General features: G+C 29.5%; 69 protein-coding genes, 1 tRNA gene and 1 other RNA gene (1 of these 71 only partly in view). 38 read left to right on the forward strand and 33 right to left on the reverse strand.

Annotated features, from left to right (window positions below; all coding sequences use genetic code 11):
- The 3 genes from UXY25_RS08135 to UXY25_RS08145 form a co-directional block, all read left to right on the forward strand.
- A partial coding sequence (locus tag UXY25_RS08135; protein WP_320815512.1) for a T9SS type B sorting domain-containing protein occupies positions 1-801 on the forward strand: 801 nt, incomplete at its 5' end.
- A gap of 473 nt (positions 802-1,274) precedes the next feature.
- Positions 1,275-2,903 carry an ATP-binding protein gene (locus tag UXY25_RS08140; RefSeq protein WP_320815513.1) on the forward strand — a complete coding sequence of 543 codons (1,629 nt, stop codon included), beginning with the start codon at positions 1,275-1,277 and terminating at the stop codon, positions 2,901-2,903.
- Between the two features lie 5 nt (positions 2,904-2,908).
- Positions 2,909-3,574 carry a response regulator gene (locus UXY25_RS08145; protein WP_320815514.1) on the forward strand — a complete coding sequence of 222 codons (666 nt, stop codon included), beginning with the start codon at positions 2,909-2,911 and terminating at the stop codon, positions 3,572-3,574.
- A gap of 176 nt (positions 3,575-3,750) precedes the next feature.
- On the opposite strand, the gene ssrA is transcribed toward UXY25_RS08145, so the two are convergent.
- Positions 3,751-4,146, reverse strand: a transfer-messenger RNA (tmRNA) gene (ssrA, locus tag UXY25_RS08150).
- Positions 4,147-4,284: 138 nt separating this feature from the next.
- Here ssrA and UXY25_RS08155 point away from each other — a divergent pair.
- The gene (locus tag UXY25_RS08155) at positions 4,285-5,490 is read left to right on the forward strand and encodes an NAD(P)-dependent oxidoreductase (RefSeq protein WP_320815515.1); all 1,206 of its coding nucleotides are present in this window, start codon (positions 4,285-4,287) and stop codon (positions 5,488-5,490) included.
- 152 nt (positions 5,491-5,642) lie between these two features.
- Here the strand turns inward: UXY25_RS08155 and creD are convergent, their stop codons facing one another.
- The 5 genes from creD to UXY25_RS08180 form a co-directional block, all read right to left on the reverse strand.
- Positions 5,643-6,998, reverse strand: a complete 1,356-nt coding sequence (creD, locus tag UXY25_RS08160; RefSeq protein WP_320815516.1) for a cell envelope integrity protein CreD — start codon at positions 6,996-6,998, stop codon at positions 5,643-5,645.
- Between the two features lie 20 nt (positions 6,999-7,018).
- Entirely contained in the window at positions 7,019-7,321 is a 303-nt protein-coding gene (locus UXY25_RS08165; protein WP_320815517.1) for a hypothetical protein, read from the reverse strand.
- Positions 7,322-7,323: 2 nt separating this feature from the next.
- Positions 7,324-7,779: a hypothetical protein gene (locus tag UXY25_RS08170; RefSeq protein WP_320815518.1), complete on the reverse strand. Its 456-nt coding sequence runs from the start codon at positions 7,777-7,779 to the stop codon at positions 7,324-7,326.
- Positions 7,780-7,833: 54 nt separating this feature from the next.
- A complete protein-coding gene (locus UXY25_RS08175; protein ID WP_264559093.1) occupies positions 7,834-8,130 on the reverse strand; it encodes a winged helix-turn-helix domain-containing protein in 297 nt (98 codons plus the stop codon).
- A 69-nt stretch (positions 8,131-8,199) separates the two neighbouring features.
- Positions 8,200-8,808 (reverse strand): hypothetical protein, encoded by a 609-nt coding sequence (locus UXY25_RS08180; RefSeq protein WP_320815519.1) that lies wholly within the window; start codon positions 8,806-8,808, stop codon positions 8,200-8,202.
- 84 nt (positions 8,809-8,892) lie between these two features.
- Here UXY25_RS08180 and UXY25_RS08185 point away from each other — a divergent pair, with 84 nt between their 5' ends.
- Positions 8,893-9,135: a hypothetical protein gene (locus UXY25_RS08185; RefSeq protein WP_320815520.1), complete on the forward strand. Its 243-nt coding sequence runs from the start codon at positions 8,893-8,895 to the stop codon at positions 9,133-9,135.
- Positions 9,136-9,221: 86 nt separating this feature from the next.
- Here the strand turns inward: UXY25_RS08185 and UXY25_RS08190 are convergent, their stop codons facing one another.
- From UXY25_RS08190 to UXY25_RS08205, 4 genes are all read right to left on the reverse strand, one after another.
- On the reverse strand, positions 9,222-10,067 hold the full coding sequence (locus UXY25_RS08190) for a hypothetical protein (protein WP_320815521.1): 846 nt from the start codon (positions 10,065-10,067) through the stop codon (positions 9,222-9,224).
- Positions 10,068-10,084: 17 nt separating this feature from the next.
- Positions 10,085-10,903: a 3-deoxy-8-phosphooctulonate synthase gene (gene kdsA / locus UXY25_RS08195; RefSeq protein ID WP_320815522.1), complete on the reverse strand. Its 819-nt coding sequence runs from the start codon at positions 10,901-10,903 to the stop codon at positions 10,085-10,087.
- A 101-nt stretch (positions 10,904-11,004) separates the two neighbouring features.
- Positions 11,005-11,451: a 2-dehydro-3-deoxyphosphooctonate aldolase gene (locus UXY25_RS08200; protein WP_320815523.1), complete on the reverse strand. Its 447-nt coding sequence runs from the start codon at positions 11,449-11,451 to the stop codon at positions 11,005-11,007.
- A gap of 7 nt (positions 11,452-11,458) precedes the next feature.
- A complete protein-coding gene (locus UXY25_RS08205; RefSeq protein WP_320815524.1) occupies positions 11,459-11,935 on the reverse strand; it encodes a DUF4199 domain-containing protein in 477 nt (158 codons plus the stop codon).
- A gap of 95 nt (positions 11,936-12,030) precedes the next feature.
- On the opposite strand from UXY25_RS08205, the gene UXY25_RS08210 reads away from it, so the two are divergent.
- Both UXY25_RS08210 and UXY25_RS08215 read left to right on the forward strand, forming a co-directional pair.
- The gene (locus tag UXY25_RS08210; protein WP_320815525.1) at positions 12,031-12,588 is read left to right on the forward strand and encodes a YeeE/YedE family protein; all 558 of its coding nucleotides are present in this window, start codon (positions 12,031-12,033) and stop codon (positions 12,586-12,588) included.
- A 16-nt stretch (positions 12,589-12,604) separates the two neighbouring features.
- Positions 12,605-13,018, forward strand: coding sequence for a DUF6691 family protein (locus UXY25_RS08215; protein ID WP_320815526.1), 414 nt, complete (start codon positions 12,605-12,607; stop codon positions 13,016-13,018).
- 57 nt (positions 13,019-13,075) lie between these two features.
- Here the strand turns inward: UXY25_RS08215 and UXY25_RS08220 are convergent, their stop codons facing one another.
- Both UXY25_RS08220 and prmA read right to left on the reverse strand, forming a co-directional pair.
- Positions 13,076-13,351 (reverse strand): ATP-dependent Clp protease adaptor ClpS, encoded by a 276-nt coding sequence (locus tag UXY25_RS08220; protein WP_320815527.1) that lies wholly within the window; start codon positions 13,349-13,351, stop codon positions 13,076-13,078.
- A gap of 58 nt (positions 13,352-13,409) precedes the next feature.
- Positions 13,410-14,243, reverse strand: coding sequence for a 50S ribosomal protein L11 methyltransferase (gene prmA / locus UXY25_RS08225; protein ID WP_320815528.1), 834 nt, complete (start codon positions 14,241-14,243; stop codon positions 13,410-13,412).
- 87 nt (positions 14,244-14,330) lie between these two features.
- On the opposite strand from prmA, the gene UXY25_RS08230 reads away from it, so the two are divergent.
- Genes UXY25_RS08230 through UXY25_RS08240 form a run of 3 tightly spaced genes read left to right on the forward strand, consistent with a single transcriptional unit; the run spans position 14,331 to position 16,718 of the window.
- Positions 14,331-15,548: a porin gene (locus tag UXY25_RS08230; protein WP_320815529.1), complete on the forward strand. Its 1,218-nt coding sequence runs from the start codon at positions 14,331-14,333 to the stop codon at positions 15,546-15,548.
- Positions 15,549-15,593: 45 nt separating this feature from the next.
- Entirely contained in the window at positions 15,594-16,430 is an 837-nt protein-coding gene (locus UXY25_RS08235) for a S1 RNA-binding domain-containing protein (protein ID WP_320815530.1), read from the forward strand.
- The gene (locus UXY25_RS08240; RefSeq protein ID WP_320815531.1) at positions 16,431-16,718 is read left to right on the forward strand and encodes a hypothetical protein; all 288 of its coding nucleotides are present in this window, start codon (positions 16,431-16,433) and stop codon (positions 16,716-16,718) included. It begins immediately after the preceding gene.
- Positions 16,719-16,723: 5 nt separating this feature from the next.
- Here UXY25_RS08240 and UXY25_RS08245 read toward each other — a convergent pair whose 3' ends face one another.
- The 7 genes from UXY25_RS08245 to UXY25_RS08275 form a co-directional block, all read right to left on the reverse strand.
- Positions 16,724-17,641 (reverse strand): hypothetical protein, encoded by a 918-nt coding sequence (locus tag UXY25_RS08245; RefSeq protein WP_320815532.1) that lies wholly within the window; start codon positions 17,639-17,641, stop codon positions 16,724-16,726.
- A gap of 46 nt (positions 17,642-17,687) precedes the next feature.
- The gene (locus UXY25_RS08250) at positions 17,688-18,059 is read right to left on the reverse strand and encodes a hypothetical protein (RefSeq protein WP_320815533.1); all 372 of its coding nucleotides are present in this window, start codon (positions 18,057-18,059) and stop codon (positions 17,688-17,690) included.
- A 125-nt stretch (positions 18,060-18,184) separates the two neighbouring features.
- The gene (locus tag UXY25_RS08255) at positions 18,185-18,733 is read right to left on the reverse strand and encodes a hypothetical protein (protein ID WP_320815534.1); all 549 of its coding nucleotides are present in this window, start codon (positions 18,731-18,733) and stop codon (positions 18,185-18,187) included.
- Positions 18,734-18,823: 90 nt separating this feature from the next.
- A complete protein-coding gene (locus tag UXY25_RS08260; RefSeq protein WP_320815535.1) occupies positions 18,824-19,984 on the reverse strand; it encodes a serine hydrolase domain-containing protein in 1,161 nt (386 codons plus the stop codon).
- The gene (locus UXY25_RS08265; RefSeq protein ID WP_320815536.1) at positions 19,984-20,427 is read right to left on the reverse strand and encodes a PH domain-containing protein; all 444 of its coding nucleotides are present in this window, start codon (positions 20,425-20,427) and stop codon (positions 19,984-19,986) included. The genes UXY25_RS08260 and UXY25_RS08265 overlap by 1 nt, the downstream gene beginning before the upstream one ends.
- A 4-nt stretch (positions 20,428-20,431) precedes the next feature.
- On the reverse strand, positions 20,432-20,794 hold the full coding sequence (locus UXY25_RS08270; RefSeq protein ID WP_320815537.1) for a hypothetical protein: 363 nt from the start codon (positions 20,792-20,794) through the stop codon (positions 20,432-20,434).
- A 1-nt stretch (position 20,795) separates the two neighbouring features.
- Entirely contained in the window at positions 20,796-21,914 is a 1,119-nt protein-coding gene (locus UXY25_RS08275; protein WP_320815538.1) for a C1 family peptidase, read from the reverse strand.
- Between the two features lie 105 nt (positions 21,915-22,019).
- Between UXY25_RS08275 and UXY25_RS08280 the strand changes: the two genes are divergently transcribed.
- The 8 genes from UXY25_RS08280 to UXY25_RS08315 are packed head-to-tail and all read left to right on the forward strand — an operon-like array spanning position 22,020 to position 29,228.
- A complete protein-coding gene (locus UXY25_RS08280; RefSeq protein WP_320815539.1) occupies positions 22,020-22,859 on the forward strand; it encodes a 1,4-dihydroxy-2-naphthoyl-CoA synthase in 840 nt (279 codons plus the stop codon).
- A 3-nt stretch (positions 22,860-22,862) separates the two neighbouring features.
- On the forward strand, positions 22,863-23,423 hold the full coding sequence (locus UXY25_RS08285; RefSeq protein ID WP_320815540.1) for a PH domain-containing protein: 561 nt from the start codon (positions 22,863-22,865) through the stop codon (positions 23,421-23,423).
- Between the two features lies 1 nt (position 23,424).
- On the forward strand, positions 23,425-24,927 hold the full coding sequence (locus UXY25_RS08290; RefSeq protein WP_320815541.1) for a PH domain-containing protein: 1,503 nt from the start codon (positions 23,425-23,427) through the stop codon (positions 24,925-24,927).
- Positions 24,918-25,343, forward strand: coding sequence for a hypothetical protein (locus UXY25_RS08295; protein ID WP_320815542.1), 426 nt, complete (start codon positions 24,918-24,920; stop codon positions 25,341-25,343). Before UXY25_RS08290 ends, UXY25_RS08295 begins: the two co-directional genes overlap by 10 nt.
- Before the next feature lie 4 nt (positions 25,344-25,347).
- Entirely contained in the window at positions 25,348-26,259 is a 912-nt protein-coding gene (gene menA, locus UXY25_RS08300; protein WP_414601376.1) for a 1,4-dihydroxy-2-naphthoate octaprenyltransferase, read from the forward strand.
- A 22-nt stretch (positions 26,260-26,281) separates the two neighbouring features.
- Positions 26,282-26,959, forward strand: coding sequence for a metal-dependent hydrolase (locus UXY25_RS08305; protein WP_320815543.1), 678 nt, complete (start codon positions 26,282-26,284; stop codon positions 26,957-26,959).
- 22 nt (positions 26,960-26,981) lie between these two features.
- A complete protein-coding gene (locus tag UXY25_RS08310) occupies positions 26,982-28,175 on the forward strand; it encodes a tetratricopeptide repeat protein (protein WP_320815544.1) in 1,194 nt (397 codons plus the stop codon).
- Between the two features lie 12 nt (positions 28,176-28,187).
- Positions 28,188-29,228 carry an o-succinylbenzoate synthase gene (locus tag UXY25_RS08315; protein ID WP_320815545.1) on the forward strand — a complete coding sequence of 347 codons (1,041 nt, stop codon included), beginning with the start codon at positions 28,188-28,190 and terminating at the stop codon, positions 29,226-29,228.
- Between the two features lie 53 nt (positions 29,229-29,281).
- On the opposite strand, the gene UXY25_RS08320 is transcribed toward UXY25_RS08315, so the two are convergent.
- Entirely contained in the window at positions 29,282-29,515 is a 234-nt protein-coding gene (locus UXY25_RS08320) for a hypothetical protein (RefSeq protein ID WP_320815546.1), read from the reverse strand.
- 137 nt (positions 29,516-29,652) lie between these two features.
- On the opposite strand from UXY25_RS08320, the gene UXY25_RS08325 reads away from it, so the two are divergent.
- From UXY25_RS08325 to UXY25_RS08335, 3 genes are read left to right on the forward strand one after another with little or no spacing between them, the layout of a single operon-like run.
- The gene (locus tag UXY25_RS08325; protein ID WP_320815547.1) at positions 29,653-30,105 is read left to right on the forward strand and encodes a hypothetical protein; all 453 of its coding nucleotides are present in this window, start codon (positions 29,653-29,655) and stop codon (positions 30,103-30,105) included.
- A gap of 35 nt (positions 30,106-30,140) precedes the next feature.
- On the forward strand, positions 30,141-30,722 hold the full coding sequence (locus UXY25_RS08330; protein ID WP_320815548.1) for a tRNA-(ms[2]io[6]A)-hydroxylase: 582 nt from the start codon (positions 30,141-30,143) through the stop codon (positions 30,720-30,722).
- An 8-nt stretch (positions 30,723-30,730) separates the two neighbouring features.
- Positions 30,731-31,189 carry a hypothetical protein gene (locus tag UXY25_RS08335; RefSeq protein WP_320815549.1) on the forward strand — a complete coding sequence of 153 codons (459 nt, stop codon included), beginning with the start codon at positions 30,731-30,733 and terminating at the stop codon, positions 31,187-31,189.
- Between the two features lie 41 nt (positions 31,190-31,230).
- On the opposite strand, the gene UXY25_RS08340 is transcribed toward UXY25_RS08335, so the two are convergent.
- Positions 31,231-32,463 (reverse strand): glycosyltransferase family 4 protein, encoded by a 1,233-nt coding sequence (locus UXY25_RS08340; protein WP_320815550.1) that lies wholly within the window; start codon positions 32,461-32,463, stop codon positions 31,231-31,233.
- Between the two features lie 59 nt (positions 32,464-32,522).
- Here UXY25_RS08340 and UXY25_RS08345 point away from each other — a divergent pair, with 59 nt between their 5' ends.
- Positions 32,523-33,035 carry an NUDIX hydrolase gene (locus UXY25_RS08345; protein ID WP_320815551.1) on the forward strand — a complete coding sequence of 171 codons (513 nt, stop codon included), beginning with the start codon at positions 32,523-32,525 and terminating at the stop codon, positions 33,033-33,035.
- On the opposite strand, the gene UXY25_RS08350 is transcribed toward UXY25_RS08345, so the two are convergent.
- The 3 genes from UXY25_RS08350 to UXY25_RS08360 all read right to left on the reverse strand — a co-directional run bounded on the left by UXY25_RS08350 (position 33,032) and on the right by UXY25_RS08360 (position 34,443).
- Complete coding sequence (locus UXY25_RS08350) at positions 33,032-33,640, reverse strand: YkgJ family cysteine cluster protein (protein WP_320815552.1); 609 nt, start codon at positions 33,638-33,640, stop codon at positions 33,032-33,034. The genes UXY25_RS08345 and UXY25_RS08350 overlap by 4 nt on opposite strands.
- A 62-nt stretch (positions 33,641-33,702) precedes the next feature.
- Positions 33,703-34,314, reverse strand: coding sequence for a YkgJ family cysteine cluster protein (locus UXY25_RS08355; protein WP_320815553.1), 612 nt, complete (start codon positions 34,312-34,314; stop codon positions 33,703-33,705).
- 55 nt (positions 34,315-34,369) lie between these two features.
- A tRNA-Arg gene (locus UXY25_RS08360) sits at positions 34,370-34,443 on the reverse strand.
- Positions 34,444-34,510: 67 nt separating this feature from the next.
- Here UXY25_RS08360 and UXY25_RS08365 point away from each other — a divergent pair.
- Positions 34,511-35,023: an adenine phosphoribosyltransferase gene (locus UXY25_RS08365; RefSeq protein ID WP_414601377.1), complete on the forward strand. Its 513-nt coding sequence runs from the start codon at positions 34,511-34,513 to the stop codon at positions 35,021-35,023.
- Here UXY25_RS08365 and UXY25_RS08370 read toward each other — a convergent pair.
- The 3 genes from UXY25_RS08370 to UXY25_RS08380 are packed head-to-tail and all read right to left on the reverse strand — an operon-like array spanning position 35,020 to position 36,802.
- Positions 35,020-35,160: an SsrA-binding protein gene (locus tag UXY25_RS08370; protein ID WP_320815554.1), complete on the reverse strand. Its 141-nt coding sequence runs from the start codon at positions 35,158-35,160 to the stop codon at positions 35,020-35,022. The two genes, UXY25_RS08365 and UXY25_RS08370, sit on opposite strands and share 4 nt — an antisense overlap.
- Before the next feature lie 58 nt (positions 35,161-35,218).
- Positions 35,219-35,548, reverse strand: a complete 330-nt coding sequence (locus tag UXY25_RS08375; RefSeq protein ID WP_320815555.1) for a hypothetical protein — start codon at positions 35,546-35,548, stop codon at positions 35,219-35,221.
- 30 nt (positions 35,549-35,578) lie between these two features.
- Complete coding sequence (locus tag UXY25_RS08380; protein WP_320815556.1) at positions 35,579-36,802, reverse strand: MFS transporter; 1,224 nt, start codon at positions 36,800-36,802, stop codon at positions 35,579-35,581.
- A gap of 82 nt (positions 36,803-36,884) precedes the next feature.
- Here UXY25_RS08380 and UXY25_RS08385 point away from each other — a divergent pair, with 82 nt between their 5' ends.
- Genes UXY25_RS08385 through UXY25_RS08395 form a run of 3 tightly spaced genes read left to right on the forward strand, consistent with a single transcriptional unit; the run spans position 36,885 to position 38,865 of the window.
- Positions 36,885-37,481 (forward strand): DUF1684 domain-containing protein, encoded by a 597-nt coding sequence (locus UXY25_RS08385; RefSeq protein WP_320815557.1) that lies wholly within the window; start codon positions 36,885-36,887, stop codon positions 37,479-37,481.
- A complete protein-coding gene (locus UXY25_RS08390; protein WP_320815558.1) occupies positions 37,481-38,125 on the forward strand; it encodes a TatD family hydrolase in 645 nt (214 codons plus the stop codon). The genes UXY25_RS08385 and UXY25_RS08390 overlap by 1 nt, the downstream gene beginning before the upstream one ends.
- A 20-nt stretch (positions 38,126-38,145) precedes the next feature.
- On the forward strand, positions 38,146-38,865 hold the full coding sequence (locus tag UXY25_RS08395) for a tRNA threonylcarbamoyladenosine dehydratase (protein WP_320815559.1): 720 nt from the start codon (positions 38,146-38,148) through the stop codon (positions 38,863-38,865).
- A 34-nt stretch (positions 38,866-38,899) separates the two neighbouring features.
- On the opposite strand, the gene UXY25_RS08400 is transcribed toward UXY25_RS08395, so the two are convergent.
- Entirely contained in the window at positions 38,900-39,982 is a 1,083-nt protein-coding gene (locus tag UXY25_RS08400) for a hypothetical protein (protein ID WP_320815560.1), read from the reverse strand.
- Positions 39,983-40,281: 299 nt separating this feature from the next.
- On the opposite strand from UXY25_RS08400, the gene UXY25_RS08405 reads away from it, so the two are divergent.
- The gene (locus tag UXY25_RS08405) at positions 40,282-40,665 is read left to right on the forward strand and encodes a nucleoside triphosphate pyrophosphohydrolase family protein (protein ID WP_320815561.1); all 384 of its coding nucleotides are present in this window, start codon (positions 40,282-40,284) and stop codon (positions 40,663-40,665) included.
- Between the two features lie 61 nt (positions 40,666-40,726).
- Here UXY25_RS08405 and UXY25_RS08410 read toward each other — a convergent pair whose 3' ends face one another.
- Positions 40,727-41,794 carry a branched-chain amino acid aminotransferase gene (locus UXY25_RS08410; RefSeq protein ID WP_320815562.1) on the reverse strand — a complete coding sequence of 356 codons (1,068 nt, stop codon included), beginning with the start codon at positions 41,792-41,794 and terminating at the stop codon, positions 40,727-40,729.
- Between the two features lie 187 nt (positions 41,795-41,981).
- On the opposite strand from UXY25_RS08410, the gene UXY25_RS08415 reads away from it, so the two are divergent.
- The 4 genes from UXY25_RS08415 to UXY25_RS08430 all read left to right on the forward strand — a co-directional run bounded on the left by UXY25_RS08415 (position 41,982) and on the right by UXY25_RS08430 (position 43,948).
- Positions 41,982-42,464 (forward strand): DUF4920 domain-containing protein, encoded by a 483-nt coding sequence (locus UXY25_RS08415; protein ID WP_320815563.1) that lies wholly within the window; start codon positions 41,982-41,984, stop codon positions 42,462-42,464.
- Positions 42,464-42,901 (forward strand): hypothetical protein, encoded by a 438-nt coding sequence (locus UXY25_RS08420; RefSeq protein WP_320815564.1) that lies wholly within the window; start codon positions 42,464-42,466, stop codon positions 42,899-42,901. Before UXY25_RS08415 ends, UXY25_RS08420 begins: the two co-directional genes overlap by 1 nt.
- Before the next feature lie 7 nt (positions 42,902-42,908).
- A complete protein-coding gene (gene mnmD / locus UXY25_RS08425; RefSeq protein ID WP_320815565.1) occupies positions 42,909-43,571 on the forward strand; it encodes a tRNA (5-methylaminomethyl-2-thiouridine)(34)-methyltransferase MnmD in 663 nt (220 codons plus the stop codon).
- A 182-nt stretch (positions 43,572-43,753) separates the two neighbouring features.
- A complete protein-coding gene (locus UXY25_RS08430; protein ID WP_320815566.1) occupies positions 43,754-43,948 on the forward strand; it encodes a hypothetical protein in 195 nt (64 codons plus the stop codon).
- A gap of 33 nt (positions 43,949-43,981) precedes the next feature.
- Here the strand turns inward: UXY25_RS08430 and UXY25_RS08435 are convergent, their stop codons facing one another.
- The gene (locus UXY25_RS08435; RefSeq protein ID WP_320815567.1) at positions 43,982-44,911 is read right to left on the reverse strand and encodes a LysR substrate-binding domain-containing protein; all 930 of its coding nucleotides are present in this window, start codon (positions 44,909-44,911) and stop codon (positions 43,982-43,984) included.
- A gap of 100 nt (positions 44,912-45,011) precedes the next feature.
- Between UXY25_RS08435 and UXY25_RS08440 the strand changes: the two genes are divergently transcribed.
- From UXY25_RS08440 to can, 6 genes are all read left to right on the forward strand, one after another.
- Positions 45,012-45,482, forward strand: coding sequence for a Dps family protein (locus UXY25_RS08440; protein ID WP_320815778.1), 471 nt, complete (start codon positions 45,012-45,014; stop codon positions 45,480-45,482).
- Between the two features lie 99 nt (positions 45,483-45,581).
- Positions 45,582-45,869, forward strand: a complete 288-nt coding sequence (locus UXY25_RS08445; protein WP_320815568.1) for a hypothetical protein — start codon at positions 45,582-45,584, stop codon at positions 45,867-45,869.
- Between the two features lie 60 nt (positions 45,870-45,929).
- Entirely contained in the window at positions 45,930-47,522 is a 1,593-nt protein-coding gene (locus tag UXY25_RS08450; protein WP_320815569.1) for a SulP family inorganic anion transporter, read from the forward strand.
- Between the two features lie 185 nt (positions 47,523-47,707).
- Positions 47,708-48,082, forward strand: a complete 375-nt coding sequence (locus tag UXY25_RS08455) for a carbonic anhydrase (RefSeq protein ID WP_320815570.1) — start codon at positions 47,708-47,710, stop codon at positions 48,080-48,082.
- Between the two features lie 290 nt (positions 48,083-48,372).
- Positions 48,373-50,238, forward strand: a complete 1,866-nt coding sequence (locus UXY25_RS08460) for a SulP family inorganic anion transporter (protein WP_320815779.1) — start codon at positions 48,373-48,375, stop codon at positions 50,236-50,238.
- 21 nt (positions 50,239-50,259) lie between these two features.
- Entirely contained in the window at positions 50,260-50,895 is a 636-nt protein-coding gene (gene can, locus UXY25_RS08465; protein WP_320815571.1) for a carbonate dehydratase, read from the forward strand.
- Here can and UXY25_RS08470 read toward each other — a convergent pair.
- The gene (locus UXY25_RS08470; RefSeq protein WP_320815572.1) at positions 50,892-52,088 is read right to left on the reverse strand and encodes an LETM1-related biofilm-associated protein; all 1,197 of its coding nucleotides are present in this window, start codon (positions 52,086-52,088) and stop codon (positions 50,892-50,894) included. The two genes, can and UXY25_RS08470, sit on opposite strands and share 4 nt — an antisense overlap.
- Positions 52,089-52,177: 89 nt before the next feature.
- Here UXY25_RS08470 and UXY25_RS08475 point away from each other — a divergent pair, with 89 nt between their 5' ends.
- A complete protein-coding gene (locus UXY25_RS08475) occupies positions 52,178-53,401 on the forward strand; it encodes a cation:proton antiporter (protein WP_320815573.1) in 1,224 nt (407 codons plus the stop codon).
- A 41-nt stretch (positions 53,402-53,442) separates the two neighbouring features.
- Here UXY25_RS08475 and UXY25_RS08480 read toward each other — a convergent pair whose 3' ends face one another.
- Complete coding sequence (locus UXY25_RS08480) at positions 53,443-54,168, reverse strand: TIGR00730 family Rossman fold protein (RefSeq protein ID WP_320815574.1); 726 nt, start codon at positions 54,166-54,168, stop codon at positions 53,443-53,445.
- A gap of 33 nt (positions 54,169-54,201) precedes the next feature.
- On the reverse strand, positions 54,202-54,993 hold the end of the coding sequence (gene uvrA / locus UXY25_RS08485) for an excinuclease ABC subunit UvrA (RefSeq protein WP_320815575.1). It continues 2,040 nt past the right edge of the window; 792 of the gene's 2,832 nt are visible here — the last part of the coding sequence; its start codon lies beyond the right edge, outside the window; its stop codon occupies positions 54,202-54,204.

Below are 54,993 nucleotides of genomic sequence, written 5' to 3' on the forward strand. Positions count from 1 at the left end.
ATAACTCCAACATTAAATGGATGTTCAGGAACACCTATAGTGATTCGAGTTAGGGTAAATCCATTACCTGTACCTGTTTTAGAAGACGGAGCAATATGTGTTGATTCATCAGGAAATACATTCCAAACGTATTATTTCCATACAGGATTAAGTAATGCTACTCATACATTTGTTTGGTCTTATGAAGGAACAATAATTCCAGGAGCAACATCAACAAGTTATGAGGCAACAGTTGCAGGAAGTTATTCTGTAATTGCTACAAATATTGCAACAGGTTGTTCGTCACTAGAAGTATTTGGAACGGTAATCGAAACGAATCCAGCAACAGGATTTACTTATACGGTAACCAATGCTTTTACAGATAACGCTACAATAGTTGTAAATGTTCCAGACGGAACAGGAACGATTATGTATCAAATAGATGATGAAGCATTGCAAAGTTCAAATATCTTTACAGGAGTAAGCGCAGGATTACATACCATTACTGTTGTAGATACACAAGGGTGTACTTACTTAACACAAGAAGTAATGGTAATTGATTATCCTCATTATTTTACACCAAACGGAGATGGTATAAACGATCATTGGAATATAATTGGTTTAAAAGACCAACCTGGAGCTAAGTTATACATCTTTGATAGATATGGTAAACTAATCAAGCAGATTAGTACAACAGGTCAAGGATGGGATGGTACACTTAATGGGCAATTATTACCATCTACAGATTATTGGTTTACAATTGAGTTTGTTGAAGGAGGACAACAAAGAGTATTTAGAGCTCACTTCTCAATGATTAGATAAAGATTAATTATTTTAAATAAAAGAGCAGTACCAAATGGTGCTGCTTTTTATTTGAAATAGAATTCAGAGAAAACCTATTTAACAATTTAAATATAAAACCCTTTAAAATTAATGCTTTACAGGTTTTTTTGTGGAGTCCGAAAGAATAAAACCACTCTCGGAACCCTATATTTTACTCGTGGTTTTTATAAGTTACATCTAAAAATAACCGAATTTAGCACCTAAAATCCGAATTCAATTATTTGCAAATTGTATGATGTAAATTTACTCAATGTTTACAATATGTATAAATAATTAGTTCAAAAATTAAACTAGTTAATTACCCAAGGATATAAGGATCAATATGTTTCTTTTTTAATCCGGTGTATTCACAAAAAGTAAATGATACAATTTCAGACACTGGTGGACAAGGAGGGCATTTACCTCCTCCAAGTAATCCTTAAATTGTAAATTATTTTTAATAATTTTGGGGAATGAAAAACAATCTTTTTTATTCCCTAATTGTATTACTCGTATTGGTCTTAAATTCGTGTTCCTTTTTTGAACAAAAAGAACCAATAATTGAATTTAAATTAATCAAACAAAAGGCATTAGATGCTGAGAATAATAATAAAGTAGATAGTGCCTTTTATTATTTGAACACCATTTCAAATGATGAAAATTACATTCTTGACAATAGAGTATATGCAAAACTTGAAAAAGCCAGATTGTATTATCTTCAATGCGATTATATTGAATCTGAGTCAGAAACAATTGAAGCCATAGCCATCAACACAAATCCTGTTTATAATTCGTATTTGCACAATATGTTGGGTACTGCTTTTCAAGAACAAAGAAAATTTGACAAAGCAACAGAGCAATTATATTTAGCCACAAAAAACACTACCGACTCATTACACAATGCAGTGATTCAAAGTAACCTTTCTCTTGTTTATTTAGATAACGAAGAGTACAACAAAGCTATACAGACTTTAGAACCCCTTTTAAACAACAAAGCATTAAAAGAGAATCCATTTTTCTTTTCAAAAGTTGTTGATAATTTAGGCTATGCCTATTTAAAAAAAGGATTACCTGAGGCTCAAACACTTTTAGAAAAAGGGTTACAGATAAGAGACAGTATTGATGATAATTTCAGTAAAATTTCATCCTATATTCACTTATCGAACTACTTTGAACAAAAATTAGATATCGAAAAAACAAATGAATTTGCTTTAAAAGCGTATTCAATTGCAACTGCTTCAAAAAGTCCGGATGACCGTTTAGAGGCATTAGATATTATCATTAAAAACAACACCGATACTAAAGAATGGTATTTAAAGTATGCACACATTAATGATAGTATACAAAAGGAAAGAAATTTTAATAAAAATCAATTTGCTCAAATAAAATATGATGCTTCAAAATCTGAGACACAAAGTAAAATATTAAAAACGCAAAAAGAAAAATTAACAATAAGCATTGTTGCAATTATTTTACTTTCACTTATAAGCTTTATACTTATTAGAATTAAAAACAAACAAAAACAATTAAAAACCGTTTACGATACCGAAACTCGTATTTCTAAACAACTGCATGACGAATTAGCAAACGATGTTTTTAATACCTTAACTTTTATTGAAAATCAAGACATTTCAACTACTCAAGACAAAGAAAGAATTGTAAACGAAATCGATAAAATTTATAAAAGAACACGATCTATTTCTCATGAAAACAGTTCTATTGAAGTTGGAACGGAATACCCAAAAGAACTAAGAGCATTACTTAATAATTTCATTACCTCTGAAATTCAAGTTGCAACAAAAGGAATTGATGAAGTTAATTGGAATAAAATTCTTCCAATTAAAAAAATCGCTCTTTATAGGGTTTTACAAGAATTAATGGTAAACATGAAAAAACACAGTAAGTGTAGTTTAGTTTTTGTTGCAATTATTAGCAACAAAGACACTCTTGAAATAAAGTATAGCGACAATGGAATTGGGTTGCAAGAAGAAAAATTTAAAATTGGACTCCAAAATGTGGAAAACCGTATAAAAAGCATAAATGGAACGATTACTTTTGAATCAAACAATGGATTAAAAGTTAAAATCAACATTCCAATTTAAAAAATATGTTTAAGAAAATTTTAATAGCCGAAGATATAGACAGTATCAACTATGGAATCGAAAGAGTCTTAGAAGGGATTCCAGGTGTTGAAACAAGTCATGCAAAATATTGTGATGAAGCTTTATTAAAATATAAAAAAGCCATCTTGGACAATGAACCTTATGATTTATTAATTACGGATCTATCTTTTAAACAAGATTACAAAGAAGCTGTTTTAGAAAATGGGGAAGATTTAATTGCTGCCATTAAAGAAATTGATTCAGGCCTTCCTATTTTAGTCTATTCTATAGAGGACAAACCTTATCGTATAAAATGCTTATTTGATTTATATACCATTAACGCTTTTGTTTTAAAAGGCAGGTATAGTTCTTTAGAATTAAGAGAAGCCGTAAGTAAATTAAATAAAGGAGAAAAATACATTTCAAAAGACATTGCACATTATCTTTTTACTAAGGATACAGAAGAAATAACAGATTATGATATTTCAATATTAGGATTATTAGCAAAAGGTTGTACTCAAAGTGAAATTGCAAATAACCTAGAAACAAATAACATCACTCCATATAGTGTTAGTGCAATTGAAAAACGCATTAATAAATTAAAAACGCAATTGAAGGCGAAGAATACTATTCAACTGGTAGCACTTGCAAAAGATATTGGGATGATTTAGTTTAAATGAGATGTGTCTATCTTAAAACTGATTCAATTTTAAAATTACAACCAATGAAGCTTTTAACTCTTCGTTTAAATTACCAAAGCAATCCAACAATTTAGCCTATTGAAACAACATTCTAACAGTAATGTGTAAATAAAAAACCCTGTAAAATTAATACTTTACAGGGTTTTTTGTGGAGTCGGAGAGAATCGAACTCTCGTCCAAACAAGCAATCAAAAAGCTTTCTACGCGTTTAGTTTTTAATTAGATTTTCGACAATAAGCTAGGTTAAAAACAACCACCTATTGCTTAGCTTTACCAGTTCAAAACGGATTTAAAACATCACCGTCTCTAGGTTTACATTTACGGTTCCTCTGAGTCAAACGCCATAAACCAAGGCTTTTGAGGGGAATCCAGCTTTCCTACCTGGTAGGAACTAGGCACATCTTACTATAATTCAGATTATGCAGCCAAAGCGTAGTTATTATCGCCGTGTAAAAGTTTAAGACCTTTTATTAACGAGAATTGTCCCAGTTCTCGACGTGCTTACAATTTAATTCCACTCGCTGTCAAAACCAGTCGACCCCAGTTTTTATAACTATTAATGTTAGTACAATAATTACGCCAAAATTACTACTATTTTATGGAAGAAAAAATTTTGTTTATCACTTTTAGTAATGTTATATTTGTAACAAATCGATATGCCATCAGTTAAATAAATAAAAATGAAATTCGGAATAATCAAAGAACGTAAAAATCCACCAGATAGAAGAGTAGTTTTTTCTCCAGAACGATTAGCAGAATTTAAAAATACTTACCCTCAAGCTACCATAAAAGTAGAGTCTTCAGATATTAGAATTTTTACTGATGATAAGTATTTTGAAAAAGGGATAGAAGTTACTCAGGATTTAAACGATTGCGATGTTTTAATTGGTGTAAAAGAAGTTCCTAAAGAAGCACTTATTCCTAATAAAAAATATTTTTTCTTTTCTCATACAATTAAAAAGCAGCCTTATAATAGAGCGCTTCTAAAAACAATTTTAGAAAAAAATATTGAATTATATGATCATGAAACTATTGTTGATGAAAACAATAGAAGATTAATTGGTTTTGGACGTTATGCTGGAATTGTTGGTGCTTATAATGGTATTAGAGCATTTGGATTAAAATTTGAATTGTTTAATTTGTCTAAAGCAGAAACTTTACCAGATCAAAAAACATTAATTGAACGTTTAAAACGAAATCCATTACCAAATATTAAAATTGTTTTAACGGGTAGAGGTAAAGTAGCATATGGAGCTAAAGAAATGCTCGATGCTATGAAAATAAATGAAGTTTCAATTGAAAACTATTTAACAAAAACCTACGCAGAACCTGTTTATACTTTTATTGACGTTTTAGATTATAACAAAAGAGAAGATGGTCAAGCTTCAACTAAAGAAGATTTTTATAATAATCCAACTGAATATGTTTCTAATTTTGAGCGTTTTTCTGAAGTTTCAGATATGTTTATTGCAGGACACTTTTATGGAAATAATGCACCAATTATTTTATCAAAAGAAATGTTGCGTTCTCCAAAATGTAAACTAAAAGTAGTTGCAGATGTTTCTTGCGATATTGATGGACCAGTTGCGTGTACTATAAAACCAAGTACTATTGCAGATCCAATTTATGGTTATTTACCAAGTGAGCATAAAGAGGTTTCTTATAAACATCCATCGGCAATTGTTGTAATGGCTGTTGATAATTTACCTTGCGAGCTTCCAAAAGATGCAAGTGATGGATTTGGTGAAGTGTTTTTAGAGCGTGTTATACCAGCATTTTTTAATAATGATGCTGATGGAGTTTTAGAAAGAGCAAAAATGACAGAAAATGGTAAATTAACTCCTCGTTTTGCATACTTACAAGATTTTGTAGACGGGAAAGAATAGTTAAAAAAAACATATAAATATGAAAAACCTGTCCAAATAATTAGGACAGGTTTTTTTATAGCCCTGATTGAGCGGTTTAGCTTTGTAGCGTAGCGTAAAACTATGAGCGAAAGCAGGAATAGGCTTTGCAAATATGCCTAAACCATTCGTTTCTAATTATTTCCCCAATCTATTTTTCGAGAGAAGTACATAACGCTTCCTAATATTAAGAATAAGCCAATGCTACCAACTAATAATGCGTAGTTTTCTAATTGTATGATTACGAAGATGAAGCTGTATAAAACGGTTAGTGCTGCGCCTATGAATAATGGAAATTTTTTGTTTTTTAATACCGAAATAGAGTAGAGGATAAGCATTATGATTACGGAAATTGCTGCAATGATATAAGCAATTGTAAAACTAGAATGTTCGGTAATGGAAATTAGTAAAGTGTAAAACATAATTAACGCTAAGCCTATCATGGTGTATTGAAATATATGAATTCCAATTTTACTAATGGTTTGAATTAAGAAGAAAATAAGAAATGTTAGTCCAATTACTAGAAAGCCATATTTTGAAGCACGTTCGTTTTGTTGGTATTGATCGACTGTTTCAATTAATTTTACTCCGTAGGCATATGATTTTAAATGTGGAATTATTCCAATGTGCTGCTGAGCAAATGCACGATTAATGTGCAAAATTTTCCAATCGGCATGAAAAGCATCTTTTGAAATGGCTTTTGTAGTATCATTTGGAGCAAAATTTCCAATGAAACTTGGAGAATTCCAATTTGCATCTAATGAAGTCGAATTTGTTTTACCAATAGGTACAAATTGCACACTATTACTTCCGTTGTATTTCATATTGAAATTGAAATCGATTTTTGAAACATTAGTAATGTTAAATGTGCTTGTTTCGAGTGTTCCAAAAACATTATCGCTTTCATCAGTTTTAGATTCCATACTATAATTAGAACCGTTTACATTTATTTTTAAATCGCTTTTTATGCTTTTTAAATTGGTTGTTTTAATGATAATAGTCGCTTTATCCCAAATGATATTTTCTTTTTTAATGCCTAATTTTTCAAAGTTTAACTTTTCAAAACTTCCGTTAAACGTCATATCGGCTTTAAAAACAATGGGGTTGTATAAGCTTCTTTTAATATCGCTAACTTTCTCTATTTTTGTTTTGTTTTGTAGTGTTTCTGGAAAAAAGTAAGCATAATTAGTAGATATTGTTTTTTGAATACTAGTTTGCTTCGTTTTACCATCAATATAAGTGGTTTCTATTTCTTCTTTATAAGGAACCTTTAAAATAGGTCCGTAAAAGTTAATGTCTTCCCCCCAAGAATTAGTGACTTCGGCAAGTACTTCATTCTTTCGTTGCGAACGCTCGCTAATTAAGTCTTGAACGAGACTTAAAGGAATGAGTAAAAAAAGTGTAAGCGCTCCAACCATAATCATTTTGGCTGTGTTTGATTGAAAGAAGTTCGACTTAGGAGCAATTGGTTTTTCGTTTTGATTTTCCATTGTTTTTTTGTTTAGAGATGTTATAATAAATGATTGATTACTATGTATGTAAATAAAATTGAGATTGGAATATTGATAAGAGTTATACCAATACGAATAAATATTTCATAGTTGTTATCCCAATTTTTTATGAGTTGAATTATTAAGTAAAGTAGATAGACTGTGTTTATTAAAAGTGCGCCTGAAACATATAATAATCCAACATATAATAGTGGTTCGTATTTTGTGGTTGCAAAGGACAATAGTAAAGAAGCACCAACTGCAAATGATATAATAGGAATAATGTTTTGTTCAATGAGTTCTATTTGTTTGTCTTTTTCCATGGCTATTGTATATTAAAAGTGTTTTGTAGTTGATTTTTATCTTGATTTAGTAGTTTTAAAAAATCTAAATCATAAAAAGGATTCGCTTTATTTCCACGTTTGAATTGATTAATGAAGAATTTTATTTGAGTAGGGTAGAAGAGAACTCCAACTGAGATTCCAAAAAGTAAATACAAACTGCGTTTTCCGTTTCCTAATAAGTAAAATTGCATCCCGATTTCTTCTATTACTGAAATTCCAGTATTTGTTAATACATGAAATACGTCGTGATCTTCTAATTTATCTTGAATTTCAAAATCATGTTTGCATAAAAAGCAACCTAAATGAAACCCAAGAGAGTTTTCGGAATATTTTAATAACTCCTTGATTGAGATGTTCCAAGGTTCACTTTTTTTAAGCCACTTTTGATAGGGTTTCTTCGTGGCTTCATACATTTTTTCTACGATTAAGTCTTTCATTTTTGATTATTAAAAGTACTTTGAATTTCAAAGTAAATGGATAAAAAAATAGTTCTAAGTATTCGATATTAATTTTTCAAGCGCATCAATATGATCTTGAAAGGCTTTTTTTCCTTCTTTTGTTGCAATATAACTTGTGTTGGGTTTACGCCCAATAAATTGTTTTTCTACAATAATATAGGCTTCATTTTCTAGAGCTTTTGCATGACTGGCTAAATTACCATCGGTAACACCAAGGAGTTCTTTAAGTGTTGAGAAATCGGCACTTTCATTCACCATCAAAACCGACATGATACCTAAACGGATACGATGATCAAATGCTTTGTTTATATTTTGAATGATGTTTTTCACAAACTAGTTTGTTTTATTATTTTGATATTTTTTTCTTTCTAATGAATTTTACTTTTTAGCTTCTGATTTCTATTCTCTATCGTATTTATAATACATTATACTTCCATATAATATATGAGCTATACCAAAGCCTAAAATCCAAAACAAAAGGCCGTAACCCGTAAATTCAACAGCTAATAAACCTAAAATGATTTGTGTGATTCCAAGATAGCGAACATCTCTCAGTGTATATTTACTTGCGTTTAAACAAGCTAATCCATAAAAGAGTAAAGTTACAGGAGCAATTAAAACAAAATTTTGCTGACGAACTAAAAGCAATGAAAATATTCCGCCTGTTACCAAAGGAATAGCAAAGTTGATTAAAACTCTTTTTGAAGCAGGATTCCAAATTTTTTCACCTAATTTATTTGCTTTTTTTACGGTTAAATAATAAGCAGTTCCTAACGAAAGGAGTAATACAATAAAAGCAGTCAATATAATTAGTTTAAACGTTTTGCTTTCTAATGTAATATAAGTGTATTCATGTGTATTGATAAGATAAGTTGCATAAACCGCTCCAACAAGTGCATAAACGCCTGCTAAGATTCCCGATAAGCCACTTAAAGAGATAAACTGAGTTGATTTACTCATCATTTCTTTAATGTCCTGTATATCTTTTAAATATTTACTTGCTTCCATATAAAAGTACTTTGAATGGCAAAGTAAACAATAATTTTCATTGTTACCAAAATAAAATTGCATTATTTTTACAAAAAAATAAAAATGAAATACCTAGGTTACTTAATTCGTTTTATAAGTATTTATATATTTATTGCTTTATTAATGAGCGTAATTAATTTAATTAAAGCTTCAAACAATGATTCATTTGTATCGAATGCTGAAAAATGGGGGATAATTTTAGGACAATTTACTTTTGTCGCTTTAGTTCTTTGGTTGAATATAAAATTTTATAAATATGCTTCAAAATTAATTTTGAAAAGTAAAAATAATTCAGAAATGAATTAGTAAAAATATTTTTGTTGCTTATTTTATAAAATAAAAGTGTCAGATTTTGCCTGACACTCTCTATTATATGTTTATTAAATAATTATTTATAACCTAAAAATTCCTCCAACCGTTATAATGCGTTGTAAAAACCAAAAGTTTTGCTCTGCGCTATCTGCAGAACTTTGAGTCGTTCTAATGTTGTTCATTTCTATATATCCACCTTTTAATTCTGTTTGAATGAAAAAGTATTTAAAAAAAGTGAAGTTTAAACCAGCCTTTGCAGAAACTCCATAACCGGCAATATGAAATTCATCATATCTGTCTTTTCCTAATAAGGTTGTATTTGTTTTTGGATATAAAAAACCAGCTCCTAATCCTTCTGTAGCATTAATTTGAAATTTATCAGTATTAGGTAAGCCAAACCAATTTGAAATATCATCTACTCTGCAAAATTCTGTATTAACATAATTTAGACCATCTGTGTGTTCAAATAATAAGAAATCTTCATCAAGAGTCAATGACCCATTATTCGGATCTTCATTATAAGTACCTGTATTTGGATAATAGCCAGAATAATCTACTCTTTGGTCATTGTACATTACATATTTCATATGGTCAAACCCAATTGATATATTATAATGATCATTTATAAAATAGCCAATTCTAAAATTTGTTTGTGGAATTGTCATTCTACCTGGATTAATATAATCTACATGCCAACCTTTTGGTTTATCATGGGCTTCCACATCATATAATGTAAAATCATAATCATCACCTTTAAAGCGAATATCAGATTTTGAGAAGCTTTCTCTATTTCCACCCCAATAAATATAAAATTTACCTTTATTATGAGCTGTGTATTTTTCAGGATTTTCTGCAATTTCTTGTGAAAAGGTGTACTGTGAAAAAACACAAAAAGTTAGTACAACCATTAAAAATGGATGTCTCATTTAGAATGAATAAAAAATTAAAATTGATTTATTGTTTTACGAATGGCAACTAGTTTTGTCATCAATCCTTCAAAATAATCAAGGTGTAACATATTTGCACCATCACTTTTAGCGTTTGCAGGGTCAAAATGTGTTTCAATAAATAAACCATCAACACCAACAGCGATTCCTGCTTTTGCAACTGTTTCAATCATATCGGGTCTTCCACCTGTAACACCAATTGTTTGATTTGGTTGTTGTAATGAATGTGTAACGTCTAAAACAGTAGTTGCATATTGTTGCATTGTAGGAATTCCTCTAAAATCAACAATCATATCTTGATAGCCAAACATTGTTCCTCTATCCGTTACCATTGTATTTTGATTATTACAATCCAAAACTTTTTGAACGGCATGCTTCATGCTTTCCGGACTCATAAATTGTCCTTTTTTCAAGTTTATTGTTTTACCTGTATTTGCAGCTGCAACTAATAAATCAGTTTGACGAACTAAAAAAGCAGGAATTTGTAAAATATCAACATAAGCCGCCGCCATTACAGCATCTTCATTTGTATGTATATCAGTAACCGTAGGAACTCCAAATTCTTTCGACACTTTTTCAAGAATTTTTAAAGCTTTTTCATCGCCAATTCCTGTAAAACTATCAATTCTTGAACGATTTGCTTTTTTAAACGAACCTTTAAATACAAACGGAATCTCTAACTTATTAGTTACTTCAACCAATCGTTCAGCAATTCGCATTGCCATTTCTTCTCCTTCAATAGCACAAGGGCCAGCTAAAAGAAAAAAGTTTCCAGATTCAGTATGTTTAATTTGAGGTATGTTTTTTAAATTCATGATGTGTTGATTTTGAAGTTGCAAAGATAAAAAGAAAAACCTTTTAAACGGTTGTTTAAAAGGTTACTTATGTTACATACTAAAATTTAACTTTTAGGAGCTTATTTATTTTTTATTGCAAAACCTTTTGGACAAAGTATTTTGCCTTTTTCTAAAATATTAAAATACAGTAATCCTTTTTTGTTAGTTCCTTCAAAAGTATATTCATAAATTGAGAGTGTTCCTGCTCCCATAGTATTGTTTTTAGTAGGAAAAGGGCAACATGTGTCTACTTTTTTAAAGTTGATTTTTTCTCCGTTTTTACTTTCTAAACCATTGAAAAAATACCCAATATATTGTTGTTCTTGCTTTTCTAAAATTAATCCAATATTGATAGGATAATCTGCATCAAAGCCATATTTTCCATCTGTTGCATATTCAGTAAATAAAAACTTGTCATTTTTAACCATAGGTTTTACGGCTGTATTATCTATGTTTTGAATGGTAGATTTTGTACTTACACAAGAAGTTAAAGTAGCTACTAAAAGAAGTATTAAATAACGTTTCATAATAAATTTATTTAGTTTTTATAAAATAGGCAACAATAGCAGATGTTACTATTCCCATAGATAAAGCTCCAAAAGCTGCTTGGAACATATAACTTTTTAAATTGAAATAAGCTTGTGCTTCTTCAAGTGACATTCTGTTATGATCTACAGCAAATTTTATTGCATTTTGAAAATAATCAGGTGAAATAACTTCAATTGTTATATATTGACTTATTGGACTTAATAATGCTACGAATAATGAAACAATACAACCTGATAAAAAACCTTGTTTCCAATCCATATTGTTTTGAAAGAAATTTACTTTTTTATCGCGAAGAGCAAAAACAAAAAGCGCAATTGCAATTACTGAAAATAGGAGCGTGTAAATAGGCTGCTTAGCGATTAGTTCATCATGCCAACCTAATAACTTTTCTATATACATCCATAATAATCCAGATATTGTAAAGATGATTCCCCATTTAATTTCAATGGCTATTTTATTCATAGTTATAAAGTTTATTGCTCAAATTTAAGATAAAGTAATAAAAGTTACACAGTTTAAGAATTGAATTTTTATTTTTGCAGTTAAATAATTTATTTATGGAATTTCTATATGGAACTTGGCATTGGGCTATTTCTGGTTTATTGATTGGTTTAATCATGCTTCTTTTAATTTATTTTGGAAAGGCATTTGGAATGTCTTCTAATTTAAGAACGATGTGTTCAATGGCTGGAGCAGGTAAACACAGCTCTTTTTTTGATTTAGATTGGAAAGAACAAAAATGGAGTTTAGCAATTGTGCTTGGAGCAATACTAGGCGGTTTTGTTGCATATCATTTTTTAGAAAATGGAACAGAAGTTGCAATTAACCCAGAAACAATTAAGCAATTGGCTACAATGAATATTGACGCTCCAAATGGAAAACTAGTTCCAGATGCACTTTTTAGTGTTGAAACAATGTTGTCAATGAAAGGATTTGCCATTTTACTTATTGGCGGACTTTTAATAGGTTTTGGCTCTAGATATGCAGGAGGATGTACTTCTGGTCATGCAATTTCAGGAATGAGTAATTTACAATTACCTTCTTTAATTGCAGTAATTGGCTTCTTTATTGGAGGCTTAATCATGGCGCATTTAATTTTACCATTATTATTTTAATTTAAGAAAAAGAAAAATGAAGTTATTTAGATTTTTAATAGTAGGATTTATATTTGGAATTGTTTTAACCAAGGCAGAAGCTGTTTCTTGGTATCGCATATATGAAATGTTTATGTTTCAATCTTTTCATATGTATGGAATTATTATGGTTGCCATTGCAACTGGAGTAATTGGAATTCAAATCATAAAAAAGAAAAAAGCAAAAGACTTTAAAGGCAATCCTATAATGATTGTTGAAAAAGAAAAAGGTTTTATACGTTATATGACTGGTGGAATTTTCTTTGGGTTAGGTTGGGGATTAGTAGGTTGTTGTCCTGGACCAATTTTTATTCTTTTAGGAACAGGAATTTACTCTATTGGTGTAGTGCTTCTGGGTGCTTTATTAGGAACATATATTTATGGAATGTTAAAAGATATTTTACCACATTAATAATTAATACAATACAATAATAAAAAAATCCCGATGATTCGGGATTTTTTTTTGCTTTTATTGAATTTCTGCGCTTAAACCTGCATCTAGTAAACTAGAGCAATATGGTTTAAGTTCATCATAACTCCCTGTTTTTACAGTACATCGCCCTTTATAGTGGACTAAAACAGCACATTGTTCTGCTTGAATTGGTTCATGATCACAAACTCTAACCAATGTATCAATTACATGATCAAAAGTGTTTACATCATCATTATATAATATGATTTCGTTGTTTAATCCTACTGATTCTTCAACTAAAACATCTTCTTGAATTTTTTCTATTGTACTCATTCTTTTTTAGCTTAAAAGTTTAAAGTTCAAATGCTTAAGATTGCAAATTTATAAAAAACTATTTAGTATACTTCAATGCAACCCAATTATTTCTTTCAAACTTTTTAACATAAGTCAATCTGTTATCAGTACAAGAAGCATCAATTACCGGAATGTCTTCTGTATAAAATCCACTTAAAAATAAAGTTCCATTTGCATTTAAACAATCTACATATTGCTTCATATCATTTAACAAAATGTTTCTGTTAATGTTGGCAATAATAATATCGTACGTTTTTCCTTTTAATAATTCAGCATCACCTTCATAAACCGAAATGTGTTTACAATTATTGCGCTCAGCATTTTCAATAGAATTTAAATAACACCAGTTATCAATATCAATTGCATCAATAGGTTGAGCGCCTTTCATTTCAGCAAGAATAGCTAAAATTGCAGTTCCGCAACCCATGTCTAACGTTTTTTTACCTACAACATCCGTTTCTAGTAAATGTTGAATCATCATATGTGTAGTTTCATGATGACCCGTTCCAAAACTCATTTTTGGTTCTATAACAATATCAAATTCTGCTTCTGTTTTTGAATGAAAAGGAGCTCTAACATGGCATTTTCCGTCTACATCAATCGCTTCAAAATTCTTTTCCCATTCTTCGTTCCAATTTACTTGGTCTATTTCTTCAAAAGTATACGAGATTTTAAATTCATCACTTCCAAGAATATAAATACCTTCTAAGATATCTTCCGTCCACAAGTCTTTTTGAACAAAAGCCGACAAGCCTGTTTCGGTTTCAAGAAAGCTTTCAAAAGCCTTTTCTCCTAATTCGGCAAGTAGTATTTCAGTACCTAGTTCTCTTGGTTCTACAGTAAAATGATATCCTATATAAATATTTGACATGTTTATTTTTTTTGCAAAGATAAATAAAGCAATTCCTTTTAAATAATTTATTTTTGCAAACTATATTACTAATACAACGCACAATTCATGAAATACTTTATAACTATAATCTGTTCAACTTTAACTTTATTTTGTTTCTCTCAAGTGCCTAAAGATTCAATTAAAAATAATGACTTAAAACTTGCTGCCTTACCCTATTATAGTTTTGGAAAAGGCTTAGGAATTACTTCTCCAGATAGTATTTTTCAATTAAACATTCGCTTTAGAATGCAAAATAGGGTTACATATTTTAGTGAAGAAGATATAGATAATCGCTATGAAGCTCAAATAAGAAGATTGCGCTTACGTTTTGACGGTTATGTAGGTAATCCAAAGTATTTATATGTAATTCAGTTATCTTTTGCCCCGGGCGATGTTGGAGTTATTGAGGAAGGAGATAATGTAAATATTATTAGAGATGCCGCATTTATTTATAGACCAAATTCTAAATGGAGTATTATTTTTGGTCAAACAAAGTTGCCTGGAAATAGACAAAGAGTAAATTCTTCTGGCGCTTTACAACTTACCGATAGAAGTATAAATAATTCTAGATTTAATATTGATAGAGATTTTGGTGTACAAGGATATTATATAAATGAAAAACCGAACAAATTCTCTATCAATATTAAAACAGCTATTTCTACTGGTGAAGGAAGAAACTGGACAAAAACTTCTGATGATGCAGTTGCTCTAACAGGTAAAATTGAATTGTTTCCGTTTGGTTCATTTAAGAATAACGGTTATTATTTTGAAGGAGATATTTTACGAGAGGTAAAGCCAAAATTACTTCTTTCAGGAGCTTATCATCAAAATAATAATGCATTAAGAACTCAAGGTCAAATAGGAAATGAACTTTTTAGTTCTTCAACTATTAGATCATTGTTTTTTGATGCACTTTTGAAATATAACGGATGGAGTTTTATGACGGCTTATATGAATAGGAATGCATCAGACGTAATAACTTTTAATCCAATTGATATAACTGATTTTAATTATGTTTATGTGGGTCATGGAGTAGATTATCAATTAAGTTATGTTTTTCCAAGTAATTATGAATTAATTGGGCGATTTTCTACTCAATCTGTAAAAAACGAAATTAAAACTTTTACACCAAACGCAAAACAATATAGTCTTGGACTAACTAGATATTTGTGGGAACATTCACTTAAGTTTCAGGGAGAAGTTACGTATAATGAGTTATATTATTTTAACAGTCCTACTTTAAATAACTGGTATTTTAGAATACAAGTAGAAATAGGAATATAATTTTTACATTCATTTGATTACCTTTGCAGTCAATTAATAGCAATTATGTTACAGATAGGTCAATACAATACCCTTAGAATTCTTAGAGATACACAAGTTGGACTTTTTTTAGGCGATGGCGTAAATGAAGAATTTGATGTTTTACTTCCCAATAAATATGTTCCTAAAGAATTCCATATTGGCGATGATATGACGGTTTTTGTATACTTAGACCATGAAGAAAGACCAGTTGCTACTACTTTAAAACCTTATGTGAAGCTGAATGAGTTTTCGCATTTAAAAGTGAACTATAAAAACGAATTTGGTGTTTTTTTAGATTGGGGATTAGAAAAAGATTTATTTGTTCCTTTTAAAGAACAGGCTCGTCCTATGGAAATAGGGAAACGTTATTTAATTTATTGTTTTATGGATGAAAAGACTAATAGAATGGTTGCTTCAAGTAAAACACAACAGTTTTTAAATAACGACGAACTTACTTTTGAAGAAGGTGAAGAAGTAGGCTTAATTGTTTCGCACATTACAGAATCAGGTGTTAATGTTATTATTAACGAACGCCATAAAGGTTTAGCGTATAAAAACGAAGTATACCAAGATATTAAACCAGGAATGCGAATGAACGGTTATATTAAACAAATTCGACCTGATGGAAAGGTAGATGTTTCGTTGCGTAAACTCGGTTTTGATGCTATTGAACCTTCTGCACAAATATTGTTAGACGAATTAAAAGCAAATAGAGGTTTTCTTGGTTTGAACGATAAAAGTCACCCTGAAGATATTAAAACGGTGCTAAAAATGAGTAAAAAGGTTTTTAAAAAGGCTGTTGGTAGTTTATACAGACAAGAGCTTATTGACATTAAAGACGACGGTATTTATTTGTTGTAGATGAAAGACAAGAAAAACATTTTTTTAGCTCTTAGCATCATTTCATTTATAATGTTGCTAATAGCTATTTTTGTTTCTTTTGATAAAATTGATGCTTTTGGAATGCATTTTTCAATCATTTGGATTCCCGTTTGGACACTTACTATTTTACTTCCCATTTTTAATTTTGCTGAAATAATTTTAGAACGAAATCATATAAGTAAACGTATTGTTGTGGCGTTGATTTTCAACATCATCAATATGTTTTTTATAATTCGTCATTTCGGATTTGAATTTTTCCCTGAGTAAAATCCTTAAAGACTTCGTTTTCTCATCATTATTTTATGAGAACTAGAAGTTTTTTCATGATAATACATTATTTTCTTGTCAATAGTAAGAGAAGGAGCTTCAACTAAAGTTGAGATGCTTTTTGAAAAAAGAACTTTTGGAACTGAAAATTCAGAAGAACTATTTGTTCTAACAGCTACACAAATATCAAAAACTGTATTAGCAGTAATTGTACCTTTCAAAAATCTTGTATAATATAATTCTAAGTTATCACTGCTTATGCAAGGCGCGTAATAAATATAATTAGAGTCATTTATGTTTTGAAGTATTTCAGATGAATTTGAAATTGTATTAAATGTTGTTGCATCTACTTTTTGAGCAATTCCTATATTAGTTTCACATGGGGCTTGACAAACTGCTTCATCAAATCGTGCATTATTGTAATATAAAAATTGTCCGTCTAAACTTATTCCATGATCCATTACAAGCCAACCTGGAGTATTCATATTAAAGTTTCCTTCTACTCTTCCAATATTTGTAATTGTCCCAGCATTAAAAGTTCCATGAAATAGATTGTTTAATTCTGCCGGATAATTTCTAGTTGAAGTCCAATAAAAATTTCCATTTACATCCATGTCAGCAACTGCATCTAAAAACGGAGTTGTTGTTTGATTTGCGCCAGTTAACTCGCCAACATAATTAAATGTAGAATCATTAATTTTTGTAGCGTAATAAAGTTTTGTGTTAATGCCGTCGTTTACATTATTGAAAAACAAATAACTTCCACTAGGTGAAATAAATGGTTCCATAGCATCAAATGATAAACCGTTAATGGTTACATCAATTTCATTCCCAAAAGAAGGGTATTCAATAGCTGTATCATCGTTTGATGAACATGAAATTATAATTAACGGGAACAATATTATTTTAAAAATTCTTTTCATACTCAAAATCTCTTTAAAAAAATAAAGATAACCTTTTGATATTAAATCACTCATGAATCTTAATCCAAGTAATGGTATCAGACTCTGAATATTTAATTACTACTGTTTTAGTGTGTAAAGGCCAAAAGCCCATTTTTTCTTGTGAAATAGTATAATACAAATGATTGTTTTCTATTCGATTTGGTTCACCAAGAAGATTAAAAAGTTCGCTCTTTCCAAGGTTTCTTATTTTTTGATTGTAAACAACAGAATCTAAAAGCAATTCTCTATAGCTATATTCTTCTCCTTCTTTTGTGTTCCAATTGGTTTTATTGAGTTCAATAATTGGTTCAGGTTTCAAAACTTCAAAATCTTCATTTTCAGATTTTTTACAAGCGAAAAAGCTTAAAAAGACGAATAGTAAAATATATTTTTTCATTTTTTAAACCTTTATGTTATTTTATAATTTTCGGAGACCCGAGCACTACGTGCGAACTGACGAAGTAAAATTCCGAACACAAACCAAGCGTAGTAATTGCTACAAAAGGCTGTTGTATGATTTTTTTATTTTTCTGTTCGAATCCATTTATCTTTTTTTAACTCATAAATGGGAGTTGGTAATAACCTCAAACAAGTAAAAGTATAATTATATTCAAAAACTGCTTTCTTATAATTTTCGTCAAAAATTGGCTTTTGAATGGAAATAATTCCATTTTTACACATTTTTAAAGTTATACTGTCGTTTCCCTTTTTAATATTCTTAATATTTTCCAAGCTGACGATTTTTATTTTATTAAGTTTAATTTTTTCTATGTCCAATTTGAATTTTTTTGAAACATTTATTAAGCTATCGAGATTTGCATTAGTTTTTGCTTTTAGTTGATTTTTCAACATAGTTCTAATATCATACTTTGGATTTTCCGCATTGCTGATCTCAACCATTGTTTCTTTCGGAATCTCTAGAATACAATTACATTTATTTTCTTTTAAAGTTTGGAAAATTAATTCGTTTGCTTTCTGATTGTAAATTTCTGTTTTTGTAGCTTCGTCTTTTGTACAACTGATAAATAAAACACACATAAAAAGACAAAAAATAATATAAGTGTTTCTCATTTTTTTTAAATTAAGTTGCTGTTTATGTCTGTTTTACAAAATTACAACTAACTATTATATATGTATGATTTACTTGTCTAAATATAAAAATTAATCTTCTAAATCATATGGGTAATCGTCAAATAAACTAGACAGCGTAACCGATTTGTAAACTTTACGAGTAAACTTATTAGAAAGTGCAATAATAGTAACCGTATCTTTTTTTAAGGTTGTAAATGAAGATGTATTTCCGTGCCACCAACCGTTGTGATAATGTATTGTATTTCCGTTATCAAATTCATTCATGCGAATTCCTAAACCGTAATTACGAATTCCCCTATGTTCATAACTGTACCCTTTTAGCATTTCTGCTTTTAATTCTGGTGTCAGGTAATTTGGTGAATAGGTTGCCAAATCTAATTTTAATAAATCGTGTGGTGTAGAGTAAACGTTTTTGTCGCCATAAATAGCATCTAAAAAATCCCAAGCAATTGGTGCTTTATTTCCTTTGTACGACTGACTCACTTTGTCTTTATTTTCAATGCTTAAAACAAATGTATTGTTCATTTTTAAAGGTTCAAAAACTAGTTTTTTCATCGCTTCGGGAAAGGGTTTTCCGGTTACTTTTTCAATTACTAAAGCCAATAAGGCATAATTTGTATTACAATAACTGAATTTTCTGTCTATTTGATATTCCAGCGGAATGTCTTTAGTAGCTAATATATTTAAAATGTCTTTATTGGTAAGTGTATTTCTTTTGTCCCAATTTTCTTTATGATCTGCAAAATAACCATAATGTCCCAAGCCACTTCTGTGGTTCAATAACATTCTAATGGTTGTTTTTTCGTATGGAAATTCTGGAAACAGACTTTTAAAGGGTTGATCTAATTCTATTTTTCCGTCTTTAACTAACATTAATATGGCTTGTGCAGTTAACACTTTACTAACCGATGCTAAATGCAAAGGTGTATTCTCATTTATTGGTTCTTTTGTTTTATAATTGGAACAACCTGAATAGTTTTCGAATAGTATTTTTCCGTTTTTTGCAACTAAAAAGCCTCCACTAAAGTCCTTATCGTTTATTTTTTTTGAAAAGAAATGTTCAATAAAATGCTCTTTATCTTTTATATAAGAAGCACTAAGTGTATTGAATTTTACTTCATACAATTCTTCTTTAATAGTGTCTTTTTGGGCTATGATTTTCTTAGTTATTTTTTCTTTACAAGAAACAAAAAAGAGTAGGGTTAGGCAGGTAATTAATCTAATAAACATTAAGCGGGTTGGTTAATAAGGTTGATATTTGGGTTAAGAATAGTTATTTTTTGAACAAATTCTGCTCTGTTTTCAGGTGAAATATAAATGTCATCGTAGTTGTTATAGGTAATAATTAAACCAACATGACTCATTGCTGGTTTCCAAATAACAGGAACAATAACACCTTTATGAAATTCTATTTTTTTAATAGAATCAATCGCAATAGTTCCTTTAAACGGTCCAGATTTCCAAAACAAATTTTTAGAATCAAGTACATAATTGGTTTGTAAAATAAGCCATAACAAAAGTCCTAGTGTTAAACCATTCACAATTAAAACAACGAAAATTGCTGATGTGTCTTTAGCCCATAATAAAGGAATTGTCGTTCCAATAATAAGGATGAAAGTAAATGCCATTATCCATTTGTATAAAGTACTAAAAGCTGATTTGTAATAAGTCATAGCTTTAACAAATATTGATTTTTTGTTTCTCTCTTGTGTATAAAATAAAAAACAGTACAGGAATTAAAATGAATATATATCTTATAGACAACTTAACTGCTTGATTATAGTAACCTAATTTATTAAAAAAACTTGGACTACTTTCTAAAGCTTCAAAAAGAGCTTCTTCATTAGTGTAAAACTCTTCAACTTCTATTTTTATTCCCAAAACAGATTTAAATTTAGTATTTAAAATATATTTTTTTTGTTCGATATCCTTACTCATAGGGTTATAACTAAAAGTAAATGAACTGAATGCAATTGTAATTAAATAAACAATAGCAACACTTGCAATTATTGAAAGCAATAATGTTTTAATATGCTTCATATTACAATTTTAAAGCTTTTTTCGTTTTCTTTACTAAAGCATCTTTGTGTACCAAAACAGAAATTGCTTTTAATCGCATATAAGGAACACTCATATACAAATAACCACCATTGGCAACACGTTTTTCATCCGTTCCCCAAGAGTTTTTAATTTTATAATAGGTAGTTCCTTTTTGGTCTTTTACTGTTCCTACAATGTGCATTAAATGATCGTCTTGAGTTGTGAAATTTTCAAATTCCGATTGACGGTATGCTGGTGTAACATTCATTTCGGTAATAATTTCAGCTAAACCAGTTTTTTCATCTTCTTCAACTTGAGGTACAAAAGCGATTCCGTATTTCGCAGAAAAAGTTGCTTCAGAAACATCACAATCTAATGCTAAAGAATAGCCATTAGCTAAAGCGTTATCAATATTAGAAATAAATTCGTCTAATGGAAGATTATACATGCTTCCGTTTGAAAAATTATCTGGAATATTTAAAACAAAAGAATTGTAATTGGATTGGTGTATAAATGATGTTATAGTCACATAGTTTTCTGGCTTAATTTTCATCGCTTCCATAAAACTCTTAGGCGAATACTTTTTACCTTCAAATGTAAATTCTGTTGGGTTTTGACCTAAATAAGTGTTTAAGATAGACTCAATAGCCATTTTCCATTTTGGTGAAAGCTTTTTTCCAGGGTTTTCAACATAGGTTTTTACCATTGCTTCAAGAACGGCAACCATTTCTGCGTGATTATGTGTTTTTTCTTCTTCCGATAAACCAGTATAAACCGAAACAGGGACTAAACCATATTCTGCTGCACTGTTCAAGACATCATGAGATAATCCACCTTCACTAAATTGTGCTTTTCCTTGACGCATTACGTAATTTTCTGCTTTTTTAGGATAGGTGTTTCTTACTTGGTACATTTCAGATAAATCTACTTTTTTTCCGGTAAGCCTTGTGATTTCAGATTCTAGGAACGAAGAAGTTGAAAAACTCCAACACGTTCCTGTTTTTCCTTGAGAGATTACAGGAGTAGATTCTAATTCTATAACCGATTGAAATTCATAATTTTGTGCGTTTACAGAAAGTAATCCTGAAGCAAAAAGTAATCCTAAATATATTTTTTTCATGAGTCTTATTGTTTTGAACTTGCAATATAATGTAAAAAATGCTTTATTTTTACTGAAATTATAATTTTATAAAATAACTTTTCAACGAAATTAACAAGATATAAAATGAGTAAAATCAATTGGAAAACTGTAAAAGAATTTGAAGATATAACCTATAAAAAGTGTGATGGTGTGGCGCGTATTGCATTCAATCGACCTGATGTGCGCAATGCATTTCGTCCGCATACTACAAAAGAATTAATTGAAGCATTTTATGATGCACAAGAAGACACTTCAATAGGAGTTGTATTACTTTCAGCTGAAGGACCAAGTTCTAAAGATGGAATCTATTCTTTTTGCAGTGGAGGAGATCAAAGAGCTCGTGGACATCAAGGTTATGTTGGTCAAGACGGTTACCATAGATTGAATATATTAGAAGTGCAACGAATGATTCGCTTTATGCCAAAAGCAGTTATTTGTGTTGTTCCAGGTTGGGCTGTAGGGGGCGGACATTCACTTCATGTAGTTTGCGATTTAACACTAGCGAGTAAAGAACATGCTATTTTTAAACAAACGGATGCCGATGTAACGAGTTTTGATGGAGGTTATGGTTCGGCTTATTTAGCTAAAATGGTAGGGCAAAAGAGAGCAAGAGAAATTTTCTTTTTAGGAAGAAATTATTCGGCTCAAGAAGCTTTTGAAATGGGAATGGTAAATGCAGTTATTCCGCATGCTGAATTAGAAGATACAGCTTTTGAATGGGCACAAGAAATATTAGAAAAATCACCAACGTCAATTAAGATGCTAAAATTCGCTATGAATTTAACAGATGATGGAATGGTAGGACAACAAGTTTTTGCGGGTGAAGCTACTCGTTTGGCTTATATGACTGATGAAGCGAAAGAAGGTAGAGATGCTTTCTTAGAAAAACGTAAACCAAATTTCGAAAAGAAATATTTGCCTTAATTTATGAACGAATTTACAAATAAAGAAATTTCAATTTCAGATTTACCACAATTTGAAGTTGTTCAATTACAACCTATTCATCCTTCTTATTATAAAGTAATTCTAATTAACATAGGGGTTGTTTTTACGTCATTAGGTATTGGCTTAGCTGTGTTGTCGTATTTCAAAGAAGATTTTTTTTCAAATAGAATTTGGATGCTAATTGGTGCTTCATATACAGTGCTTTTAACAATAAGTCTTTTGTTTTCTAGGTTAAGTTTTAAATACAAAAGCTATGCATTTAGAGAACACGACGCCATTTATAAATCAGGAGTAGTTTCTCAAACCACAACTATAGTTCCTTATAAAAGAATTCAGCATGTTGCTTTGCATCAAGGATTATTTTCTCGTTATTTCGGATTGGCTTCTTTAGAATTGTTTACAGCTGGCGGTAGTTCAACAGATTTGGAAATAAACGGATTGACTTTAGAAGATGCACAACGTTATAAAATTTGGATTATCCAGAAAATAGATACTTTAATAGAAGAGTCAGAGGAAGAATCAACAATCAAAATAGATGTCTAAGATGAAATTTGATTTTTCAATTCCTCAACGACAATCCAAATTAGGGATATTAGTCTTGTTTGTTTTTACCTTGCAAAAAATAATACGAGTGTCAATTGCTTTGATTGTTGTTTTTGCAATGAATGCAAATAAGTTTTACGGAAAATTAATTTGGTTAGGTATTGCCATTTTTTTAATATCTGTTTTCGTAACTTTTATAAAATATTATTATTTCACTTTTCAAATTGATTATAAGTCGAAAGAGTTAGTTATTCAAAAAGGGTTTTTAAAAAAATCTAGAATAAGTATCCAATTGCATAAAATTCAGCAAATTAACTTAAATCAGAATTTGTTGCATAAAGTATTTCAATTGTATGAAATTAATGTGGATACTGCTGGAAGCGGAAAAAAAGAAGTAGAAATTAAAGCAGTTTCAAGTTATATTGCCAATCAATTAAAAGAAACAATTGAACGTTTAAACGAAACGGAAACAATTGACATTTCGAATAATGAAGAAACTGTTCAAGCAATAGATGCAAAAACGATAAAAATTGGTTTTTTTACTTTAATAAAAACAGGAATTACATCGAGATATGTGGAAACTTTCGGATGGTTGTTTATTTTGGTAAATACATTTTGGGAAAACAATAAGTATATCAATCTTGAAGAAAAGTTTGATACCACTGGTGTTCAAGAATACATAAACTTTAACTCCATAATTGTTTCTGTTTTATTTGGATTAATTTTCATTTTTATAATGATAATTGCTATTAACTTAGTTCGAACGATTGTTCGTTATTTTGATTTTAGTATTACAAGAACTAAAAGCTCACTTTTACTTACTTACGGATTAATTACTACTCGAAACACCATAATTAATCCGATTAAAGTACAACTGATAAAAATCTCTCAAAATTTCTTTCAAGAAAAATTAGACATTCGAAACTTAAGAATTGAACAAGCCTCGAGTGAAGCAAATTCGAAAGAAAAAAAGAAAGATAGAATTGAAGTTCCTGGATGTTCTGAAGTAGTTAAGAATCAAATTTTAGATTTCATCTACAATAAAGAAATTACAAATCAAGAAGTATATTTTCCAAGTATTCGAAAATTTTGGATTCGTTTTATTTTTATGATTGTTTTACCAATAACAATCATTCTTTATGTAAATGCGTTTGCTCATTTCTTACTTTGGGAAAAATTATATTTACTAGCCTCTTTATATTTATTAGTTGGAACATTAAGTTGTTGGCGTTTATATAAAAACTACAAATTAATGGTTACACCCGAATTTATTTTGGTGCAATCTGGTTTTTGGGATATTGATACCGCAATTATAGAGCCTTACAAGATTCAAGCGATTAAAACCAACCAATTTTTTTGGCAAAAGCGATTAAACATAGGAAGTGTGTATCTTTATACAGCTGGTGGAACAATTTCGTTTACAACAGGGTTTTACAATCAAATTACGGAATTAAGCAATACATGGTTGTACCAAGTAGAAACAAGCACAAAAAAATGGATGTAATTCAAATCATAGCAAAGTGCATAATTGTTCTGTTTGGACTATTTTTAGTGTATGCTGGATTTTTAATGTTTTTTAAGCCTGAAAGGGTTAGAGAAATAATTGGTAAAGCAGGAAGTACTTATTTTATAAATTATACAGAATTAGGAATTAGGTTGATAATTGGAATTGCTTTTCTAATTTCGTCATTATTCTCTATTTATGAATTGCAATTTAAAGTAATAGGCTATTTTTTAATGACATCAGCTTTATTGTTGATGTTAGTTCCTATAAAAACACATAACAATTTTGCGAAAAATGCTGCTGCAAAATTAAAACCAATCTATTTAAAGATTTGCGCACCTTTTTCAATATTTTTAGGGACTTTATTATTAATTGCAATTTATAACCAAATTCAATCTTATTTATTTTTAAATTAATATCATGAAACACTGGATTCAAGCCGCACGATTACGAACATTACCTTTATCTCTTTCTGGAATAATTGTAGGAAGTGCTTATGCCTATCATCAAGGATTTTCTAATTGGAAAATTGTTGTTTTGGCTTTATTGACTACTTTAGGGTTACAAGTGCTCTCTAATTATGCAAATGATTATGGTGACGGTGTAAAAGGAACAGATAAAAATAGAATAGGGGAAAAGCGTTTAGTTGCTGCTGGTATTATTACAGCACAACAAATGAAAAAAGCAGTTATTATAACAGCAGTTATCACTTTTATAATTGCATTGGCTTTAATTTATGTAGCTTTTGGAAAGGAAAATTTTGTATTAAGCTTAATTTTTATCTTGTTGGGAGTTGGTTCTATTGGAGCAGCAATTAAATACACTGTTGGTAGTAATGCTTACGGTTATAATGGTTTTGGCGATTTATTTGTATTTGTTTTCTTTGGTTGGGTTAGTGTAGTGGGTTCAAATTTTTTATTTACTCATTTTATAGATTGGAAAGTTTTTCTTCCTGCTACAGCAATTGGGTTATTAAGCGTAGCCGTTTTAAATTTGAACAATATGCGTGATATTGAAAATGATAAGGCTGCTGGAAAAAACACTTTAGTTGTAAAATTGGGATTTGAGAATGCGAAAAAATATCATTTTTTCTTATTGATTTCTTCAACATTCCTTTTTATGATAACAGAAATTATCATACACCTTCAAGGTTTCTTAGGTATTATTTGTATTGTTTTGTTTACAAATCATTTCTTTTTTGTAAAAAACGCAAAAGAACCAAGAGTACTTGATTCACAATTAAAAATTGTTGCTATAGGGACATTTTTAATTAGTTTGATGTTTTTATTTAATGTTGTATTTTTAACAGATTGGGTTAAAGAATATTTTTAATGAACTTTAAATTACTAAAATCATGAAAATTACATTTTACGGACACGCTTGTATAGGAATTGAAGTGGATGAGGTTACTATTTTAGTTGATCCATTTATTTCAGGAAATCCAAAAGCAGCTCATATCGACATCAATTCGATAAAAGCCGATTTCATACTAATTACACATGCACATCAAGATCATATTTTAGACGTAGAAGCTATTGCAAAGCTTACTGACGCAGTTATTGTGTCAAACTATGAAATAGCTACTTATTATGGAAATAAAGGCTTCAATTACCACCCAATGAATCACGGCGGAAGTTGGGATTTTGAGTTTGGAGTTGTTAAATATGTAAATGCTGTGCATACATCTTCTTTTCCAGACGGAACTTATGGTGGTCAGCCAGGTGGTTTTATTATTGAAGGAGAACGTAAAAATATTTACATTGCTGGAGATACTGCATTAACAATGGACATGAAGTTAATTCCATTGCGTACCAAACTAGATTTAGCTATTTTGCCAATAGGAAATAACTTTACTATGGATGTTGATGATGCTATTATAGCCTCCGATTTTATTCAATGCGATAAAATTTTAGGTTATCACTACGATACTTTTGGTTATATCGAAATCAACCATGAAGAAGCAAAACGTAAGTTCTTTGATAAAGACAAAGATTTGATGTTATTAGAAATTGGCACAAGTATTGAATTGTAGAAGAAACAATTTGAAAAGAACAATGAGAAAATATACTACACTTATATTATTTATTTCAACTATTTCGTTTGCTCAACAAAGTGGTTATTGGGATAATCAAAGAGCAACTTCAAAGGAGATCTCTTTAAGTGCTGGAAAACGTACGTTAATTAAATCTGAAGATTTACCTATTGGTACAACTGAATTTGTTTACCGAATTACGCTGCTAAACGATAGTCAGAAATTATCGAGTAGTTTAGTTTCAATTTTAAAAGCAATTCCTGATCCAACTGGAGTTTCGCAAGGTGCTGCAGGTGCTGTTTTTTTAACTTCTTCTATTTCAGGTAGTGATAAATGTACTTATGCCTTGTTTTCAACTGCTGAAGGAGCAAATGTCTATTTAAAAGAGGCAAATGTAGATTTAGCGTGTTTAGTTCAAAAAGAAAAAGTAACTAAAGAGGCAAAACTAATTGCGATTAAAAATTCAAAATGTTTAGATAACATTCCTTATTTATGGTTCGGATTTGAAAGCCAAAATTGGGTAATGAATCAAAAGATTATTCTAGAAATTGTTCCATGGGTTGATTATGTAGCGAGTAGAGGTTGGAATTCTGAAGCAAAAAACAATATTATTAGCTTTGCTAAAAAATTACCAGTTACCACTAATTTAAAAAATAAAGAAGCTTTTTATGCGAACTTCTTAGAATTAGTAAGTTCAAAATATACCACTACCGAATTTAATAATCTGGTGCCAATTGAAAAAAACAGGGATGTAGAATTATTTACTGAAGAGAGCTTGAAAAAATCAGGAGAAGTAAATGTATTTTACGACACGTTTAGAGAGAATTCGTATAAAGAATTCAACAAGGGTAATTATCAAGAAGCTATTAAGATTCTTCAAGTTGATATTTTTAATAAAAACAGGTCGACTTATAATGATTATGGAATTTTAGGTGATTATTATTTGTTTTCAAAACAATTTACAAAAGCAGAAGAAACATATAATAAAGGATTGCAATTACAACCTTCAGAAATTGATTTCTATTTGAATTTGGCAAATGTTTATCTTTTTACAGATAGAATTTCAGAAGCTAAAGAGTTACATAAAAAATACAAACACGAAAGTCTTTTTACAGGAAATACATGGTTAAAACAAGTTCAAATTGATTTTAAAGAATTTGAAAAACATGGATTACCAACAGATAATTTTAAAAAAATTCTTAGAGTATTTGATTAAGAAAAAATTAATTTGAAAGCAACCTATAAAAAATACACACTTAACTTTAAACGACCAAGTGAAACTTCTCGTGGAATTCTAATAGAGAAAGAAACGTGGTTTCTTATTGTAGAAGAAAGTGGAAAAATAGGAATAGGTGAGTGTGGTATTTTACGAACGCTTTCTATTGATGACAGACCTGATTATGAAGCCAAATTAAAATGGGTTTGCGCTAATATTCATTTAGGAAAAGATACGCTTTGGGATGCGTTAATTGAATTTCCATCTATTCAGTTTGGAGTAGAAATGGCATTTCTTTCTTTGGCTTCAAAAACACCTTTTGAGTTATTTCCTTCCGAGTTTACTTTAGGTAAACAATCTATGGAAATAAACGGTTTAGTTTGGATGGGGTCTACTTCATTTATGAAAGAACAAATTGAAGAAAAACTAGCGCAGGGTTTTCGATGTATTAAGCTGAAAATTGGAGCAATAGATTTTGATAAAGAAATGGAGCTTTTGCATTTTATTCGTCAAAATTTTGATGCTCAAACAATAGAAATTCGAGTAGATGCTAATGGTGCTTTTGAATTAAATGAAGCTTTAAGTAAGTTAAAGCAATTGACTGGTTTTGAGCTTCATAGTATAGAACAGCCAATCGAAAAAAACAACACTGACAGCATGGCAGAGCTTTGTAAAGTGACACCTTTACCAATTGCTTTGGATGAAGAATTAATTGGTGTATTTGGAGTAGAAAATAAAGAAGTATTACTGACTAAAATTAAGCCACAATACATTATTTTAAAACCAAGTTTAGTAGGAGGGTTTAAAGGAACTTTAGAATGGATTTCTATTGCCGAAAAACTAAATATTAAGTGGTGGATTACTTCTGCTTTAGAGAGTAATATTGGTTTAAATGCAATCACACAATTTACCTATACTTTACAAAATCCATTACCTCAAGGATTAGGGACGGGAGGTTTATATACCAATAATTTTGATTGCCCTCTTTTTATAGAAAAAGGTAAAATTTATTACAACCCTTCAATAGAATGGGATATTAAAAAAATGAGATAAAAAAAACAAACGTACGTTGGTTTTTTTTTATCTCATTTGTAAAAAAAAGTTAATTACTTTTTTTTATCGTCAATTTCAACTTCTACTTTGTTGTCTCCGTCTTTTGTAGAAAACTCTACTCCATCATTATTAATGCTTAATGATGTTCCGTCACCCTCTTCTTCAACAGCTGGAGCAGCAGCTTCAGTTTCTATTATTACAGTTTCTTCCGTCACCTCTTTTTTATCATTACAAGAAGCAAAGATCATTATTGAGATAGTTGCAAAAATTAAAGTTACTTTTTTCATAATTTATGTTGTTTAAGATTCTTGACTAAGATAACACTTAAAATACATTGATGCGTTATGTTTTTTTTAAAATCTCTTACATAATTCACATAAATACTAAATAGAATATTCTTTCGTTCTCTTAAAAATAATAATTTATGAAAACAATTGTAACCGTTTTACTAATATTGATTTCAATTATTACTTTACTTTTTTTTGGCTTAAAAACATTTGTAACTTCAATAAAAGACAATAGAGGATGTGAATTTGCCAATATTGATAACGTTGAAATTAATGTAGGTGTTGATATTCCAAAAATTGAAAGTTCAGAATGTTATTATGATTCTATACAAAAAGTAAAATCGGTTTATTTCAAGTTTCAAAAGTTAGATACACAAGAGTATGTTCTTAATAATGAATTGACTAAACTTGAAGATATTTTAGATTTAGAACCAGAAAGTATGCAATATTTTTTAGCAGACGTAAGCAGTATAAGTGAGAATCCAAATTCAATTTATATCAAATCGGGGAATAGAAAAAACAATACTCATTTTGCGGTTTATAATGCTTTGACAAATGAATTTTGGGCAGTTGTTCATTTTAAAGATTAACTTATTTAAGTTACTTTTGCAGTAAACTTATACAAATGTTCAAATTAAAACTTCCTACAGATCCTCGTTGGGCAAACATTGCAGAAGGTAATTTAGAAGAAATTCTAACAGACCATGCGTGGTGCGAACAAAAAGCAGTTACAAATTGCATTACACTTATTACAATGTTACCTGAACATACCGAAGTAGTAAATGAATTAATTTCTATTGCTAAAGAAGAAATGGATCATTTTGAACAAGTACATAATATTATAAAAGCACGCGGTTGGGTGTTAGGACGTGAACGAAAAGACAGTTATGTAAATGAATTGTATAACTTTATGCTAAAAGGCGGAAGTAGACAACAATTTGTTGTAGAAAGACTTTTATTTGCAGCAATGATTGAAGCTAGGAGTTGCGAACGCTTTAAAGTGCTTTCTGATACAATAGCTGATAAAGAACTCGCTGTTTTTTACAAAGATTTAATGATTAGTGAAGCCAACCATTATACTGCTTTTATAGGTTTCGCAACAAAAATAGGAACTGATATTGATGTAAAAAAACGCTGGGAAGAATGGCTTGAAGCCGAAGCTAAAATTATTGCCAGCTACGGAAAGTCTGAGTCTATTCACGGATAATTATATTTATGAAACTATTCTTTAATTATATTTTAATAGCATTGTTTTTAAGTAACTTTTCTTATTCACAAGAAAATGATTATTTATCTGATTTTATCGAATCAAATATTGATAAATCTCCAGGAAAACCTTTAAGTGTTTCAATTATTCAACTAATTACTTTCCCTGAAAAATATGATAATAAAGTTATAATGATAAAAGGTTTTTTAAATTTAAGTTTTGAAGGAAATGCACTTTATCTAAATTATCAAGATTTCGAGTATAAGATATTTAAAAACGCCATTTATTTAAATTTAGATAAAGCTAATTCTTCAAAATTAACAGTGGAATGTAATCAAAAATATGTGTCAATTATTGGTACTTTTAAAGCAGGTTTAAATGGTCACTTTAGTAGTTTTAGTGGTGATATTTTCGATATAAGAAGAATTGATATTTTAGAGAGTAGGATTAAAGAGTCAAAAAACTAAAATCACTACTGCTGAGACACGAAGTATCTTCAAAAAAAGCGCTAATTCTTATTCTTCAACTCAATCCAACGGCTCATAAACTTGGTGCTTTGCATGGTTTGGTGTTGAAATAGTTGCCCTAAAAAGTTTTGGTTGCGATGAATCTCTAAATTCGAAAGTAACTCGTTAATTTTTGAAACAAAGTAAGTTTCAAAAAGCGATTTTTCAAAACGTTGATTTACTAAGTCAATTCCGTTTTTTTGTGCAGTATTCCAAAGTGCTTCATTCGAATAAAGTGCAATTGCCTTTTCAATAAACTCTTCATCAGAATTGGTAATAAAACCATTCCATTCTAAATTATTATTCATTGCTTCAGCGCCAATAGTAGAAGTTATATTGGGTAAACCAAATTGCATACTTTCTAATAATTTTCCTTTTAAACCAGCACCATACGGAATAGGAGCAAGCAAGACTTTAGCTGAATTGAAAACCTTTTCAACACTTTCAGCTCTTCCTTTAATGATAAAACCTTCTTTATCGTTGTGCAATTGTTTTGCTTTTTCCGAAACATAAGCACCATAAATATGCATTTTGGCTTCAGGGAGTGCTTTTTTAATCGATTTCCAATGCTTTTTCAGTTGAAGTACAGTTTGCCAATTTGGTTCGTGTAAAAAGTTGCCTATGCTTATAAAATGCTTTCTTTCTTCAAACTTTGGAATGTTTTCAAATGGTTTTTCGTTTAAAGCTTCAACCATGAAAGGGAGATAATGTAAGATAGAATTATCAACTTTAAAAGTTTCGGTAAGTAATTGCATTTCAAATTCCGAAATAATTAAACTCAAATCACAGCGATAAATAGAAGCTAACTCACGTTTAAAAACATCAGAAATGTAATCTTCAAAAACTACAGTTTTATTTTGTTTATATGCTGTTTCTCTTGTTTTACGTAAAAAATGCAAATCTTCTGTATCTAACATTCGTAGAGCATTCGGACAATGTTCAGCAATGCGCCAGCCGTATTGTTCTTCAATCATAAAACGATCAAAAAGAACTATTGTTGGGTTTAATTCTGAAATTAGTGCATCAAAACTAGAATCATTTAACTGAATTGCTTTTGTATCAACAGAAATGCTTTCTAAATCAAAAGAATTTTCGCCTTTACTTGCTGAAGATAGAAAGGTGATTTTATAATTTTCTTTTTGAAACACCTCAATAATTTGCAACATTCTTGTTCCTGCAGCAGTTGAAGTTGGTTCTGGCCAAACGGTTCCAATGATTACTAAGTGATTTTGCATATCGCAAAGATAAAAAATCAGAATTCAGAAAATTCTTTTATTTTTACAAAAAACAAAAAATGATTTTCTTTAAATTTTGTCCTAGTTGTAAATCTACCGATTTTACTTTTCCAAATAATGTTCGTTTTCATTGCAATACGTGTGAATTCAATTATTACCATAATATAGCTGCAGCTGTAGCAGTTGTTTTTACATTTGAAGATAAAGTGTTGTTTACAGTTAGAAACGTAGATCCTGATAAAGGGAAATGGGATTTACCAGGCGGATTTATTGATCCAGGCGAAAATGCTGAAGCGGCTGCTTGTAGAGAAATTAAAGAAGAATTGGGTTTAGATATTGCTCCAAATGATTTAAAGTACATTACTACTTCTCCAAACAATTATTTATACAAAAACGTACCGTATAGAACAATGGATATCTTTTATGAATGTCCGCTACAAACTGATGTAATTTCTATTACTGCTGAAGATGAAATTCAAGATTTAATTTGGGTAAACCGAAATGAAATCGATTTAGAAAAAATTGGTTTTGTCTCTATTCGAAAAGTGATTGATGAAAAGTTCAAAATCTAGGCACAATTAGGAAAACCTTCTGGGAAATCTCTATACGCATAATATTGTAACACTTCTTCAATAGCTAGTTTTAAAGCAGTATTTACAGGAACAATAACATTTCCCATTCTAAAATCTATTTGAGAAAGATTCATGTAATAATCTGTAAAAACAGGAACCGGTAATCCTTTGTTTATTGCTTCTGTAGATTTATTGAAATTTTCTGTTTGACTTTCTTTGATTATTTTGCATGTAGCTAATCGTAAAGCACCGTATTTATCTTTAGTTGCTCCATAACCAAAAAGGCGACATATTAAGCCGCGATATTGGTAGTCTCCACAACTTCCCGAATTACTGTCTAATAACGATAAAGGTTGGTAAATATGACAAATAGAGCTTTGTTTTACTTTAAGTTTAGCCAAAACAGTTTCTGCATCTCCATTTAAAAAAAGATGAAAAGCCCAAGGTAAAAATTCTAAAGGTGAGGCGTCAATATCTGGTTTTGTACAGCATTTTCCACATCCAGCAATACAACCAAGTTTAGTTTGTGTTTGAAATTCGGCAATTTCTAGATCAAGATTTTTGTATAATTCTTCAACTAATCTAACACGGTTTTCTATTGACATTAATTTCTTTCGAAGGTAGTCTATTAAACGGTTGCTTGTTAGGATTACTCTTAATTATAAAATTAATGCTTTTCTCCTTTGTAATTATCGGGAAAAGGTCTGTAAGCATAATATTGTAAAACTTCTTCTAATGCGAGCTTCATAGCTTTGTTTACGGGTACAAAAACATTTCCCATTCTAAAATCGATTTGAGAAAGTTGCATATAATATTCGGTAAAAATTGGAATTGCTAACCCATTATTTATGGCAATTGTACTTTTATCAAAATTCTCTTTTTGCCCTTCTTTAATTATGTTACAACTTGCAATTCTAAGTTGTCCATATTTATCAGTTGTTGCGCCGTAACCAAATAAACGACAAATTAAACCACGATGTTTATAATCGCTGCATTGTCCTTTGGTATACTCTTCAATTGATTTAGGTTGGTACAAATGACAATTAGGAGTTGTTGTATCATTTAAGGCAGTTAATTTTTTTTCTGCTTCATCTTCCATAAAAACATGAAAAGCCCATGGAAGAAATTCTAATGGAGAAGCATCAATATCTGGAGTAGAACAGCATTTTCCGCATCCAACGACACAACTAAGCCTCGTGTGTGTTTGAAAAGTTTTAATCTCTGTTTCTAGGTTTTGGTACAATTCGTTTACCAATTGAACCTTTTCTTCTATGCTCATAGCTGCAAAATAAGTGTAAAAATACAAAAAGCTCTGTAAAAACAGAGCTTTTTTGTGACCTCGACTGGATTCAAACCAGTAACCTTCTCAGCCGTAATGAGATGCGCTATTCAGTTGCGCCACGAGGCCTTATTGAGGGTGCAAATATAGATATAAATGACTAAATTGCAAATCTATTCGTAAAAAAAATAAAAAAATGGACATAGAAAAATTCATTCGTAACATTCAAGATTTTCCAAAACCAGGAATTGGGTTTAAAGACATTACACCATTATTGAATAATCCGGAGGCAATGGCTTCTTGTTTAGATTTGTTAATCAGTAATTTAGCGGATAAAAAAATAGATAAAGTTATTGGTGTTGAAAGCAGAGGTTTCTTCTTTGGAACATTAATTGCTCAAAAATTAAATGCCGGATTTATTCCTGTTCGTAAACCAAATAAATTACCTTTTGATACGATTTCGGCTTCTTATGAATTAGAATATGGTTCAGACACACTAGAAATTCATGTAGACGCTATTCAAAAAGGTGATAGAGTTTTAATTCATGATGATGTGTTGGCAACTGGCGGAACTGCAAAAGCAGTTTGCGAGTTGGTAGAAAAACTTGGTGGCGAAATTATACAATGTAATTTCTTAATGGAGCTTAGTTTTCTAAATGGAAGAGATAAACTTCCGAACAAAGAAATATTTGCAGTATTAACGTACTAATCTAAAGACTTTATAGTAATATAATATCTATAAGCTAAAATAGCTTGTTGCCATTTTTTTGCTTTGGTTACATCCAAACGTTGCTTAGTGAAACTTGGTAAAATAAGTTTATTTAATTTTGCTAAAAATTTATACATCGTTTATAATTTTTGGCAAATATAGTCAAAAAAATGTCCCGCTATTGCGGGACATTTTTTATTTAGTTTTGATTTTTATTCTTTGAATTGTTCCATTTGGACCAGGAATAATTTCAATTTCCTTAAAAAGATGTGTGTTAGTGTTTTTAAAAAAGGTTGTATTCTCTTCAATTTGAGTTCCATCATATACAATTTTCATTGTATTTAATGCTAATCTTGGATATCCTGGGAATTTGATATGTTTATTACTATCAATAATTACAATATCACCATTTGTAAGTTCAATTCTTTCAAAAAGGTTTGCTTTTTCTTTATCCTGAGCAAACACTTGTAGTCCTATAAATAGTAAAAGAATAGAACAGGCTTTTTTTACATTCTTAAAATTCATAAATATTGGTTTTAGTTTTTAAAACGAAAATTAACTTAATTTATTTTCTTTGTATACTAATTTAAGCACAATGAACCCAATGAAAACACCTATTAAACCTAATGCGCCCATAAAAGCCCAATTACTTTGGTAACCAAAACGCTCAATAATTTCCATTCCGGTTTTTGCTGAAAGAATGTGTGCTAAACTATAACTCATAGTAAAAATAGCCATATAGCGACCTTCGTGACCTTTTGGAGCTCTACTCATCGCGAATGAATTAGAAAAAGGAAACGCAAACATTTCTCCAAATGTCATAAAAACCATCATGATGATTAAAATTCCTGCCCAAAAATTTACTAACATTAAAAACATGCTTAACGACATTGCTAAACAGCCAAATGTTACAATTTTTACTGCGCTTATTTTTTTGCGTTCTATATAGCTTACTAACGGCATTTCTAAAAAGAAAACGAGTATTCCATTGAAGGTTAAAAGTAATCCAGTTTGAAATTCAGATAAATCAAATTGTTCTTTGTGATATAATGGTATTGTTGTAAATAATTGAAAAAACATGATTCCAGTTATTAAACAAGTTGTTAAAAACAACCAAAAAGGAGTGTCTTTAAATACAGAATTTGTTAATACTTCACCAGGATTTTCTTTATCTAAATAAGGTGATTTTTCTTTTTCTTTAACCAATAACCAGAAAATCAATATAGCAGCAATACAAGTGAATCCGTCAACCCAAAACAATCCGCTATATCCTCCTGCCATAATAATTAATCCACCAAGTGCAGGTCCGGCTGCAAAACCTAAGTTTATAGCAAGTCTAACTAGGGTTAATGATCGAGTTCTGTTTTCGGGTTTTGAGTAAGCAGCTAACGAAACAAACATGGCCGGTCTAAACATATCCGCTACAACCATAATTAAGAATATTGCAACTATTAAACCTTCAAAAGAAGTGATTTTTTGTAAACCAAAAAACATTAATCCGCTTGTGAGCAAACTAAAAATCATTACTTTGTAAAAGCCAATTTTATCTGATAATTTTCCGCCAAGCCAAGAACCAAGCATTGAACCCACTCCAAAACTTACCATAATCCAACCTACTTGACTGTAGCTAAAGCCTAAGTCTTCTTTTAAATATTTAGATAGAAAGGGTAAAACCATTGTACCTGCACGATTGATAAATGTTATCATCGTTAGGATCCAAATCTCTCTAGAAAAACCTTTAAAGTTGTTAATGTATTTTTGAAATGCTTTTTGAATCATATGAAGTGTAAAATACAAAAATACAAAACTGAAAAAGAAATGAATGTTATATAAAATATATATTTTTGTAAAAATTTAATCTATGAAAAATTTACTCGTATTGATTCTGTTTGTTACTTCTTCAATTTTTGCTCAAGATAAGAAGGAGCAAACTAGTTTAGAGTATCAACATCATTTAAATGAAGAATTTGCAGATTCACTTAAAAGTCCATTAGCCGAAGAAGACAGAAGTCATTTTAAAGCTTTAGACTTTTTTGTGATTGATGAAAAGTTTATTGTTGAAGCGATTTTAATAAGAACAAAAAAAGAGAAAACTTTCCAAATGAAAACTTCTACAGATAGAACTCCTTTGTATAAAAAATACGGAGAATTGCATTTTACTTTAGAAGGAAAAGAAATGAAGTTAAACGTATATCAGAATATCGATTTAATGAAATTACAAGATTATAAAGATTACTTGTTTTTGCCATTTTCCGATTTAACAAATGGAAAAGAAAGTTACATTGGTGGGAGGTATATTGACATGCGAATACCAGAAGATCATAAAGTATTAATTGATTTTAACAAAGCTTATAACCCATATTGTGCTTATAATTACAAATATTCTTGCCCAATTGTTCCTTTGGAAAATGATTTAAATATAGCAATCAATGCTGGCGTTAAAAAGTTTCATGATTAATGCAATTTATAAATTTACATACCCATTCATTTTCAAATGATGATTCGTTATTAGAAGTTGTCAATCAATATCCTTGGGAATTTAATGAAGCAATTCCTCAGTATTCTATTGGAATTCATCCTTGGTATATAAATGAAAGTCGGTTAAGCGAAGATTTAAAAATTATAGAAGAGAAGCTCTTATTGAATGATTGTTTGGCTCTTGGTGAATGTGGTTTAGATAAACGAATTGAAATGTCCTTAAATACTCAAATAGAAGTTTTTCAGCAGCAAGTAGAATTGGTACAAAGTACGGATAAACCAATTATTTTGCATTGTGTAGCAGCTTATCAAGAGATAATTGAGATTAAAAAAGAAATGAATATTAAAAACCAAATGATTATTCATGGTTTTTCTAAAAATATGCAAGTAGCCAAATCGTTGTTGGATAACGGATTTTATCTTTCTTTTGGAAAATATTTGTTGAGAAACCCTGATTTGGAAAATGTTTTTAATTTTGCACCCGTTGATAGAATTTTTTTAGAAACGGATACTATTGAAGAAACAATTCTAGAAGTTTATCAAAAAGCATCTCAAATAAAGAATATAAAAATAGAAGGCCTGAAAGAAATTGTAAACATGAATTTCAATCAAGTATTTAAGTAATATAAAGTCTAGCAATAAAAATGGCAAAGTGGAAAGAAAGAGCAGAGTTGCTTTTTAAAGAAGAAGGAATAAACAAATTGAATAATGCAACTATTTTAATAGTCGGACTAGGAGGAGTTGGTAGCTTTGCTGCAGAATTTTTAGCTAGAGCAGGAGTAGGGAATATGACAATTGTTGATGGAGATACAGTAGATATTACTAACATTAATCGACAATTGCCTGCATTACATTCTACTGTAGGGCAATCTAAAGTTAAAATCGTTGGCGACCGATTATTGGACATTAACCCAGAATTAAAACTTACAAGAATTGAAGAGTTTCTTTCTCCTGAAAGAGCTTATGAATTGGTTTCACCAGATTTTGACTATGTTTTAGATTGTATTGATAGTTTAACACCAAAAATGAACTTAATTATTGCTGCAAAGCGTAAAAAAGTAAAGTTAATAAGCAATATGGGAGCTGGTGGAAAATATGATTCTGAAAAAGTATCTGTTCGCGACATTAGTAAAACGGAATATTGTCCTTTAGCTAAGAACATTCGTAAAAGATTAAAAAAAGTTGGAATTAATAAAGGTATAAAAGCGGTATTTTCTTCTGAAATACCAGATAGTAAGAGTCTTAAATTAACCGATGGAACGAACTATAAAAAGTCGTTTTACGGTACTAATAGCTGGATGCCAGCATTATTTGGTTTGTATGCTGCAGAAACAGTTATTAAGTATATTGTTAAAAAGAAATAAAAAAAAATCCGAAGTATTAAGCTTCGGATTTTTTTTATTCTGTAATTGTATTTACTGTTTCTTCAGTTATAACTGGTGATGATATTACCGGTTTAATTATTTTCTTTTTAACAGGAAAGTAAATTTCTGTTACCCATTGAGAAGGGTTTTTAACTTTAGGTAAACTTACTTTATAAATTTCAATATATTTATTGCTGTTGTCTAATACGTAATTAAGTTTTGTGAATTCTTCTGTAGCTTTATTTCTAGCTTTTTTAAGATGTTTATAATCTCCTATAAGTGTTGTTTTATAAGCTAAAAATTCATCAAAATGATTGCCTGAAATTTCACTTCCTTCTGTCGTTAAAATTTCTTCTTCAACAGGAACGCACATTGCAAACTTTATGTAATTCAGGTTTTCGTCTCTTTTGTCAATAATTACAAAAGGTAAACCGGTCAGCTTAATTTCGTTGTCTTCAACAAACTCAATCATATTCTGCAACATTTTTTTAGATTTCAATTGAAAATCATCAATTGAACATGAATCTTTTTGTTGAATAAAGTTAGCAGCATGTTTTGTGACTATTCCTTGATGAGTTATTTTCATTGATTCTAACTCGTTTACTAGGTATTTCTCTATTTGATTAATTCCATTTTCAAAAATATCACCATATACATCATCCATTCCGTTTTTTAGAATAGCATTAAATTTCCATTTAAAAGATAGTTTTCCTTTCATGGACCAATTTACTTTTGTGCCTTTAGGAGTTTCGGAAAAAATCCAACAAATTTTATGAACATCATCATTTAGATAAAAATCTTGATAAATAGTGTCGTTTTGATGCGCTTTGGTTGTTATTATTTTTCCGTCAGAAGTTGTGCTTTTCCAAGAAAAACCAGTACCTAGTCCTGAAGTAATTGTAGTATAATCTATTTTTGTACTGGGGTCTAATTCTTTTAAATTGAACCAATCTTCCCAAGTTGTAAAATCATTAACATAAGTAAATATATTTTCTTTTGAGGAAGTAATTATTTTTTCTCTATTTATTTCATAATCATTAGGCTGAGTAGCAATAAATACAACGAAAGCAACAGAAAGCAATAGTACTAAAAGAAGAATATATTTTGTGATTTTCATTTACGACTTATAAGGTTTATTCCAAAAATATAAAATTAATCTTTCAAAAAGAATTTTATTAAGAATAATAACAAGATAAAAGTTAAAAAAGCAAATAATATCCAATAAACGCCTTTATATTGTAGCTTTAATTGTTTTAAATCCTTTCTATATACAAAAGTCATTATGATTGTAAAAACAATTATGAAGAAGACGGCAAAATAATTTTGACCTGTTGAAAACATAAGTATAATTTTTTGTAAAAATAAGAATTCAAAAAATCATTTTAGATATATTTATGTTTTAAAATTTAGAGAATTATGCAAAAACAATTAAAAGCAGTTCAAAAGTTTCATGAAACTTTTGGTTTAGGAGTCAGTCACGAAATGAAAGCTGATTTAGGAGATAAAAAAAACGATTTACGTTTTGAGTTAATGCGAGAAGAAAACGAAGAATATCTAGAAGCAGTTAGAAATAATGATATTGTTGAAACAGCAGATGCTCTTGGTGATATGTTGTATATTTTATGCGGAACGATTTTAGAACATGGATTACAACATAAAATTGAAGAGGTTTTTGATGAAATTCAAAATAGTAACATGAGTAAACTTGGTGTTAATGGAAAACCTATTTATAGAGAAGATGGAAAAGTAATGAAAGGTCCAGAATACTTTAAACCAAATTTTGAAGAAATTCTAAAATAATAAAAATGCGCTTTTCAATTTGAAAAGCGCATTTTTATTATTTTTTATATAATTGAAATAATTATATTTTCACAGTCCAACCAAAAGTATCTTCAGCTAACTTGTATTGAATATTAGTTAGTTTTTCTTTTATTTCAGCTGCGAATGAATTTTCCATTTTTGGTAATTCGTAATATTCTTCTTTATATGAGAAACCAACTATAGGGTTAACTACCGCAGCTGTTCCTGCACCAAATATTTCTTTTAAACTTCCGTTTTTTGCAGCTTCAACTAATTCTGAAACTAAAACCGAACGGACTTCTACATTTATATTTTCTCTTTTCGCTAAATCGATAATACTTTTTCGTGTTATACCGTCTAAGATTCTTTCGCTCGCTGGTGCTGTAAATAAAGTGTCGTTAATTCTAAAAAACACATTCATTGTTCCAGCTTCCTCTAATTTTGTATGAGTTGCATCGTCTGTCCAAATAATTTGCTGAAAACCTTGATCATTAGCTAATTTTGTTGGGTAAAACTGAGCAGAATAATTACCAGCTGCTTTTGCAGCTCCAATTCCTCCGTTTGCAGCTCTACTAAAATGTTCTGCAATTAGTACTTTTACTTCACCAGAATAATAAGATTTTGCAGGTGAAAGTATAATCATGAACCTGTAAAACTTTGCAGGAGCAGCAATAACACCACTTCCTGTAGCAATCATAAATGGTCTTATGTATAAAGTATTACCTTTACCTTTTTTAACCCATTCTTTTTCAATTTCTAACAATTGTTTTAGTCCACCTAAAAAAACATCCTCAGGAACTTCTGGCATTGCCATACGAGTTGCGCTTTTATTAAAACGAATGTAGTTTTCATCGGGTCTAAATAACCATACGTCATCAGATTCATCTTTGTAGGCCTTCATTCCTTCAAAAATAGCTTGTCCGTAATGAAATACCTTTGCTGAAGGATCTATTGTAAACGGTGCATATGGTTCAATAGTTGGTTTTAGCCAAACACCATCTGCGTAATCACACACAAGCATATGGTCTGTAAAAATATTTCCAAAAGTTAAATTTTCGAAATCAACTTGGTCTACTTTAGAGCTTGGGGCTTTAGTAATTTCAATATCCTTGATTGTTGGTAAATTCATTATGAAGCGATTAATTGTTATTTGAAATTATCGGATTGAATACCTTTAATTCTTTATAAATGCAAAACTAATAAAATTATGTTTGTTTTTAAGTTAACCTATAATTAATTTAAGGATATTATTAACATATTTTATATTCATGATTTGAGTATTTCTTTTATTTTTGTAATATATCTAAACTTTAAAAATGAAAAAAATTATATGTTTACTTGCGTTAGCAGTATTTTCGGTTTCTTGTGGTAAAAAAGAAGAAGTAAAAGAAATTGAAAATTTTGCAATTTTTGGCGATTCAATTTCAAAAGATGGAGCTCTTTCAAATGTAGAAATGATGTCTAAATTTGAATCTTTGAAAGAAGGAGACACTATTGATGTTAAATTTACTTCAAAAATTAATGATATATGTCAAAAGAAAGGTTGCTGGATGAATGTAGCTTTGGAGAATGATAACACTACTTTTGTAAAATTCAAAGATTATGCCTTTTTTGTACCAATGAATGCTGAAAACAAAGATGTTGTTGTTGAAGGTAAAGCTTATGTAAGTATTGAAAGTGTTGATGATTTAAAGCATTATGCAAAAGATGCGGGTAAAACTCAAGCATCGATTGATAGTATTATTGCTCCAAAAACAACTTATTCAATTATGGCAAATGGTGTTTTAATTTCTAAATAATGAAACATTCAATTGTATTGTTTCTATCAATTTTCCTTTTTTGTAGTTGTAATACAAAAAAAGAAGAGACTGTAGAAAAAACATCAGAAAGTTCTGAAGAATTTGAAATGTATGAAATGTCGGAAATGGCTGTATTAATGGAACAAATGTATGTTGATAATGAACGATTAAAAGATCGAATTATAAAAGGAGATACAATTGGTCAATTCCCTCAGCATTTTACTAAAATTCATGCAGCAGTTTTAACTGACAATACTGATAAAGATGCTTTTTTTAACGAACAAGCTTCCAAATTTATCCTTGCTCAAGAGTTAATTTATAAAGATCCTAAAAATGCGAAAGAACATTTTAATAATGGAGTTAATGCTTGTGTTGAATGCCATCAAGTAAAATGTGGCGGACCAATTCCAAGAATTAAAAAGCTTTATATAAAGTAAAACTAAATTGAAAAGAGAAATCATTATAACTAGCGACGGTTCTAGTACAATATATATACCAGAATGGAATGAAAGTTATCATTCTAAAAACGGTGCAATACAAGAAGCATATCATGTTTTTATTAATGCTGGTTATTCTTTAGTTGAAAAGCAATCTATTAATATTCTCGAAATTGGATTTGGTACAGGTTTGAATGCGTTTATAACTTATTTAGAAGCTAAAAAGTCCAATACACAAATTAATTATGTTGGTGTTGAAGCTTATCCAGTTTCAGAAGATGAAGTTAATAGTCTTAATTATATTGAAGAATTGAACGCAAAAATTGAGAAAGATGTTTTTAGCTTGATGCATGATTCAAAATGGGATGAAGGAATTGAAATTTCTTCTCAATTTAAACTCACAAAAAGGAAACAATTATTTCAAGAGATTAATGATATTGATTGCTTTGACTTAATTTATTTTGATGCTTTTGGGTTTACTCTTCAACCCGAATTATGGAGTGAAGAAATTTTCCAATCAATGTATGATTCATTATTAAAGAATGGCATTTTAGTTACTTATGCATGTAGGGGTTCAATTAAAAGAGCAATGCTTAAAGCAGGTTTCAAAGTTGAAAAATTACCAGGCGCACCAGGAAAAAGAGAAATGATTAGAGGAATTAAAGTTTAATTTCTTTTTATATGTTTTAAATCAACAGGTAACTTGCTTTATCTTAATGCTTTACTTGTTAAATAGAAGAATTTATAAAACTTTAGCAATTTTTATAAATTTTATATAAGTTTTTTCAAAAAAATATAATTATATTTACAACATGTTCTTATAATTAGTCTAACCCAAATTTTATTTAAAGTATGTCTAGAACTATGTATTCTTATACTAAATCTATACTTGAAAGAGTAAGTTTTGACCCCAAACTTTTTTGCAAAGAATTAGAAAAAGCATTAAAAGTATTACTACCCTACGAAATTGACCAACTTAGAGATTGGCTGTTACAGTTTACGGAAGAAAAACCTGAATTAAGACAATGTTTAATCTATATTAACTAAATAAAAAAAGGTACGCTATATGCGTACCTTTTTTTATTTAGGACTTATTATTTCTACATCATTAAATGCAATTGCACCTCTTACAATCCCAGAAATGGTGTTTCTAAGAGCATCAATCATATGAATTTTTAATTCGTTTTTTGGATAAAGTAAACTTACTTCTCTTGCAGGTTTTGGGTTTTTAAAATTACGAAGTTTACTTTTATTATTATCGTTTAAGTCTAAAGTATGTAAATAAGGGAGTAAAGTAATTCCTAAACCTTCATCGGCTAATTTTATTAAAGTTTCAAAACTTCCGCTCTCTATTTGAAAATGATTTTGATTAAAATGAGAGTTGTTTTTACATAAATTTAAAATACTATTTCTAAAACAATGTCCGTCTTGAAGTAATAGAATAGTGTCTAAATCTAAATCAGAAACTTCAATTTCCTGTTTATTTAACTCTTCTGAATTAGGAATATAAGCAACAAACGGTTCATAATACAAAACAATTTCTTTAATGCTATCTTCTTCGAGAGGTGTTGCAGCAATAGCACAATCTAAATGGCCGTTTTTAAGTTTTGTAATAATTTCTTCTGTAGTACTTTCTTCAATAATCAAATTTACTTTTGGATATTTTGTAATGAATGTGTTCAAAAACATGGGTAATAGTGTAGGCATGATTGTTGGGATAATCCCTACTTTAAATTCTCCACCTATATATCCTTTTTGTTGTTCAACAATGTCTTTAATTCTTCCAGCTTCATTAACTATGTTTTTAGCTTGATTTACAATTTTGCTACCTATTTCTGTTAATTGAATGGGTTTTTTACTTCTGTCAAAAATTAGAATATCTAATTCATCTTCTAATTTTTGAATTTGCATACTCAGAGTAGGTTGTGTAACAAAACACTTCTCTGCAGCGTAAGTAAAATTTTTATATTCAGCTACAGCTAAGACATAATGTAATTGTGTAATTGTCATAGTATAAGTTTTTTTGATAAAAATATAAAAACTATCAATTAGATTTATATAAACTTGTTGTTTTTTTTAAGTAAATTCGTATATAATTAAAAATGAAACTATTATGATGAATGCATTAGGATTGCCTATTAAACAAACAGAGGAAATAATTGAAGAGTTAAATGTTTTATTATCTAATTATCAAGTATATTATCAAAATCTTAGAGGTTTACATTGGAATATTAAAGGAAAACGTTTTTTTGATTTACATGTTAAGTTTGAAGAATTTTATAATGACTCACAATTGAAAATTGACATAATTGCTGAAAGGATACTTACTTTAGGTGGAATTCCATTGCATACTTTTGAAGATTATATTTCAAAAAATAAATTAAAGGTTGGAAAAAATATTTCTAAAGATGAAGAAGCAGTAGAACTTGTTTTACATTCATTAAGTGAATTATTAATCATTGAAAGGGAAATTTTAATAGGTTCTGGGAAAATTGATGATGAGGGAACAAACTCAATAATGAGTAATTTTATTTCAGAGCAAGAAAAAACCATTTGGATGCTAAAAGCATGGATGGAATAATTTAGAAATAAAAAAAACCGACAATCATGTCGGTTTTTTTTATGTTTTATTTAGTAATTATTTATTTCATCTCTTATAAATATATTTTATATTTGGCATATGAAAATTTTATGTAAAATTGTAATTGCGGTTTTTATTCTGTTTTTAGCAACACCAACTATTTTGTCTGCTATTGATAAGGATATTGATACGTCTTACTTTTTTAATATGAGTGAAGAAGAAAACCATAATGCTTTTAATGAAATTAAAACGATACCATCTATTTATTCAATTCCTATTGTTATTGATTTTGAAGGTTTCCAAAGAGTAAAATATTCAGTTTTAAACCATAGAAAAGTAAATTCTATCACACCTAATATTTTTTTACCTCCCCCTGAATTAACATAATTTTTTAATTGCTTCTTTATCTAGAAGTGTAAAAATATTATATAATTCAAAAATCTATTTATGTTTAAACATTTAAGAAACGATATTCCAGCGAGTATTGTTGTTTTTTTCGTTGCACTTCCTTTATGCTTAGGAATTGCACTAGCCAGTGATGCTCCTCCTTTATCTGGTTTAATAGCTGGTATTATTGGTGGAATTGTAGTTGGTTTCATTAGTAAATCAAAAATTGGTGTTAGTGGTCCTGCAGCAGGTTTAGCTGCAATTGTGGCTGCTGCAATTAGTTCATTAGGAAGCTTTGAGTTGTTCTTATCCGCAGTTGTTTTATCTGGGGTAATTCAAATACTATTTGGAGTTTTAAAAATGGGTGTTATTGGTTATTATTTTCCTAATAGTGTAATTAAAGGTATGCTAACGGGAATAGGAATTATTATTATTTTAAAACAAATACCACATTTATTTGGTTATGATTTAGAAGTAGAGGGAGCAGACGGATTTTTTTGGGCAAAGTCTGGAGAGAATACTTTTTCCGCTATAGCACATGTTGTTGATAATTTAACTTTGGGCTCAATTATAATTGGTGCATTGGGATTAATAATTATTCTGTTTTGGGATAATATTTTGTCTAAAAAGCACAATATATTCAAAATTATTCAGGGTTCATTAGTGGCTGTCTTTATTGGAACTATTTTACAAATAATTTTTAGCGATAACGATAGTTTAATGATTGAAGGAAAACATTTGGTACAAGTTCCTGTAGCTGAAAAATTTAGTGATTTTCAAAGTTTTTTAAGTTTTCCAGATTTTAGTCAAATATTCTCAACCGAAGTATTGGTTATTGCATTTACTTTAGCATTAGTAGCCAGTTTAGAAACGCTTTTAAGTGTAGAAGCCACAGATAAATTAGATCCAGAAAAAAATATAACACCAACTAATAGAGAATTGTTTGCTCAAGGAATTGGAAATATAGCATCAGGTTTAATAGGTGGATTGCCTATTACACAAGTAATTGTAAGAAGTTCTGCAAATGTGCAGTCTAATGCAAAAACTAAAATGTCTGCAATATTACACGGTTTCTTATTATTAATTTCGGTTATGAGTATACCAATTATGTTAAACCACATCCCAAAATCTGTTTTGGCGTCTGTTTTAATAGTTGTAGGATTTAAATTAGCAAAACCATCATTGTTTAAGAAAATGTTTACTTTGGGATGGATACAATTCGTGCCTTTTATGGCTACTATTTTGGTTATTGTATTTACTAATTTATTGTATGGAATTTTTACAGGATTAACTATTGGTTTTGCTGTAGTTTTGATTAAAAATTATCAAAATTCTGTTTTTTTACATAAAAAAGAAAGCCAGGATACAAATGTCATAGAAATGACTTTTGCTGAAGAAATTTCGTTTTTAAATAAAGCAGCTATTCAAAAGGAATTATTCAGTATACCTGCTAACTCTCGTTTAGAATTAGACATTAGAAAAACTACATATTTAGATTATGATGTTGTTGAAATTTTAGAAGATTTTATTATTCAGGCAAAAAATAAAAATATTTTTATTCACTTAAAATCAGAAAGAGGTATTGTAGACAATCCTTCAAGTTTTATTGAATTTTTTAAATTGAAAAAAACAATATTAAAATACGAATTATAGTAACCAAAATAGATTTGTTTAAATTTTTTTTTAAATAAAGAATTACAAGTATTTATTTCACCTAGACAAGCTTTAGAAATATTACAAAAAGGGAACGAACGATTTATTAATAATTTAAAAACAGATAGAAATTTATTACAGCAGGAAACGAAACAAGTTATGGACAATGGACATTTGCAACCATTTTGAGTTGTATTGATAGTAGAACTTCTACAAAATTAATTTTCGATCAAGGTTTAGGAGATGTTTTCTCAGTAAGAATTGCAGGAAACATTGTAAACACGGATGTTCTAGGTAGTATGAAATTTGCTTGTAAGGTGGCTGGTTCTATACTCATAGTAGTTTTAAGACATAGTAAATGTGGTGCAGTAAAAGTGACCTGTTATCATGTAGAAATGGGTAATTTGACAGAGTTATTGTCTGAAATACAACCTGCAGTATATCAAGAGAGTGAAACTAAATTAGATAGAACTGCTAAAAACGAGACTTTTGTAGAAAACGTTTCTGAAATTAATGTTAAGCGAAGTGTGAAAAACATTATTGAGAGTAGTTTTGTGTAAGAGTAAATGTTAGAAAACGGTCAAATAGGTATAGTAGGTGCAATGCAGGATATTGAAACGGGTAAAGTTTCTTTTATACCGATGTAATGTATATTAAAGAAGATTTAAATCCGAATTTTTCTGTTGCTGAATTGAGACATTAATATTTTTTTAGAAGCCATTATTCTTGATTAAAGCTTGATTAAAGCTTGATTAATGGCTTTTTTAGTGTTAAATTTGAGTGATTACTAAATATGCATTTATCTTTAAAAAAAATACTTAAATATTAATATTGCTAATTTATGTTTAAAATCAAAAGTTTATTTACCAACCTAAAAGGAGATGCTTTTGGAGGAATTACAGCTGGAATCGTTGCTTTGCCTTTGGCATTAGCATTCGGAGTTTCATCTGGTTTAGGGCCTAGTGCCGGACTTTATGGAGCAATATTTTTAAGTTTTTTTGGTGCATTTTTTGGAGGAACAAACACACAAATTTCAGGACCTACTGCACCTATGACAGCCGTAAGTATGGTTGTTATTGCAGGAATTATTGCAACAAATGACGGAGATGTCTCCAAAGCATTGCCTTATATCTTAACGGTGTTTTTATTGTCAGGTATTTTTCAAATTTGTTTAGGTGTTCTAGGAATTGGGAAGTATATAAAATATATTCCGTATCCTGTTGTTTCTGGATTTATGACAGCAATTGGGGTTATTATTTTAATTACGCAAATATTACCAGCAATTGGGTATTACCCTAAAAAAGATTTAGATTATGTAAATCAATTTAAACCTCACGCTGAAGAAATTATTTTAGTAAATATTTTAAAAGAAGAAGCTGCTGAAGGTATATTGGTTTTAGAAGATTTTAAGGTTACAATTGATAAAGCACAACATATTTCACAAGAAGAAATTATAAAAGAATCTGAAACTTTAGCAGCAACTGAAGCTTCTGGAGTTTTAGGTACTATTAAGATTTTGCCAACAGCTTTACAGAATATTAATTGGTTAGAGCTCATTTTAGCATTATCGACAATTATTATAATTTATGGTTTCAAAAAAATCACAACTGCTGTTCCAAGTACTTTGGTTGCTTTGATGATAGTTTCAAGTGCTGCTTTAGTTTTTAATTTTGATTATATACCAATTGAAGAAATACCATCTGGGTTACCAATTCCAAATTTTGAAATTTTCACAAAATTTAGCCTTGCCAGTATTTCACCATATGTTTTTACTGCAATAACTTTAGCTATGTTAGGAGCAATTGACTCTTTGTTAACGAGTGTTGTTGCGGATAATATGACAAAAACGAAGCACAAGCCAAACCAAGAGTTAATTGGTCAAGGTATCGGGAATAGTATAGCTGCTTTGTTTGGTGGTATTCCAGGAGCTGGAGCAACTATAAGAACCGTTGTAAATATTAAATCGGGAGCGCGTACACGATTGTCGGGGATGATAGCGGGTGTTTTGTTATTATTCATTTTATTAGCTTTAGGAGATGTAGCATCTAAAATCCCAGCAGCTGTATTAGCAGGTATTCTTATAACAGTTGGAATAGGAGTAATGGATTATAAAGGATTAAAAGCAATTCCAAATTTACCAAGAGACATTAAGTTAGGACCAATTAATTTGAGTTCTGAAGTTCTTATTATGTTAGTTGTAATGCTACTTTCTACTTTTTGGAACTTAGTGTATGCAGTTGGTATTGGTTTAGTATTTGCATCTTTAATGTTTATGAAGAAAATGGGAGATATAACTACCACCAATTCAAAAATTATTCCTCTAATTCAGGAAGATATTTGGAATGATGAATTTATCTTTCCTGAAAATTTAAAAGAAGAGGTATTCATAAAACACGTAAATGGTCCATTATTTTTTGGTTCTACGGATGATTTTCAGGCTTTAGTTAAACAAATACCTGACACAGCGTCTTGTATAATAATTAGAATGGATAAAATGCACTATTTAGATCAATCGGGGTTATATGCAATTGAAGATGTATTAATAGATTTAAAAAGTAACAATAAAACTGTACTTTTAGTAGGAATCCCAAAGCAACCAAAATATTTGATGGAACGAATTGATATAATCCCCGATTTAATAGAAGAAGAGTTTATTTTTGATTCATTTAGTGATTGTTTAAATTGGGTTAAAACGAATGTAAAAGATATTATATAATAAATTTAATAAATTAATATTATGAGTGATTTTTATAAAAAAATTATAGAGAATAATAAAAAATGGGTAGAAGATAAGCTTCAAATAAGCCCTGAATATTTTAATAACTTAGCTGAAGGACAACAACCACCATTACTATGGATAGGTTGTTCTGATAGTCGTGTTCCAGCTAATGAAATAATTGGAGCACAACCAGGAGAAGTTTTTGTACACAGAAATATTGCTAATATGGTTATTCATACAGACATGAATATGTTAAGCGTACTTGATTATGCTGTAAATGCTTTAAAAGTAAAACATGTTATAGTATGTGGCCATTATGGTTGTGGTGGAGTAAAAGCTGCAATGGGTAATGATTCTATTGGTATAATTGACAATTGGGTACGACATATAAAAGACGTTTATCGTTTTCATCATCAAGAGTTAAACGCTATTACAGATGAAAAGGAGCGATTTAATAAATTTGTTGAATTAAATGTAAAAGAACAAGTTTTTGATTTAGCTAAAACGTCTATCGTACAAAACGCATGGAAAAGTGGACAAGAATTAAGTATACACGGATGGGTTTACGGTTTAAACTCTGGCTATGTAACAGACTTAGGTGTAAACTTTAGTTGTGATAAAGATTTAGATGATGTATATAAGTTAAAATTTTAATCTTCTAAATTTTCATTAAATGCAGAAGGTAATAGTTGAGGAATATATTTTATCAAAATAGGTAAAAGTATTCCTCCACCAGGAAGTAAAAAAATAGTTAAAGATGGCACCGATTTACAGATGTCTAATAGCTGTTTTTTTACTTTCTTTTTTTCATCAGAATCTAGTTCTCTAGTTGTAGATTGCGCAAGTAGAATCATCAATTCTTTACTTTCTATTATTTCTTTTGTAAGTCTTTTTTTGTTTCTGGTAATTAGTTTTGTAACCGTATTGTTTGTTTGATCATAAAAATGCTTCACAGGATTTGAATAATTAAAAAACGGAATTTCTTTTTTATATTCTTTGATAAAAGTATTAATTACTGTTGTACTTTCAACAAGGTTGTTTTCTGGAACTGTAAGTTTATGAGCTAATTTATTTAAAAAAATATTTTCATCTATTTCTAATAATTCATCACTCCAAAGTGCCATTTGAGCAAGATCTAATAAATATAATTTCTCAATTTCAAAACTGTATTTTTCCAATGAAATTGCTTCTAATTGTAAATTTCCAACACTCTTAAATTTAGTATAACGTAATGAGTTTTCAAAAAGCTTTACTAATAACTCATCATAATTTGACTTTTCTTTTTTAATTGAAAACGCTAATGACACAATTTTAATACAACTCAACTCAAATTCTTTTAAGTATTTTGTAGTAAGATCGCCTTTTACTAAGTAATGATGAAATGCTAAAACATCTATAAATAATAATGCATTTGTTATAATGTGTGAAAAATTCTTGCTAACAATATTCTTATTAGTTTGAACGCGATCATTTAAATTACTTTCTAGAATTGAAATTTGACTTCCAGAGGGTAATAATTTATTAAGAAAATTGAAATTTTCATGCTGAATTTTTTTATAAAAAAGATTAATCTGTTCTATAAAATCTTCTTTATTAGTGTTTTTCTTCACAATTCTATAAATGGAAAACATAGAATTAAGTAAAGCAATTTTGGTTACTTCATCATGCGATAAACCTTTAAGGTCTATAGTAGATTTTAAATTTAAAGTAACAACATGACCATAAATAAAACCTGATTTTCTAATTTCTGAATAGAATGAATTATAATCGTTTGAATAATCAATGAAATTTGAGTCGTTTTCGACAAAAAATTTCTCTATCCAGCCATTAATTGAAGGGTTTATCATGAGTTTTGAAAGTTAGGTCAAATTTAGAAAAAAGTTTTTCTTAAATTGTTTAATTTCCAAAACAATTTTTATCTTGCTAAAAAAATAATATGAATTTTGCTATTATAATTACTATTTGCTCTTTATTGCTTTTAGCATATATATTTACCATTTCTTCATCTAAAACAAAGATACCTTCTGTAATACTATTACTTATTTTAGGATGGGTTGCTAAACAACTTACAGATGCTTTTCATATTGTTATTCCGGACTTGAATCCACTACTTCCAATTTTGGGTTCAGTTGGATTAGTGCTTATTGTATTAGAAGGTTCGTTAGAATTAAAATTAAATAAAGAAAAACTTCCTTTTGTTAGTAAAACATTTATAACGGCAATTGTTCCGTTAATAATAACCGCATTTATTATAGCTTTTGCTTTTAGTTATATTTTAGAAGTTAGCTTTAAAGATGGACTAATAAATGCAATTCCACTATGTATTATAAGTAGTGCCATTGCAATATCAAGTGTAGGGCATTTGAACTCATTTAATAAAGAATTTGCAATATATGAGAGTAGTTTGTCAGACATCATTGGTGTTTTGTTTTTTAATTTTATTGTTCTAAATGCTGTAATTGATTTAAATTCAGTTATGCATTTTGGATTGCAAATATTAATAATGATAGGAATCTCATTTGTTGCAACTGCATTTCTTGCATTTCTATTGAGTAGAATAAATCATCATGTAAAGTTTGCTCCAATTGCCTTACTGATAATTTTAATTTTTGCTGTTTCAGAAGTTTATCATTTACCAGCTCTTATTTTTATTATGTTTTTTGGTTTGATTATGGAAAACTTTGATGAATTAGATAAATATGAATGGATACATAAATTAAAACCTAAAGCTTTAGATAAAGAGGTTCAAAAGTTTAAAGAGTTAATAATTGAAGCTGCTTTTTTAATACGTTCTCTTTTCTTCTTGTTATTTGGTTTTTTAATGAAAACTGAAGATATTTTAAATCCAGAAACTTTAGGAATAGCTTTAGGAATTATAGTTTTGATTTATTTAATTAGAGCTATGCAATTAGCTTTGTTTAAAGTTAAGTTAATGCCGTTATTATTTATTGCACCTAGGGGTTTAATTACAATTTTATTGTTTTTAAGCATACCTGAAGTCAATAGGATTCCATTTGTAAGTAAAGCATTAATTATACAAGTAATTGTCTTGTCAGCCTTGTTTATGATGGTAGGATTAATGTTTAATAAACAGGAAAAGGAAGTTGTTGATAAGAAAAAGGAAGATACTCTTTCGGTAGATTTAGATGTGCCGATATAATATATAAAAAAAGGCTCAATTTAATTGAGCCTTTTTTTATATTAGAAATTAGGAGATAAGTTAAATTTCTTATAGAAATTATCTAGCGCTTCTAGAACTTCATCTTCATTATCTACAATTGCAAATAAATCTAAGTCTCCTGGGCTAACAGTTTTATATTTTTCTACTAAAGTAGTTTTTACCCAATCAATTAATCCAGACCAAAAACTAGTTCCAACTAAGATTATTGGGAATTTTGCTATTTTCTTAGTTTGAATTAAAGTGATTGCTTCAAACAACTCATCTAGAGTTCCAAAACCACCGGGCATAACAACAAAACCTTGAGAGTATTTTACAAACATTACTTTTCTTACGAAGAAGTAATCAAAATTTAAGTTCTTATCCCTATCAATATAAGGATTAAAATGTTGCTCAAAAGGTAAGTCAATATTTAAACCTACTGAAATTCCACCACCATGATGAGCACCTTTGTTACCCGCTTCCATTATACCAGGTCCACCTCCAGTAATTACACCATAACCACCTTTACTAATTTTATACGCAATTTTTTCAGCTAATAAATAGTATTTGTCTTCGGGCTTTGTTCTTGCTGAACCAAATATAGAAACACAAGGACCTATTCTTCCCATTGCTTCATAACCGTTAACAAATTCAGACATGATTTTAAAAATTGCCCATGAATCGTTTGAACGTATTTCGTTCCAAGTTTTTTGCTTAAACTTTTCTTGTATTCTGTGATCGTCGTTTTCGTATTGCTCTAAAGCCATATTCTTTTCTTTTTTTAAAATTAAACAAGCCAGCTAAGATAGTTCTTTTTTCAAAAATTGTGCAGTGTAGCTTTTTTTATTTTTGATGATTTCTTCAGGGGTTCCTTTTGCAACTAGTTGTCCGCCGCCTTTTCCACCTTCATAACCAATATCAATAATATAATCGGCAAGTTTTACAACATCTAAGTTGTGCTCAATAATTAAAACAGTATTTCCTCTTTCAACAAGTTCATTAATTACATCCATTAATACTCGAATGTCTTCAAAGTGTAAACCTGTTGTTGGTTCGTCTAAAATATAAAAAGTATTACCAGTATCTTTTTTAGAAAGTTCAGATGCTAACTTAATACGTTGTGCTTCTCCACCAGAAAGCGTTGTGCTTTGTTGACCAAGAGTAATGTAGCCTAACCCAACATCTTGAATTGTTTTTAGCTTACGATGAATTTTAGGAATGTTTACAAAGAATTCCACACCTTCATCCATAGTCATATTCAATACATCAGATATTGATTTTCCTTTGTATCTAATCTCTAAAGTTTCTCTGTTGAAACGTTTCCCTTGACAACTTTCACATTCCACATAAACATCAGGTAAGAAACTCATCTCAATAGTTCGTACTCCAGAACCTTCACAAGTTTCACAACGACCACCTTTTACATTAAAGCTAAAACGACCTGGTTTATAGCCACGAATCATCGCTTCTGGTGTCATTGTGTATAATTTTCGTATCTCTGAAAATACGTCGGTATATGTTGCAGGATTACTACGTGGAGTTCTACCAATTGGACTTTGGTCAATAGCAATCACCTTATCAATATGTTCTAA

This window comes from Flavobacterium sp., assembly GCF_034111225.1.
In the GTDB taxonomy this organism is placed as follows: Bacteria; Bacteroidota; Bacteroidia; order Flavobacteriales; family Flavobacteriaceae; genus Flavobacterium.

Excerpts from the sequence above, each read along its gene's own strand:
- UXY25_RS08140 (WP_320815513.1), top strand. The coding sequence starts at position 1,275 with ATGAAAAACAATCTTTTTTATTCCCTAATTGTATTACTCGTATTGGTC.
- UXY25_RS08145 (WP_320815514.1), top strand. The coding sequence starts at position 2,909 with ATGTTTAAGAAAATTTTAATAGCCGAAGATATAGACAGTATCAACTAT.
- UXY25_RS08155 (WP_320815515.1), top strand. The coding sequence starts at position 4,285 with ATGAAATTCGGAATAATCAAAGAACGTAAAAATCCACCAGATAGAAGA.
- creD (WP_320815516.1), bottom strand. The coding sequence starts at position 6,998 with ATGGAAAATCAAAACGAAAAACCAATTGCTCCTAAGTCGAACTTCTTT.
- UXY25_RS08165 (WP_320815517.1), bottom strand. The coding sequence starts at position 7,321 with ATGGAAAAAGACAAACAAATAGAACTCATTGAACAAAACATTATTCCT.
- UXY25_RS08170 (WP_320815518.1), bottom strand. The coding sequence starts at position 7,779 with ATGAAAGACTTAATCGTAGAAAAAATGTATGAAGCCACGAAGAAACCC.
- UXY25_RS08180 (WP_320815519.1), bottom strand. The coding sequence starts at position 8,808 with ATGGAAGCAAGTAAATATTTAAAAGATATACAGGACATTAAAGAAATG.
- UXY25_RS08185 (WP_320815520.1), top strand. The coding sequence starts at position 8,893 with ATGAAATACCTAGGTTACTTAATTCGTTTTATAAGTATTTATATATTT.
- UXY25_RS08190 (WP_320815521.1), bottom strand. The coding sequence starts at position 10,067 with ATGAGACATCCATTTTTAATGGTTGTACTAACTTTTTGTGTTTTTTCA.
- kdsA (WP_320815522.1), bottom strand. The coding sequence starts at position 10,903 with ATGAATTTAAAAAACATACCTCAAATTAAACATACTGAATCTGGAAAC.
- UXY25_RS08200 (WP_320815523.1), bottom strand. The coding sequence starts at position 11,451 with ATGAAACGTTATTTAATACTTCTTTTAGTAGCTACTTTAACTTCTTGT.
- UXY25_RS08205 (WP_320815524.1), bottom strand. The coding sequence starts at position 11,935 with ATGAATAAAATAGCCATTGAAATTAAATGGGGAATCATCTTTACAATA.
- UXY25_RS08210 (WP_320815525.1), top strand. The coding sequence starts at position 12,031 with ATGGAATTTCTATATGGAACTTGGCATTGGGCTATTTCTGGTTTATTG.
- UXY25_RS08215 (WP_320815526.1), top strand. The coding sequence starts at position 12,605 with ATGAAGTTATTTAGATTTTTAATAGTAGGATTTATATTTGGAATTGTT.
- UXY25_RS08220 (WP_320815527.1), bottom strand. The coding sequence starts at position 13,351 with ATGAGTACAATAGAAAAAATTCAAGAAGATGTTTTAGTTGAAGAATCA.
- prmA (WP_320815528.1), bottom strand. The coding sequence starts at position 14,243 with ATGTCAAATATTTATATAGGATATCATTTTACTGTAGAACCAAGAGAA.
- UXY25_RS08230 (WP_320815529.1), top strand. The coding sequence starts at position 14,331 with ATGAAATACTTTATAACTATAATCTGTTCAACTTTAACTTTATTTTGT.
- UXY25_RS08235 (WP_320815530.1), top strand. The coding sequence starts at position 15,594 with ATGTTACAGATAGGTCAATACAATACCCTTAGAATTCTTAGAGATACA.
- UXY25_RS08240 (WP_320815531.1), top strand. The coding sequence starts at position 16,431 with ATGAAAGACAAGAAAAACATTTTTTTAGCTCTTAGCATCATTTCATTT.
- UXY25_RS08245 (WP_320815532.1), bottom strand. The coding sequence starts at position 17,641 with ATGAAAAGAATTTTTAAAATAATATTGTTCCCGTTAATTATAATTTCA.
- UXY25_RS08250 (WP_320815533.1), bottom strand. The coding sequence starts at position 18,059 with ATGAAAAAATATATTTTACTATTCGTCTTTTTAAGCTTTTTCGCTTGT.
- UXY25_RS08255 (WP_320815534.1), bottom strand. The coding sequence starts at position 18,733 with ATGAGAAACACTTATATTATTTTTTGTCTTTTTATGTGTGTTTTATTT.
- UXY25_RS08260 (WP_320815535.1), bottom strand. The coding sequence starts at position 19,984 with ATGTTTATTAGATTAATTACCTGCCTAACCCTACTCTTTTTTGTTTCT.
- UXY25_RS08265 (WP_320815536.1), bottom strand. The coding sequence starts at position 20,427 with ATGACTTATTACAAATCAGCTTTTAGTACTTTATACAAATGGATAATG.
- UXY25_RS08270 (WP_320815537.1), bottom strand. The coding sequence starts at position 20,794 with ATGAAGCATATTAAAACATTATTGCTTTCAATAATTGCAAGTGTTGCT.
- UXY25_RS08275 (WP_320815538.1), bottom strand. The coding sequence starts at position 21,914 with ATGAAAAAAATATATTTAGGATTACTTTTTGCTTCAGGATTACTTTCT.
- UXY25_RS08280 (WP_320815539.1), top strand. The coding sequence starts at position 22,020 with ATGAGTAAAATCAATTGGAAAACTGTAAAAGAATTTGAAGATATAACC.
- UXY25_RS08285 (WP_320815540.1), top strand. The coding sequence starts at position 22,863 with ATGAACGAATTTACAAATAAAGAAATTTCAATTTCAGATTTACCACAA.
- UXY25_RS08290 (WP_320815541.1), top strand. The coding sequence starts at position 23,425 with ATGAAATTTGATTTTTCAATTCCTCAACGACAATCCAAATTAGGGATA.
- UXY25_RS08295 (WP_320815542.1), top strand. The coding sequence starts at position 24,918 with ATGGATGTAATTCAAATCATAGCAAAGTGCATAATTGTTCTGTTTGGA.
- menA (WP_414601376.1), top strand. The coding sequence starts at position 25,348 with ATGAAACACTGGATTCAAGCCGCACGATTACGAACATTACCTTTATCT.
- UXY25_RS08305 (WP_320815543.1), top strand. The coding sequence starts at position 26,282 with ATGAAAATTACATTTTACGGACACGCTTGTATAGGAATTGAAGTGGAT.
- UXY25_RS08310 (WP_320815544.1), top strand. The coding sequence starts at position 26,982 with ATGAGAAAATATACTACACTTATATTATTTATTTCAACTATTTCGTTT.
- UXY25_RS08320 (WP_320815546.1), bottom strand. The coding sequence starts at position 29,515 with ATGAAAAAAGTAACTTTAATTTTTGCAACTATCTCAATAATGATCTTT.
- UXY25_RS08325 (WP_320815547.1), top strand. The coding sequence starts at position 29,653 with ATGAAAACAATTGTAACCGTTTTACTAATATTGATTTCAATTATTACT.
- UXY25_RS08330 (WP_320815548.1), top strand. The coding sequence starts at position 30,141 with ATGTTCAAATTAAAACTTCCTACAGATCCTCGTTGGGCAAACATTGCA.
- UXY25_RS08335 (WP_320815549.1), top strand. The coding sequence starts at position 30,731 with ATGAAACTATTCTTTAATTATATTTTAATAGCATTGTTTTTAAGTAAC.
- UXY25_RS08340 (WP_320815550.1), bottom strand. The coding sequence starts at position 32,463 with ATGCAAAATCACTTAGTAATCATTGGAACCGTTTGGCCAGAACCAACT.
- UXY25_RS08345 (WP_320815551.1), top strand. The coding sequence starts at position 32,523 with ATGATTTTCTTTAAATTTTGTCCTAGTTGTAAATCTACCGATTTTACT.
- UXY25_RS08350 (WP_320815552.1), bottom strand. The coding sequence starts at position 33,640 with ATGTCAATAGAAAACCGTGTTAGATTAGTTGAAGAATTATACAAAAAT.
- UXY25_RS08355 (WP_320815553.1), bottom strand. The coding sequence starts at position 34,314 with ATGAGCATAGAAGAAAAGGTTCAATTGGTAAACGAATTGTACCAAAAC.
- UXY25_RS08365 (WP_414601377.1), top strand. The coding sequence starts at position 34,511 with ATGGACATAGAAAAATTCATTCGTAACATTCAAGATTTTCCAAAACCA.
- UXY25_RS08370 (WP_320815554.1), bottom strand. The coding sequence starts at position 35,160 with ATGTATAAATTTTTAGCAAAATTAAATAAACTTATTTTACCAAGTTTC.
- UXY25_RS08375 (WP_320815555.1), bottom strand. The coding sequence starts at position 35,548 with ATGAATTTTAAGAATGTAAAAAAAGCCTGTTCTATTCTTTTACTATTT.
- UXY25_RS08380 (WP_320815556.1), bottom strand. The coding sequence starts at position 36,802 with ATGATTCAAAAAGCATTTCAAAAATACATTAACAACTTTAAAGGTTTT.
- UXY25_RS08385 (WP_320815557.1), top strand. The coding sequence starts at position 36,885 with ATGAAAAATTTACTCGTATTGATTCTGTTTGTTACTTCTTCAATTTTT.
- UXY25_RS08390 (WP_320815558.1), top strand. The coding sequence starts at position 37,481 with ATGCAATTTATAAATTTACATACCCATTCATTTTCAAATGATGATTCG.
- UXY25_RS08395 (WP_320815559.1), top strand. The coding sequence starts at position 38,146 with ATGGCAAAGTGGAAAGAAAGAGCAGAGTTGCTTTTTAAAGAAGAAGGA.
- UXY25_RS08400 (WP_320815560.1), bottom strand. The coding sequence starts at position 39,982 with ATGAAAATCACAAAATATATTCTTCTTTTAGTACTATTGCTTTCTGTT.
- UXY25_RS08405 (WP_320815561.1), top strand. The coding sequence starts at position 40,282 with ATGCAAAAACAATTAAAAGCAGTTCAAAAGTTTCATGAAACTTTTGGT.
- UXY25_RS08410 (WP_320815562.1), bottom strand. The coding sequence starts at position 41,794 with ATGAATTTACCAACAATCAAGGATATTGAAATTACTAAAGCCCCAAGC.
- UXY25_RS08415 (WP_320815563.1), top strand. The coding sequence starts at position 41,982 with ATGAAAAAAATTATATGTTTACTTGCGTTAGCAGTATTTTCGGTTTCT.
- UXY25_RS08420 (WP_320815564.1), top strand. The coding sequence starts at position 42,464 with ATGAAACATTCAATTGTATTGTTTCTATCAATTTTCCTTTTTTGTAGT.
- UXY25_RS08430 (WP_320815566.1), top strand. The coding sequence starts at position 43,754 with ATGTCTAGAACTATGTATTCTTATACTAAATCTATACTTGAAAGAGTA.
- UXY25_RS08435 (WP_320815567.1), bottom strand. The coding sequence starts at position 44,911 with ATGACAATTACACAATTACATTATGTCTTAGCTGTAGCTGAATATAAA.
- UXY25_RS08445 (WP_320815568.1), top strand. The coding sequence starts at position 45,582 with ATGAAAATTTTATGTAAAATTGTAATTGCGGTTTTTATTCTGTTTTTA.
- UXY25_RS08450 (WP_320815569.1), top strand. The coding sequence starts at position 45,930 with ATGTTTAAACATTTAAGAAACGATATTCCAGCGAGTATTGTTGTTTTT.
- can (WP_320815571.1), top strand. The coding sequence starts at position 50,260 with ATGAGTGATTTTTATAAAAAAATTATAGAGAATAATAAAAAATGGGTA.
- UXY25_RS08470 (WP_320815572.1), bottom strand. The coding sequence starts at position 52,088 with ATGATAAACCCTTCAATTAATGGCTGGATAGAGAAATTTTTTGTCGAA.
- UXY25_RS08475 (WP_320815573.1), top strand. The coding sequence starts at position 52,178 with ATGAATTTTGCTATTATAATTACTATTTGCTCTTTATTGCTTTTAGCA.
- UXY25_RS08480 (WP_320815574.1), bottom strand. The coding sequence starts at position 54,168 with ATGGCTTTAGAGCAATACGAAAACGACGATCACAGAATACAAGAAAAG.